Source organism: Ectothiorhodospira variabilis (assembly GCF_022227625.1).
Lineage (GTDB): Bacteria > Pseudomonadota > Gammaproteobacteria > Ectothiorhodospirales > Ectothiorhodospiraceae > Ectothiorhodospira > Ectothiorhodospira haloalkaliphila.
In genome coordinates, this window is record NZ_JAJNAO010000018.1 from 1 (window position 1) to 43,064 (window position 43,064).

At 63.1% G+C, this 43,064-nt stretch carries 35 protein-coding genes; 21 read left to right on the top strand and 14 right to left on the bottom strand.

The window, feature by feature from the left end:
• Positions 1-8: 8 nt before the first annotated feature.
• Entirely contained in the window at positions 9-1,376 is a 1,368-nt protein-coding gene (gene purB, locus LPW30_RS13815) for an adenylosuccinate lyase (RefSeq protein ID WP_239681133.1), read from the bottom strand.
• Positions 1,377-1,449: 73 nt separating this feature from the next.
• Between purB and LPW30_RS13820 the strand changes: the two genes are divergently transcribed.
• On the top strand, positions 1,450-2,838 hold the full coding sequence (locus LPW30_RS13820; RefSeq protein ID WP_476588312.1) for a class II fumarate hydratase: 1,389 nt from the start codon (positions 1,450-1,452) through the stop codon (positions 2,836-2,838).
• Positions 2,839-2,867: 29 nt separating this feature from the next.
• Here LPW30_RS13820 and LPW30_RS13825 read toward each other — a convergent pair whose 3' ends face one another.
• The 4 genes from LPW30_RS13825 to acnA form a co-directional block, all read right to left on the bottom strand.
• On the bottom strand, positions 2,868-4,871 hold the full coding sequence (locus tag LPW30_RS13825; protein ID WP_239681135.1) for a putative bifunctional diguanylate cyclase/phosphodiesterase: 2,004 nt from the start codon (positions 4,869-4,871) through the stop codon (positions 2,868-2,870).
• A gap of 19 nt (positions 4,872-4,890) precedes the next feature.
• Complete coding sequence (locus LPW30_RS13830) at positions 4,891-5,739, bottom strand: HDOD domain-containing protein (RefSeq protein ID WP_025281722.1); 849 nt, start codon at positions 5,737-5,739, stop codon at positions 4,891-4,893.
• Positions 5,736-6,113: a hypothetical protein gene (locus LPW30_RS13835; RefSeq protein WP_025281721.1), complete on the bottom strand. Its 378-nt coding sequence runs from the start codon at positions 6,111-6,113 to the stop codon at positions 5,736-5,738. Before LPW30_RS13835 ends, LPW30_RS13830 begins: the two co-directional genes overlap by 4 nt.
• Positions 6,114-6,280: 167 nt before the next feature.
• Entirely contained in the window at positions 6,281-9,022 is a 2,742-nt protein-coding gene (acnA, locus tag LPW30_RS13840; protein WP_239681136.1) for an aconitate hydratase AcnA, read from the bottom strand.
• A 177-nt stretch (positions 9,023-9,199) separates the two neighbouring features.
• Between acnA and acnB the strand changes: the two genes are divergently transcribed.
• Positions 9,200-11,779 carry a bifunctional aconitate hydratase 2/2-methylisocitrate dehydratase gene (gene acnB / locus LPW30_RS13845; RefSeq protein ID WP_239681137.1) on the top strand — a complete coding sequence of 860 codons (2,580 nt, stop codon included), beginning with the start codon at positions 9,200-9,202 and terminating at the stop codon, positions 11,777-11,779.
• Positions 11,780-11,950: 171 nt separating this feature from the next.
• On the opposite strand, the gene hflD is transcribed toward acnB, so the two are convergent.
• From hflD to LPW30_RS13860, 3 genes are read right to left on the bottom strand one after another with little or no spacing between them, the layout of a single operon-like run.
• Positions 11,951-12,580, bottom strand: coding sequence for a high frequency lysogenization protein HflD (gene hflD, locus LPW30_RS13850; protein WP_025281718.1), 630 nt, complete (start codon positions 12,578-12,580; stop codon positions 11,951-11,953).
• 50 nt (positions 12,581-12,630) lie between these two features.
• Complete coding sequence (gene mnmA / locus LPW30_RS13855) at positions 12,631-13,746, bottom strand: tRNA 2-thiouridine(34) synthase MnmA (RefSeq protein ID WP_239681138.1); 1,116 nt, start codon at positions 13,744-13,746, stop codon at positions 12,631-12,633.
• A 52-nt stretch (positions 13,747-13,798) separates the two neighbouring features.
• Positions 13,799-14,242, bottom strand: a complete 444-nt coding sequence (locus LPW30_RS13860; protein ID WP_239681139.1) for an NUDIX hydrolase — start codon at positions 14,240-14,242, stop codon at positions 13,799-13,801.
• Between the two features lie 391 nt (positions 14,243-14,633).
• Between LPW30_RS13860 and icd the strand changes: the two genes are divergently transcribed.
• From icd to clpA, 3 genes are read left to right on the top strand one after another with little or no spacing between them, the layout of a single operon-like run.
• Positions 14,634-15,890, top strand: coding sequence for an NADP-dependent isocitrate dehydrogenase (gene icd / locus LPW30_RS13865; RefSeq protein ID WP_025281715.1), 1,257 nt, complete (start codon positions 14,634-14,636; stop codon positions 15,888-15,890).
• Positions 15,891-15,936: 46 nt separating this feature from the next.
• A complete protein-coding gene (gene clpS / locus LPW30_RS13870) occupies positions 15,937-16,257 on the top strand; it encodes an ATP-dependent Clp protease adapter ClpS (protein ID WP_025281714.1) in 321 nt (106 codons plus the stop codon).
• 12 nt (positions 16,258-16,269) lie between these two features.
• A complete protein-coding gene (clpA, locus tag LPW30_RS13875; RefSeq protein ID WP_025281713.1) occupies positions 16,270-18,534 on the top strand; it encodes an ATP-dependent Clp protease ATP-binding subunit ClpA in 2,265 nt (754 codons plus the stop codon).
• A 129-nt stretch (positions 18,535-18,663) separates the two neighbouring features.
• On the opposite strand, the gene infA is transcribed toward clpA, so the two are convergent.
• On the bottom strand, positions 18,664-18,882 hold the full coding sequence (gene infA, locus LPW30_RS13880) for a translation initiation factor IF-1 (RefSeq protein WP_025281712.1): 219 nt from the start codon (positions 18,880-18,882) through the stop codon (positions 18,664-18,666).
• A gap of 167 nt (positions 18,883-19,049) precedes the next feature.
• Between infA and fabD the strand changes: the two genes are divergently transcribed.
• From fabD to LPW30_RS13930, 10 genes are all read left to right on the top strand, one after another.
• Positions 19,050-19,985: an ACP S-malonyltransferase gene (fabD, locus tag LPW30_RS13885; RefSeq protein ID WP_238624631.1), complete on the top strand. Its 936-nt coding sequence runs from the start codon at positions 19,050-19,052 to the stop codon at positions 19,983-19,985.
• A 41-nt stretch (positions 19,986-20,026) separates the two neighbouring features.
• Complete coding sequence (fabG, locus tag LPW30_RS13890) at positions 20,027-20,770, top strand: 3-oxoacyl-ACP reductase FabG (protein ID WP_063465471.1); 744 nt, start codon at positions 20,027-20,029, stop codon at positions 20,768-20,770.
• Positions 20,771-20,976: 206 nt separating this feature from the next.
• Complete coding sequence (gene acpP / locus LPW30_RS13895; RefSeq protein WP_025281709.1) at positions 20,977-21,219, top strand: acyl carrier protein; 243 nt, start codon at positions 20,977-20,979, stop codon at positions 21,217-21,219.
• A 136-nt stretch (positions 21,220-21,355) separates the two neighbouring features.
• Positions 21,356-22,594, top strand: coding sequence for a beta-ketoacyl-ACP synthase II (fabF, locus tag LPW30_RS13900; RefSeq protein ID WP_239681140.1), 1,239 nt, complete (start codon positions 21,356-21,358; stop codon positions 22,592-22,594).
• A 91-nt stretch (positions 22,595-22,685) separates the two neighbouring features.
• Positions 22,686-23,480 carry an aminodeoxychorismate lyase gene (gene pabC, locus LPW30_RS13905; RefSeq protein ID WP_239681141.1) on the top strand — a complete coding sequence of 265 codons (795 nt, stop codon included), beginning with the start codon at positions 22,686-22,688 and terminating at the stop codon, positions 23,478-23,480.
• 22 nt (positions 23,481-23,502) lie between these two features.
• A complete protein-coding gene (gene mltG, locus LPW30_RS13910) occupies positions 23,503-24,510 on the top strand; it encodes an endolytic transglycosylase MltG (RefSeq protein WP_238624633.1) in 1,008 nt (335 codons plus the stop codon).
• A 19-nt stretch (positions 24,511-24,529) separates the two neighbouring features.
• On the top strand, positions 24,530-25,213 hold the full coding sequence (tmk, locus tag LPW30_RS13915) for a dTMP kinase (protein ID WP_203225264.1): 684 nt from the start codon (positions 24,530-24,532) through the stop codon (positions 25,211-25,213).
• The gene (gene holB / locus LPW30_RS13920; RefSeq protein WP_239681142.1) at positions 25,210-26,196 is read left to right on the top strand and encodes a DNA polymerase III subunit delta'; all 987 of its coding nucleotides are present in this window, start codon (positions 25,210-25,212) and stop codon (positions 26,194-26,196) included. The genes tmk and holB overlap by 4 nt, the downstream gene beginning before the upstream one ends.
• A gap of 46 nt (positions 26,197-26,242) precedes the next feature.
• Complete coding sequence (locus LPW30_RS13925; RefSeq protein WP_025281703.1) at positions 26,243-26,584, top strand: PilZ domain-containing protein; 342 nt, start codon at positions 26,243-26,245, stop codon at positions 26,582-26,584.
• An 11-nt stretch (positions 26,585-26,595) separates the two neighbouring features.
• Positions 26,596-27,405: a TatD family hydrolase gene (locus LPW30_RS13930; RefSeq protein ID WP_239681143.1), complete on the top strand. Its 810-nt coding sequence runs from the start codon at positions 26,596-26,598 to the stop codon at positions 27,403-27,405.
• Between the two features lie 9 nt (positions 27,406-27,414).
• Here the strand turns inward: LPW30_RS13930 and LPW30_RS13935 are convergent, their stop codons facing one another.
• Positions 27,415-28,530, bottom strand: a complete 1,116-nt coding sequence (locus LPW30_RS13935) for an aminotransferase class V-fold PLP-dependent enzyme (protein ID WP_239681144.1) — start codon at positions 28,528-28,530, stop codon at positions 27,415-27,417.
• 216 nt (positions 28,531-28,746) lie between these two features.
• Here LPW30_RS13935 and LPW30_RS13940 point away from each other — a divergent pair, with 216 nt between their 5' ends.
• Entirely contained in the window at positions 28,747-30,111 is a 1,365-nt protein-coding gene (locus LPW30_RS13940; RefSeq protein ID WP_238624638.1) for a KamA family radical SAM protein, read from the top strand.
• 90 nt (positions 30,112-30,201) lie between these two features.
• Positions 30,202-31,554, top strand: coding sequence for an adenosylmethionine--8-amino-7-oxononanoate transaminase (locus LPW30_RS13945; protein WP_239681145.1), 1,353 nt, complete (start codon positions 30,202-30,204; stop codon positions 31,552-31,554).
• Positions 31,555-32,165: 611 nt separating this feature from the next.
• On the opposite strand, the gene LPW30_RS13950 is transcribed toward LPW30_RS13945, so the two are convergent.
• Positions 32,166-32,960, bottom strand: coding sequence for an SDR family oxidoreductase (locus LPW30_RS13950; RefSeq protein WP_338018787.1), 795 nt, complete (start codon positions 32,958-32,960; stop codon positions 32,166-32,168).
• 82 nt (positions 32,961-33,042) lie between these two features.
• Between LPW30_RS13950 and LPW30_RS13955 the strand changes: the two genes are divergently transcribed.
• Together LPW30_RS13955 and LPW30_RS13960 are read left to right on the top strand one after the other, a co-directional pair.
• Entirely contained in the window at positions 33,043-35,367 is a 2,325-nt protein-coding gene (locus LPW30_RS13955) for an NADP-dependent malic enzyme (protein ID WP_025281697.1), read from the top strand.
• A 92-nt stretch (positions 35,368-35,459) separates the two neighbouring features.
• Positions 35,460-37,064 carry a Y-family DNA polymerase gene (locus LPW30_RS13960; protein ID WP_239681146.1) on the top strand — a complete coding sequence of 535 codons (1,605 nt, stop codon included), beginning with the start codon at positions 35,460-35,462 and terminating at the stop codon, positions 37,062-37,064.
• Between the two features lie 45 nt (positions 37,065-37,109).
• Here the strand turns inward: LPW30_RS13960 and LPW30_RS13965 are convergent, their stop codons facing one another.
• Entirely contained in the window at positions 37,110-37,820 is a 711-nt protein-coding gene (locus LPW30_RS13965; RefSeq protein ID WP_025281695.1) for a DJ-1/PfpI family protein, read from the bottom strand.
• 297 nt (positions 37,821-38,117) lie between these two features.
• Here LPW30_RS13965 and LPW30_RS13970 point away from each other — a divergent pair, with 297 nt between their 5' ends.
• A complete protein-coding gene (locus tag LPW30_RS13970) occupies positions 38,118-38,501 on the top strand; it encodes a phasin family protein (RefSeq protein ID WP_025281694.1) in 384 nt (127 codons plus the stop codon).
• Positions 38,502-38,616: 115 nt separating this feature from the next.
• Here the strand turns inward: LPW30_RS13970 and LPW30_RS13975 are convergent, their stop codons facing one another.
• Positions 38,617-39,102 (bottom strand): hypothetical protein, encoded by a 486-nt coding sequence (locus tag LPW30_RS13975; RefSeq protein WP_238624643.1) that lies wholly within the window; start codon positions 39,100-39,102, stop codon positions 38,617-38,619.
• A complete protein-coding gene (locus tag LPW30_RS13980; RefSeq protein ID WP_203225332.1) occupies positions 39,089-39,658 on the bottom strand; it encodes an NAD(P)H-dependent oxidoreductase in 570 nt (189 codons plus the stop codon). The genes LPW30_RS13975 and LPW30_RS13980 overlap by 14 nt, the downstream gene beginning before the upstream one ends.
• A gap of 157 nt (positions 39,659-39,815) precedes the next feature.
• Between LPW30_RS13980 and LPW30_RS13985 the strand changes: the two genes are divergently transcribed.
• Positions 39,816-42,935, top strand: a complete 3,120-nt coding sequence (locus LPW30_RS13985) for an error-prone DNA polymerase (protein WP_239681147.1) — start codon at positions 39,816-39,818, stop codon at positions 42,933-42,935.
• Positions 42,936-43,064: the final 129 nt, after the last annotated feature.

The following is a 43,064-nucleotide window of genomic DNA, read 5'->3' on the forward strand; positions in this document are numbered from 1 at the left end:
GACATTGCTCAGATCCTCCGCGCCTGATCCCCCGCATTCCCCGTGTACCGCCCGGGGGTGAGTTCCTTCAGGCTGGCCTTGGCTTCTTCCGGGATCTCCAGGCTGTCGATGAACACGCGCAGGCTGGGGCCGTCGATGCGTTGGCCGCGGGTGAGTTCCTTGAGCTTTTCGTAGGGCTTTTCCACGCCATAACGGCGCATGACCGTCTGGATGGGTTCGGCCAGGACTTCCCAGTTGGCTTCCAGGTCCGCATCCAGGCGGGCGGTGTCGGCTTCCAGCTTGGTGAGGCCCTTGCTCAGGGCCTGGTAGGCGATGACCGACCATGCGAATCCCAGGCCGATGTTGCGCAGCACGGTGGAATCGGTGAGGTCGCGCTGCCAGCGGGAGATGGGCAGCTTGCCGGCCAGGTGGTCCAGCACGGCGTTGGCCAGGCCCAGGTTGCCCTCGGCATTCTCGAAGTCGATGGGGTTCACCTTGTGGGGCATGGTGGATGAACCCACCTCGCCGGCCACCACCCGCTGCTTGAAATACCCCAGGGAGATGTAGCCCCACACGTCCCGGGAGAAGTCGATGAGCACTGTGTTGAACCGGGCCAGGGCGTGGAACATCTCCGCCATGTAGTCGTGGGGTTCGATCTGGATGGTGTAGGGGTTCATCTCCAGGCCCAGCTTTTCGATGAAGCCCTGGCTCAGGGCTTCCCAGTCCACCTCCGGGTAAGCGCTCAGGTGGGCGTTGAAGTTGCCCACGGCGCCGTTCATCTTGCCCTTGAGGGCCACATCGGCCACCTGGTTGCGGGCGATCCTGAGGCGATGCACCACGTTGGCCATTTCCTTGCCCAGGGTGGTGGGGGAGGCGGGCTGGCCGTGGGTGCGGGAGAGCATGGGCTGGTCGGCATGGCGATGGGCCAGATCCTTGATGGAATGGATCACTTCGTCCATCAGCGGCAGCATGGCCTGGCTCCGGGCGTGCTTGAGCATCAGGGCATAGGCCAGGTTGTTGATGTCTTCGGAGGTGCAGGCGAAGTGGAAGAACTCGCTGATGGCCTCCAGCTCCTTGTTGCCGGCGATCTTCTCCTTGAGGAAATACTCCACCGCCTTCACGTCGTGATTGGTGGTGCTCTCGATGTTCTTCACCCGCCGGGCATCCTCTTCAGCGAAGCCCTCGACGATGCCATTGAGGATCTGCACCCCATGGTCGCTCAGGGCCGGCACCTCGGTGATGCCCGGGTGGTCGGCCAGGGCCTTGAGCCATTCCACCTCCACCTGAACGCGATGGCGGATCAGGCCGAATTCACTGAAGATGGGGCGCAGCATTTCGGTCTTGGTGCCATAGCGGCCGTCCACCGGGGCGATGGCGGTGAGGGTCGAAAGATCCATGGGAGCTTCTCCGGGGGCTTGCGAAAAAGGCGACGATTATACTACAGGTGAGCCTGACGCAGTGTGCGGGAGTGTGAACATGCCGAAAGACCGGATCGAGCAAGACAGCATGGGGCAGGTTACGGTGCCCGGGGACGCGCTCTGGGGCGCGCAGACCCAGCGGGCCGTGAACCACTTTCACATGAGCGGGCGACCCATGCCGCCGGCCTTCATCCGCGCCCTGGGGCATGTGAAGGCAGCCTGCGCCCAGGTGAATGCCGAGCTGGGGCTGCTCAATGCCGGGATGGCCCAGGCCATTATCCAGGCGGCCGAGGAGGTGGCCCAGGGTCTTCACGGGGACCAGTTTCCCGTGGATGTCTTCCAGACCGGCAGTGGCACCAGCACCAATATGAATATCAACGAGGTGATCGCCCACCTGGCCACGCGGCAACTGGGTGAAGCGGTGCATCCCAACGATCATGTGAACCTGGGGCAAAGCTCCAATGACGTGATCCCCACCACACTGCACGTGGCGGCGCGGGTGGCCCTGGAGCATGAGCTGATCCCGGTGCTGATTGATCTGGCCGATGGGCTGGATCAGCGGGCGGCGGAATACCGGCATGTGGTCAAGACCGGGCGCACCCACTTGATGGATGCCATGCCGGTGCGCCTGGATCAGGAGATCGGCGCCTGGGTGCAGCAGTTGCGCTATGGGGTGGAGCGCCTGGAGGACGCCGGCGAGCGTATCGAGGAGCTGGCCATCGGTGGCACCGCCGTGGGCACGGGGGTGAATGCCCATCCCGAGTTCGGCGAGCGGGTGGCGGCGGCCTTGTCGCGTCGCACGGGCGTGGCCTTTGTGCCCAAGCCGGATCGCTTCGAGGCCCTGGGCGCGCAGGATGCCGCTGTGGAGATGAGCGGGCAACTCAAGACGGTGGCGGTGAGCCTGATGAAGATCTGCAACGACCTGCGCTGGATGAACTCCGGGCCACTGTCGGGTCTGGGGGAGATCGCCCTGCCGGCGTTGCAGCCGGGCAGCAGCATCATGCCGGGCAAGGTGAACCCGGTGGCCCCCGAAGCGGTGGCCATGGGGTGTGCGCGGGTGATGGGCAATGACACCACCATCACCATTGCCGGGCAGTCGGGAAATTTCCAGCTGAACGTGATGTTACCGGTGATAGCGGATGCATTGCTTGAAAGCATTCAGCTCCTGGCCGGCGGCGCGCGTCTGCTCCTGGGGCAGGTGGTGAAAGGATTCACCGTCAATGAGGAGCACCTGAGTGATGCCCTGTCGCGAAATCCGGTGCTGGTGACGGCCCTGAATCCGCTGATTGGCTATGAGAAGGGGGCAGAGATTGCCAAGAAGGCCTATGCGGAGGGGCGATCGGTGCTGGAGGTGGCCGTGGAGATGACGGACCTGAGTGAGGCGGAGTTGAGAAAGTGGCTTGATCCCATTGAGATGACGGGGAAAATGGATAGAGGGTAGGCGGGTCGAGCCTTCCTGCCTTCAGGCGCTCACCCTTGGGAAGATGCAGTCGTTGCCTTCACAGACTCGGAAGCCTGAAGGTATTCGCACAACTCGTCGTAGGGCAGTGGACGACTGAAGTAGAACCCTTGCACCGATTCGCAGTCCAGGCCCTTGAGGAAGTCCAGTTGATGCCGGGCTTCCACCCCTTCGGCGACCACCTCCAGCCCGAGCCCCTTGGCCATGGCGACGATGGCCTTGACGATGGCCGCATCATCCCGGTCCTGGGGGATGCCGCGGATGAAGGAGCGGTCGATCTTCAGGGTGTGGATGGGGAAGTGCTTGAGCTGGTTCAGGGAGGAATAGCCGGTCCCGAAATCATCCACCGCCAGTCGAAAACCCAGCTGCTGCATGTCCCCGAAGATTTCCACGGCCTTGTCGATGTCCTGCATGATGGTGCTTTCGGTCAGCTCCAGCTCGATCTGCGAGGCCTGGATGCCGGCATCACTGATGATGGCGGCATACTGGGCGGCCAGGTCCGCCTGACGAAACTGGCGTGGCGAGAGGTTGATGGCCATGCGGGGCACGGGCAGCCCCGTGGTTTCAAGGCGGTTCATGTCCGCGCAGGCCCGCCGCACCACCCACAAGCCCAACTGTTCGATCAGACCGGTATCCTCGGCCACGGGGATGAAATGCCCGGGGTTCAAATAGCCCTTTTCCGGGTGCTCCCAGCGCACCAGCGCCTCAAGGCCCTCCACCTTGCCAGTGGCCAGTGAGATCTGCGGCTGATAGTGCAGCTGGAACTCGTCCCGGTCCAGCGCCCTGGAGAGCTCGTTTTCCAGCATCAGGTGCCGGTAGGTCTGGGCGTTGATGTCCTGGGTGTAGAAGTGATAGTGATTGCGCCCACGCTGCTTGGCTTCATACATGGCGGCATCGGCATTCTTGATGAGGGTGTCCACATCCCGGCCATCGAAGGGGTGGATGCTGATGCCTGCGCTGCAGGTGAGAAACACCGGGTGATCGTGGATCACGTATTCACAACTCACGTTGTCGAGCAGGTGCTGCGCAAAACGGGCCAGCAGATCCAGAGAATCCACACGGTCCAGGATGATGCCGAATTCATCTCCCCCCAGGCGCGACAGGGTGACATGGCCTTCGTCCAGGTGATGATGGCCGAGCAGTTCAGTGTCGGCCAGGATGGTGCGGAGGTTGTCGGCCAGGTTTTTGATCAGGTGATCACCATAGCCATGGCCCAGGCTGTCGTTCACACGCTTGAAGTGATCCAGATCCATGAGGATGACGGCCACATGACTGCTGTCGTCCTCATCCCCGGTAGGGCCCTTCTGGATGAGCTGATGCAGGCGGTCGCTGAACAGCACGCGGTTGGGCAGGCCGGTCAGGGCATCGTGGCTGTACTGGTGGGCCAGTTCCAGGGACTGGCGTTCGCTGATCTTCTTGAGCGTTTTGTGCTGGTGATCCATCAGGGTGTACAGCGCCGCGCTCTCCAGAGCATAGGCGGCATTGAACAGGACGATGGAGAGCACCTTCATGCCCGGATCGCGAGGGTGTATTGGCTGCCCCCGGGTGCGGCCCACGAACATGCCGCGAATGCGCGTGCGGGAGGAGATGACGTGCAGCACCAGGTGATCGTCGCGCGCGCCCTCTTTGTCGTCATTGCCTGGGCAGGGCAGGCAGACCGGGTGGTTCTGGTTGAGCGCCCAGGAGAACATGCCCTCGTCGATAAGCTGCTCGACGATGGCCTCCAGCTCGGGGCCCTCGCATCCCGCCTGGCGAAAACTCAGATGGAAGCTGGACTCGTCGTCCACGGTGTAATAACCGGCGTCTTCCAGGGGAAGAAGGCGCCCTACGCACTCATGGGTGCTCTCCAGGATGGCGGCGACATCCCGACTCTGACTGTGATCGCCGAAGATGGCCGTCATGGAGGTGAGCACGTCCATGGCATAGTGATGCCATTGACTGGCCTGCTCCAGATGCCGGACCCGTTCGCGCAGGTAGTCCACGTCGGGCTGTGCTTCGTCTTCGTTTTGGGTCATATGCATCCTGGCCCCCGGCCTATGCCAGGAACACTTCCACCGCCTGGGCGTAATGCTGCTCAGTATAGGCGGTGACCTGTTCAAGCAAGGTTTCAGGCAGGGCGATGCGTGCCCAGGCCTGTTCATCGATGGGCGGCACCAGGCGTTCGCCGCTGGAGCCCATGCGCAGGGCGTTGGTCATGCTGTCGGCGGCATGGACCACCGCTGTTTCCACGGGATAACGCTGCGCCTCATTGGGGTCGTGATGGCATCGCACCGGTTCGTGCAGGGCCACTGGCAGCTGCCAGTGTTCCAGCAGGTCGCCACCGAGCTGCGCGTGATTGAAGCCCAGCGCCCACTGCTCCTCGCGGAACAGCAGGTCATGGCTGTGTTCGCGTGCCTCAAGGATCCGGGTCATGGAGTCTGTCATGTGCATGTACATGACCAATCGGCCGATGTCGTGCAGCAGGCCGGCCACATAGAACCGTTCCACATTGGCCTCGCGGCGAAAACTGGCCAGCGAACGGGCCAGCAGGGCGCAGCCGATGCTGTGGCGCCAGAAGGATTCCATATCAACCCCGGTAATGGGCATGCCCTCGAAATGACGGATCACCGTGGCCGCCAGTGCCAGATCCCGCAGTTGCTGAGTGCCAATGATGCTGATGGCCCGCTGGATGGAATGGATGCCGCCGGGCAGGGCGTAAAGGCTGCTGTTGGCAATGCGCAGCACCTTGGTCGCCAGCGCCGCATCCGACTCAATCACCGAGGCCATGGCCTCGAAGGAGCTATTGGGGTCGTTGATGGCGCTTTCGATACGGTGGTAGACGTCGGACAGGGTGCCCAGTTTCGGGTCTCGGGCCAGAATGTCATCCAGGCAGGCTTTGGTCATGAGTGGCCCTTGAGCTGGATGGACGAGGCGAGGCGTCGGGTGGCCAGATCGAACAGGGTTTGCATGACGGACTGCTGGAGGTCGCAGTGCCGGAAGGCATTGAGCATGACGGCCTCGGCCTGCTGGTAGGCCGTTTCATCAATGGGGGGTGGGGCTTCCCTGGAAGGCAGGGTGCTGTCCGTTGCGCTTGCGGGGGCCTCCTGCCAGATGGCCACCTGGGTGACGCCCCAGGTCTTGAGCACTCTTAGATGTTTGTCCTTGAGGGGAATGCCGGCGGACAGCAAGAGGCGACCACTGCGATCCCGAACGTCTTCAGCGAGAACGCTTCCGGCATCAGCCTGGTCGGCGGGGATCGTCCTTTTCGTGTCGATCATGCCTGCTCCGCTTGAAATGGCTTATGAGGGATCCTCTAAGGGAGTTTAGCCGCTTCATGTTTATGGGAATTGTCAAAGTACCGGGACTGACTCCATTGGGCAAGGGGAAGAAGACGGGCGGATACAAGGCTCCGCCCGTTGTGTATGAAGGAAGGTTGAGAAGCAGGTCAGGCGGCCGCCAGTTGGCGCAGCACATAATGCAGGATGCCGCCGTGGCGGTAGTATTCCCACTCCTTGGGGGTGTCGATGCGCACCCGGGCCTGGAAGCGGGTTTCCTTGCCGTCGTCGCTCCTGGCGGTCACCGTGACCTCGCCGGGTTCGCCGTCCAGGCCGCCGATGTCAAAGGACTCGTGGCCGGTGAGTCCCAGGCTTTCGGCGCTCTCGCCCTCCTTGAACTGCAGCGGCAGCACGCCAAAGCCCACCAGGTTGGAGCGGTGGATGCGCTCAAAGCTCTGGGCGATGACGGCGCGGATGCCAAGCAGTCGGGTGCCCTTGGCCGCCCAGTCCCGGGAGGAGCCGGTGCCGTATTCCTTGCCGGCCAGCACCACCAGGGGCACGTTTTCCTCCTGGTAGCGCATGGCGGCATCGTACACGCTCATTTGCTCATCGCTGGGCACGTGGGTGGTCCAGCCACCCTCGGTGCCCGGTGCCATGCGGTTGCGCAGACGCACGTTGGCGAAGGTGCCGCGCATCATCACCTCGTGATTGCCCCGGCGTGAGCCATAGGAATTGAATTCCTTGGGCTCTATCCCATGTGACTGCAGGTACTGGCCCGCCGGGCTCTCGGGGTGGATGCCCCCCGCCGGCGAGATGTGGTCGGTGGTGATGGAGTCACCCACCATGACCAGGCAGCGGGCGTCGGTGACATCCCCCGGGGCTTCGGGCTCCATGCTCATGCCCTCGAAGTAGGGCGGGTTTTTCACGTAGGTGGACTCGGCCCAGTCGTAGAGCTCGGATTCGGTGACGCCGATCTTCTGCCAGTTGGCATCGCCCTTGAAGACATCGGCGTATTTCTCCTGGTACATGGCCGAGGAGATGTTGGCCTGCATCAGCTCGTTGATCTCCGCCTGGCTGGGCCAGACATCCTTCAGGTACACGGGCTGGCCGTCCTTGCCGGTGCCGAGCGGGTGCTTGTAGAGATCCACGGCCATGGAGCCGGCCAGGGCGTACGCCACCACCAGCGGCGGCGAGGCCAGGTAGTTGGTGCGCACATCGGCGTGGATGCGGCCCTCGAAGTTGCGGTTGCCCGAGAGCACCGAGGCCACCATCAGGTCACCGTCCTTGATGGCATTGCCGATGGGCTCGGGCAGGGGGCCGGCGTTGCCGATGCAGGTGGTGCAGCCAAAGCCCACCACGGAGAAGCCCAGGGCCTCCAGGGGCTTGAGCAGGCCGGCCTTTTCCAGATAGGCGGGCACCACCTGGGAGCCGGGGGCCAGGGAGGTCTTCACCCAGGGCTTGGGCATGAGGCCCTTTTCCCGGGCCTTTTTGGCCACCAGGCCGGCGGCCAGGAGCACGGCCGGGTTGGAGGTGTTGGTGCAGGAGGTGATGGCGGCAATCACCACGGCACCGTGCTTGAGCAGGTGTTTCTCGCCGTCCATCTCGTATTCCACGGCGCCCTTCTCGTGGCTGTCGTCCACCCCGGGTGCGGCGTGGCCGCCCTCATCGGCGAAGCGTTCCTCCTCGTCGCCTTCGGGGCAGGAATGATGTTCGCGAAGGAACTCATCCAGGGTGTCCATAAAGTTGCCCCGGGCCTGATCCAGGGGGATGCGGTCCTGGGGCCGTTTGGGGCCGGCCAGGCTGGGGACGACACTGCCCAGATCCAGTTCCAGCACCTCGCTGTAATCCGCCTGGCGAGCGCCGGTGTCGCGCCACAGACCCTGGGCGCGGGCGTAGGCCTCCACCAGGGCCACCTGTTCATCGGTGCGACCGGACAGGCGCAGGTAGTTGAGGGTTTCCTGGTCCACGGGGAAGATGCCGCAGGTGGCACCGTATTCCGGGGCCATGTTGGCGATGGTGGCGCGGTCGGCCAGGGGCAGGTGATCCAGGCCGTCGCCGAAGAATTCCACGAATTTGCCCACCACGCCCTGCTTGCGCAGCATCTGGGTGACGGTGAGCACCAGGTCGGTGGCGGTGGCCCCTTCGGGGAGCTTGCCGTTGAGCTTGAAGCCCACCACCTGGGGGATGAGCATGGAGATGGGCTGGCCCAGCATGGCCGCCTCGGCCTCGATGCCGCCCACGCCCCAGCCCAGTACGCCCAGGCCGTTGATCATGGTGGTGTGGGAGTCGGTGCCCACCAGGGTGTCGGGGTAGGCATGGTATTCGCCGTTATCCTCGCGCACGAAGATGGTCTCGGCCAGGTATTCCAGGTTCACCTGATGCACGATGCCGGTGCCCGGGGGCACGACGCGGAAGTTCTCGAAGGCCTTCTGGCCCCAGCGCAGGAACTGATAGCGCTCCTTGTTGCGGTGGTATTCCAGCTTGATGTTCAGGTCCAGGGAGTCGGCCTTGCCGAAGTGGTCCACCATCACCGAGTGGTCGATCACCAGGTCCACGGGGGCCAGGGGGTTGATGCGGTTGGGGTCCTTGCCCAGGGCCTTCATGGCATCGCGCATGGCGGCCAGGTCCACCACGGCGGGCACGCCGGTGAAGTCCTGCAGCACCACCCGGGCGGGGGTGAAGGCGATCTCCTGGGTGGGCTCGGCCCGGGCGTCCCAGTCGAGCAGGGCGTTGACGTGCTCCTGGGTGATATTGTTGCCATCCTCGTTGCGCAGCAGGTTCTCCAGCAGCACCTTGAGGGAATAGGGGAGGCGGTCCACGTCGTGGTCGGCCTTCAGCGGCTCCAGGCTGCTGATGTGGTAGGTCTTGTCTTTTACCTGGAGGGTGGTGCGAGTGTTGAATGTGTCGGTCATCGTGCGTCCCTCTTGGTTTGTTTTTATCGGGGCAGACTGTCGACAATCGTGACCTGCCGCCCCTGCTGGTTTAGAATGCTGCCGCGCAATAAAGATTGTTGTCAAAATAACCTAGTGACACCAAGGGATCATACATCCCTCCCCGCCATGCGGGGCAGCCTAGCAGAGGGTTCTACTGTGCTCGAAGCCTATCGCCAACACGTTCAGGAACGCGAAGCCCAAGGGGTGCCGCCCAAACCGCTCGACGCCGGGATGACCGCGGATCTGGTGGAGTTGCTGAAAAACCCGCCCCAGGGCGAGGAGCAGTTCCTGCTGGACCTGATCACCCATCGCGTGCCCCCGGGCGTGGACGAGGCCGCCTATGTGAAGGCCGGGTTCCTGTCCGCCGTGGCCAAGGGTGAGGCCCGCTCGCCGCTGATCGACCGCAAGCGCGCCGTGGAACTGCTGGGCACCATGCAGGGCGGCTACAACATCGCCACCCTGGTGGAACTGCTGGACGACGCGGAACTGGCCGAGGCCGCCGCCGCCGAACTCAAGCACACCCTGCTGATGTTCGATGCCTTCCACGATGTGGAAGAGCGCGCCAAGGCCGGCAACGCCCACGCTCAGGGTGTGATGCAGTCCTGGGCCGATGCCGAGTGGTTCCTCAGCCGCGACGCCCTGCCGGAAAAGCTTACCGTGACCATCTTCAAGGTGCCCGGCGAGACCAACACCGATGACCTCTCCCCGGCCCCGGATGCCTGGAGTCGCCCGGACATCCCCCTGCATGCCAAGGCCATGTACAAGAACCCGCGCGAGGGGGTGACCGACGCCGAGGCCCAGATCAAGGAACTCAAGCAGAAGGGTCATCCCGTGGCCATGGTGGGCGACGTGGTGGGCACCGGTTCCTCCCGCAAGTCCGCCACCAACTCGGTGCTGTGGAACATCGGTGAAGACCTGCCTTACGTGCCCAACAAGCGCTTCGGCGGTGTGTGCATGGGTGGCAAGATCGCCCCCATCTTCTTCAACACCATGGAAGATGCCGGCGCCCTGCCCATCGAGCTGGATGTGAACGACCTGGAAATGGGCGATGTGGTGGACATCTACCCCTACGAGGGCAAGGTGTGCCGTCATGGCAGCGATGAGGTGATCACTACCTTTGAACTGCGCACGCCGGTGATGCTGGACGAGGTGCGCGCCGGTGGCCGTATCCCGCTGATCATCGGTCGCGGCCTCACCGATCGCGCCCGCGAGGCCCTGAGCCTGGCGCCCTCGGATGTCTTCAAGCGCCCCGAGGCCCCGGCAGACAGCGGCAAGGGCTTCACCCTGGCCCAGAAGATGGTGGGCAAGGCCTGCGGTGTGGCGGGCGTGCGCCCCGGCACCTACTGCGAGCCGCGCATGACTACCGTGGGTTCCCAGGACACCACCGGCCCCATGACCCGGGACGAACTGAAGGATCTGGCCTGCCTGGGCTTCCAGGCGGATCTGGTGATGCAGTCGTTCTGCCACACGGCGGCCTATCCCAAGCCGGTGGACGTGCAGACCCATCACACCCTGCCGGACTTCATCATGAACCGCGCCGGCGTGGCCCTGCGTCCGGGGGATGGCATCATCCACTCCTGGCTGAACCGCATGCTGCTGCCCGATACCGTGGGCACCGGCGGCGACTCCCACACCCGCTTCCCCATCGGCATCTCCTTCCCGGCCGGCTCCGGCCTGGTGGCCTTTGCCGCCGCCACGGGCGTGATGCCCCTGGACATGCCCGAGTCGGTCCTGGTGCGCTTCAAGGGCGAGCGTCAGCCCGGCATCACCCTGCGTGACCTGGTGCACGCCATCCCCCATGCGGCCATCCAGCAGGGGCTGCTCACCGTGGAGAAGAAGGGCAAGAAGAACGTCTTCTCCGGCCGGGTGCTGGAGATCGAAGGGCTGGACGACCTCACCGTCGAGCAGGCCTTCGAACTCTCCGACGCCTCCGCCGAGCGTTCCGCCGGCGGCTGCACCATCAGCCTGTCCGAGGAGCGGGTGGCCGAGTACCTGCGCTCCAACGTGACCATGCTGCGCTGGATGATCGCCAACGGTTACGGCGATCCGCGTACCCTGGAACGTCGTGCCAAGGCCATGGAGGACTGGCTGGCCGATCCCAAGCTGATGCGAGCCGATGCGGACGCCGAGTATGCGGCGGTGATCGAGATCGACCTGAACGAGATCAAGGAGCCCATCCTCTGCGCCCCCAACGACCCCGACGATGCCCGTCTGCTGTCCGAGGTGGCCGGTGGCAACATCGATGAGGTGTTCATCGGTTCCTGCATGACCAACATCGGTCACTTCCGCGCCGCCGGCAAGCTGCTGGAGAAGTTCCAGGGCGGTGAGCTGCCCACCCGTCTGTGGCTGTCGCCGCCGACGCGGATGGATCAGCGTCAGCTCACGGAAGAAGGGTATTACGGCATCTACGGCCGTTCCGGTGCCCGCATGGAAATGCCGGGCTGCTCCCTGTGCATGGGCAACCAGGCCCGTGTGGCCCCGGGGGCAAAGGTGGTCTCCACCTCCACCCGCAATTTCCCCAATCGTCTGGGGGATGGTGCCGATGTGTTCCTGGCCTCGGCCGAGGTGGCCGCAGTGGCAGCAGTGCTGGGCCGTCTGCCCACGCCGCAGGAATACCTGGAGTATGCCGCCGATCTGAACACCATGGCGGGCGAGGTGTATCGCTATCTCAACTTCGATCAGTTGCCGGAGTATGAGGAAGCCGCGCGCAAGGTGATTTCCATCGCCGCGGCGTAACCCGGCATCGCCCCTCTCTCCCTTGGGGGAGAGGGGGTGCAAACCGTCATAGCCCCTCTCTCCCTTGGGGGAGAGGGGGTGCAAACCGTCATAGCCCCTCTCCCCCAAGGGGAGAGGGGTTGGGGTGAGGGGGATGAGCCGGCCCCGCTCCCCTGAGGGGAGAAGGGGGTTTTACTCCACGATTCGGTCCAGAATCCCCTTGGCCTCGGCCACGATCGCATTTCGGCTGAAGATCAGCCGCCACCGTGATCCCCCCGCCTGCCTCCACAGCACCGCTGCCCGAATCCCCGCCAGCAGCAGGGTGCGAATGCGCGCCGCATTGTTGCTGTTCCCCAGATGGCTCTGGTCGCCCTGAACCACGATCCGCGGGCCCAGCTGGCTGATGGTGTTCTGATAGGTCTCGCCCAGCCGCGCCATGATGTTCTCATGGGTGATCCCGAAGGCCTCGCTCTGATGACTGGCGACATCAATACCATCCCGTAATGTCTTGATCATCTCCGGGTTTTTCATCAGCTTGCGCTCCAGGTAGAGCACGCTGATCACGTAGCGGGAGATTTCCCCGTCCACGTGATGCGCGGGGGACTGGATCTGCTCCAGTAGGGTGCGCAGGCCGCGCTCCAGGTTGTCCACGCCGCCGTAAACGGATTCGATGGTGTTGGCTTCAAAGGCGAACAGACTGCCCACCATGGTCTGCAACTGATCCAGGTCGCAGCGGCCATGCCAGGCGATCTCCTTCACCATGGCGGCGGACTGGAACAGGGCGGCCAGGGCGAGGGCGCGATTTCGATTTGAGGATTCCACGGGAATATCTTGTTTCTGGGTGGGTTATGGCTGGGAAGATACCATAATGCTCATGACTGCAGCGGATGTCGGCGGGCGATGATGCCGCCGCCCAGGCAGTGTTCACCTTCGTAGAACACCACTGACTGGCCCGGCGCCACGGCGCGCTGGGGGGCGTAGAAGCGTACCTGCAGGGCGCCCGGTTCGTTCGGCGAGGCTTCCACCAGGCAGTCCTGGTGCCCCTGGCGGTAGCGGATCTTGGCCTGGCAGCGCAGGGGCAGGGTGGGGGGCTGGTCGGCTACCCAGTGCAGGTCCACGGCGGTGAGGCCGGTGGACTGCAGGGCCGGGTGGTCGTGGCCCTGGGCGACGATGAGCCGGTTGCGCTCCATGTCCTTGTCCACCACGTACCAGGGCACCTCGGGTGCGCCTTGCACGCCTCCGATGCCCAGGCCCTGGCGCTGGCCCGGGGTGTAGTACATCAGGCCCTGATGCTCGCCCAGCACCTGACCCTCGGTGCTGACGATCTCGCCCGGCTGGGCGGGCAGATAGCGCTGCAGGAAATCCCGGAAACGCCGCTCGCCGATGAAACAGATCCCGGTGCTGTCCTTCTTGGCATGGTTGACGAATCCGGCCTTGGCGGCGATGTCGCGCACGCGGGTCTTTTCCAGTTCGCCCAGAGGAAAAAGCGTGCGGGACAGGGCGCGCTGACCCAGTGTGTAGAGGAAGTAGGACTGATCCTTGTTGGGATCCTGCCCCTGCAGCAGCTGGTACTGCCCATCGTGCCCCTGCCGCACCCGGGCGTAATGGCCGGTGGCGATCAGGTCGGCGCCCTTGTCCAGGGCGTAGTCCAGAAAGGCCCGGAACTTGATTTCCCGGTTGCAGAGGATGTCGGGGTTGGGGGTGCGTCCGGCCCGGTATTCCTCCAGGAAGTGGGCAAACACCCGATCCCAGTATTGCTTGGCGAAGTTCACCTTGTGCAGCGGGATTTCCAGTTCCTCGCAGACGGCCCAGGCGTCTTCCAGGTCCTGGGCGGCGGAGCAGTAGCCGGGTTCGTCGTCGTCCTCCCAGTTCTTCATGAACAGGCCTTCGACGCGGTAGCCCTGCTCCATCAGCAGCAGGGCGGAGACGGAGGAATCCACACCGCCGGACATGCCGACGATGACGCGTTTGGGATGGGTGTGGGGCATGGGTGCGCGAGTCGAGTGTTGAGCGGGGCATTCTAGCATTACGGCACGGTACTCAAACCTCCACCAGCAAACCCAAAGGATACCGCCGCCCCGCCAGATAATCCTCGATACACCTCAGCACCAGCGGACTGCGCTGACAGGCCGGATCATCCGCCAGCACCCGCGGTTCCAGCCAATGGGTGGCCAGGATGTCCGCATCCAGCGCATGACCAGGCAGGGGCTCGGACACGCTGCCGGTCACCGCCACCCGGATGAAGGTCAACCCGCTGGCCGGATGCTGCCAGCGATAAACGCCCACCACCGCCTCGGGCGTGAGTCGGCGCCCGGTTTCCTCCAGTGTCTCGCGGATGCAGGCCGCCAGCAGGGATTCCCCTTCCTCCAGATGCCCGGCGGGCTGATTGAAAACGCGGCGGCCATTGTCTTCTTCTTCCACCAGCAGGAAGCGCCCCTCCCGTTCGATAACGCTTGCCACGGTAACGCGCGGTGTCCAGACCATGAATGTGAAAACTCCAGAGTTTGTGTGTGGATTTTGATGCGGTCCTTCCATGGAGTCTTTGTGGGAGCGGCCCTGGCCGCGAATGAAAGCACCGCCGATGTGTCCGGTCCTCGTCCGGGGTGGTTCCCTGGAGGCGGGTGTTCGCCGCAGGGGAGCCACCCCGGACGAGGACCTGCCCGGATGCTTAAGACCGGCCCCATGGGGCAGCGGCATTCGCGGCCAGGGCCGCTCCCTCGGGGGTGTAGATGGGTGCCCGAGAGGGGAAAGCTTATCGGTGGGCCCAGCCTAAGGGTATGGCTCAAATCGCACGCCCCACCGACGCATCCGGGCATCGCGTGTATAATCCCACCAAAATCCTTAACAACAGTCACATTCCACAAAGGGAGCTCCCATGGCTTATCAACATATCAAGATTCCCGAGCATGGCACCAAGATCACGGCTAATGAGGATTGTTCCCTGAATGTGCCCGATAACCCCATCATCCCCTACATCGAGGGTGACGGCATCGGCGTGGATATCTCGCCGGTGATGATGCGGGTCGTGGACGCTGCCGTGGAAAAAGCCTACGGCGGCAAGCGCAAGATTGCCTGGATGGAAGTCTTTGCCGGCGAAAAGGCCACCCGTGTCTACGGTGGCGACACCTGGCTGCCCAAGGAGACCATGGAGGCCGTGCGCGACTATGTGGTGTCCATCAAGGGGCCGTTGACCACCCCCGTGGGCGGTGGCATCCGCTCCCTGAACGTGGCCCTGCGCCAGGAACTGGACCTTTATGTCTGCCAGCGCCCGGTACGCTACTACCCGGGCACCCCCAGCCCGCTGAAGAAGCCCGAGCAGACCGACATGGTGATCTTCCGGGAGAATTCCGAAGACATCTATGCCGGTATCGAATGGGCGGCCGGCTCCCCCGAGGCCAAGAAACTCTCCGATTTCCTGGTCAACCAGATGGGCGTGACCAAGATCCGCTTCCCCGAAACCAGCGGCCTGGGCATCAAGCCCATCTCCGAGGAGGGCACCAAGCGCCTGGTGCGCAAGGCCATCTGGTACGCCATCGAAAACGATCGCAGTTCGGTGACCCTGGTGCACAAGGGCAACATCATGAAATACACCGAGGGGGCCTTCAAGAACTGGGGTTATGAGCTGGCCAAGGAGGAGTTCGGTGCCGAGGAGATCGACGGTGGCCCATGGTGCCGCCTGAAAAATCCCGATAGCGGCAACGAGATCATCATCAAGGATGTGATCGCCGATAATTTCCTGCAGCAGATCCTGCTGCGCCCCGGCGACTACAGCGTGATTGCCACCATGAACCTCAACGGCGACTACATCTCCGACGCCCTGGCAGCTCAGGTGGGCGGCATCGGCATTGCCCCGGGGGCCAACATCTCCGACACCGTGGCCATGTTCGAGGCCACCCACGGCACGGCACCCAAGTATGCTGGCCTGGACAAGGTGAACCCGGGCTCCCTGGTGCTGTCTGCTGAAATGATGCTGAGACACCTGCGCTGGTTCGAGGCGGCAGACCTGCTGGTCAAGGGCCTGGGCGGCGCCATCAGCTCCGGTCGCGTCACCTATGACTTTGCCCGCGCCATCGACGGGGCCACGGAACTGTCCTGCTCCGAGTTCGGTGAAAATATTGTCGAGCACATGTAAATCAGGGATCGAAGGAAACGTTTCGACTGCATATCGATCAAAGGCTATGGGAGAAGAACGCAAATCCGACGAAGACAGCGGCCTGTTACTGGATGAGGCAAAGCCCCGACTCAAACAGCCACCCCAGTTCAAGGTGGTGTTGTTGAACGATGACTACACGCCCATGGAGTTCGTCATCGAGGTCCTGGAGGTCTTCTTCGCGATGGATCGCGAGAAGGCCACCCGGGTCATGCTCCACGTGCATACACGCGGCAAAGGTGTGTGTGGCATCTATACTCGGGATATTGCCGAAACCAAAGTGGCCCAGGTCAACGATTATTCACGAGAGCATCAGCACCCGTTGCTGTGTGCGATGGAAGAGGCCTAGAGCGGTACGACCATGCTGAATAAAGAACTCGAGTTTTCACTGAACATGGCCTTCAAGGCCGCACGCGAAAAACGTCACGAGTTCATGACGGTGGAGCATCTGCTGCTCGCCCTCACGGACAACCCCACCGCCGTGAATGTACTGCGAGCGTGCGGGGTCAACGTGGAAGGCCTGCGCAAGCAGCTCGAGGAATTCGTGGATACCAACACACCCAAGCTCCCCCTGAAGGACCCGCGGGATACCCAGCCGACGCTGGGCTTCCAGCGGGTGCTGCAGCGGGCCGTCTTCCACGTGCAGTCCTCCGGCAAGAAGGAGGTCACCGGCGCCAACGTGCTGGTGGCCATCTTCGGTGAGCAGGAGTCGCACGCCGTTTACCTGCTGGGCCAGCATGACCTGGCCCGGCTGGACGTGGTCAACTACATCTCCCACGGCATCTCCAAGGTGCCGGATGAACAGCAGGACGAGGAGTCCTCCAGCTCCGCGCCCAGTGAGGGTCAGGAGGGCGAGGAGAGCAACCGCAAGAACCCGCTGGAGAGCTACGCCACCAACCTCAACGAGCAGGCCCGCAAGGGCAAGATCGACCCCCTGATCGGCCGGGCTCATGAGCTTGAGCGCACGGTGCAGATCCTCTGCCGGCGTCGCAAGAACAATCCGTTGTTCGTGGGCGAGGCCGGTGTGGGCAAGACGGCCATCGCCGAGGGGCTGGCCAAGAAGATCATCGACGACCAGGTGCCGGAGGTGCTGCGGGACAGCACCATCTACTCGCTCGACCTGGGCGCGCTGGTGGCCGGCACCAAGTACCGGGGGGATTTCGAGAAGCGCCTCAAGGGCGTGCTGGGCCAGTTGCGGCGTCAGCCCGGCGCGGTGCTGTTCATCGATGAAATCCACACCATCATCGGTGCCGGTTCGGCCTCCGGTGGCGTGATGGATGCCTCCAACCTGATCAAGCCCATGCTGGCTTCGGGTGAGTTGAAGTGCATCGGTTCCACCACCTATCAGGAGTATCGCGGCATCTTCGAGAAGGATCGCGCCCTGGCGCGGCGTTTCCAGAAGATCGACGTGAACGAGCCCACGGTGGATGAGACCTTCGAGATCCTCAAGGGCCTCAAGTCACGCTTCGAGTCCCATCATGAAGTGCGATACACCAGCAAGGCCCTGCGGGCGGCAGCGGAACTCTCCAGCCGCTACATCACCGACCGCCATCTGCCGGACAAGGCCATCGATGTGATCGACGAGGCCGGCGCCAATCGGCGGCTGCAGCCCGCCAGTCAGCGCAAGAAGACCATCTCGGTGCAGGATGTGGAGAACATCGTCGCCAAGATTGCCCGCATCCCGCCCAAGAGCGTGTCCGCTTCCGACATGGACACCCTCAAGAATCTGGAGCGCAACCTCAAGATGGTGGTCTTCGGGCAGGACGAGCCCATCGAGAAGCTGGCGGCGGCCATCAAGATGTCCCGTTCCGGGCTGGGGGAGACCGACAAGCCCATCGGTTCCTTCCTGTTCGCCGGCCCCACCGGCGTGGGCAAGACCGAGGTCACCCGGCAGCTGGCCCAGATCCTGGGGATCGAACTGGTGCGCTTTGACATGTCCGAGTACATGGAGCGTCACACTGTCTCGCGACTCATCGGCGCGCCGCCCGGGTATGTGGGCTACGACGAGGGCGGCCTGCTCACCGATGCCATTCTGAAGCAGCCCCACTCGGTGCTGCTGCTGGACGAGGTGGAAAAGGCCCACCCGGACGTGTTCAACCTGCTGCTGCAGGTGATGGACCACGGCACCCTCACGGACACCAACGGGCGCAAGGTGGACTTTCGTAACGTGATCCTGGTGATGACCAGCAACGCCGGGGCCGAGGTGGCCAGCCGTCCGTCGGTGGGCTTCACCCAGCAGGATCATTCCAGCGATGCCATGGAGGTGCTCAAGCGCACCTTCAGTCCGGAGTTCCGCAATCGCCTGGATTCCATCATCCAGTTCAAGGCCCTGGATCCGGTCACCATCGCCAACGTGGTGGACAAGTTCCTGATCCAGTTGCAGGCCCAGCTGGACGAGAAGAAGGTGGTGCTGGTGGTGGACGACGAGGCCCGCGCCTGGCTGGCCGAGCACGGCTACGATCCGAAGATGGGTGCGCGCCCCATGTCCCGCGTCATTCAGGATCAGATCAAGAAGCCGCTGGCGGAGGAAGTGCTGTTTGGTCGCCTGGTGGGCGGCGGCGAGGTGCACGTGGGCGTGAAGGACGGCAGTCTGTCCCTGGACTTTGCCGAAGAGCCGGTGCACTGAGGGCCCTCAGTGCCCTAACCCCCCCACCCCTCTCCCTCAAGCGGGAGAGGGGAGAAAACCTTCTCCCTGTGGGGCTTTAGCCCTTCTCCCCCAGGGGGAGAAGGGTTGGGATGAGGGGAGGGAAGGGAATTACTTGTTCCGGTAAACGATCCGGCCCTTGCTCAGGTCGTACGGTGTCATCTGCACGGTGACCCTGTCGCCCCGGAGGATACGGATGTAGTGTTTTCGCATGCGACCCGAGATGTGGGCCGTGACGATGTGTCCGTTGTCCAGCTCAACACGAAACATGGTGTTGGGCAGGTTATCCAGCACCGTACCATCCAGCTCGATGTGATCTTCTTTAGACATATGCCCATACAGGGTTTGGCGATCCAGGTGGCTAATTATCAACACTGTGCGCCATAACACAAGAGCTATCTGCCCCTTCTGATGCGGTTTGTCACCAGCATTGCCCCCGCCCCCCCGGTTTGCCTACACTAGGCGGCTTTACCATGACCCTCTCAAGGACTTGTCTCATGAGAATCGCCTGTGTCTTTCCGGGCCAGGGCTCCCAATCCCTGGGTATGCTCGGCGCTCTGGCGCAAGCCCATCCGCAAGTGCGCGAAACCTTCCAGCAGGCCTCCGATGTGCTGGGGCTGGATCTATGGGCGCTGACCCAGGATGGCCCCGAGTCGGATCTGAACCGGACCGAGAACACCCAGCCAGCCATGCTGGCAGCCGGCGTGGCCGCCTGGCGCGTGTGGAATGCCGAAGGCGGCCCCGAGCCCCAGATCATGGCGGGCCATAGCCTGGGCGAGTACACCGCGCTGGTGTGCGCCGATTCCCTGGACTTTGATGTGGCCGTGCGCCTGGTGGCCGAGCGGGGGCGCCTGATGCAGGGGGCAGTGGCCGAGGGCGAGGGCGCCATGGCCGCCGTGCTGGGCCTCACGGATGAGCAGGTGCAGGCCGTTTGCCTGGAAGCCTCCGCCGATGGCGTGGTGGAAGCCGTTAACTTCAATGCCCCCGGTCAGGTGGTGATCGCCGGCGCCACGGCCGCCGTGGAGCGTGCCACCCTGTTGGCCAAGGAGGCCGGCGCCAAACGGGCCGTGCAGTTGCCGGTGAGTGTGCCCTCGCATTGTCAGCTGATGAAGTCGGCGGCCTTGCAGATGCATGTACGCCTGGATGCTGTCCGTGTGGGTATTCCCCGCATCCCCGTGATCCATAATGTGGACGTGGACTGCCATGATGGTGCCGGCGTGATCCGCGGGGCCCTGGCAGCACAGATTCATCGCCCTGTGCGCTGGGTGGAGACCATTCAGCGCATGGCCGGCGACGGCATCACCCATGTGGTGGAACTGGGGCCCGGCAAGGTGCTCACGGGCTTGAACAAGCGCATCGAAAAATCTTTGAAACTGGCCTGTGTGCAGGATCCTGAGTCACTGGCCCAGGCCCTGGAGATGTGCCGGTCCTGACAGGGCCGCGGCCCATTGCAGACCGTAAACGAGGAGTATGCATGACTCTTGAAGGTGAAATTGCCCTGGTGACGGGCGCCAGTCGTGGTATTGGCAAATCCATCGCCCTGACCCTGGCCAGCCAGGGGGCGACCGTGGTCGGTACCGCCACCAGTGAAAAGGGGGCCGAAGGGATTACGGCTTACCTGAACGAGGCGGGTGCCAAGGGCCGCGGCATGGTCCTGGATGTGACGCGTCCGGAGGATGTGGATGGCCTGATCAAGCAGGTGAGTGGCGAATTCGGCGCCGTGACCGTGCTGGTGAACAATGCCGGCATCACCCGGGACAACCTGCTGATGCGGATGAAGGACGAAGAGTGGGATGACATCATCCAGACCAACCTGACCGCTGTTTACCGGGTGAGCAAGGCCGTGTTGCGCGGCATGATGAAGGCCCGCAAGGGGCGTATCATCAACGTGGGCTCGGTGGTGGGTTCATCCGGTAATGCCGGGCAGACCAATTACGCCGCCGCCAAGGCAGGCCTGCTGGGCTTCAGCAAGTCCCTGGCCCGCGAGGTGGGCGCGCGTGGTGTGACCGTGAACACGGTGGCGCCGGGCTTTATCGACACGGACATGACCCGGGGTCTGCCGGAAGAGCAGAAGAATGCCTTGCTGGGCCAGATCCCGCTGGGTCGGCTGGGTGATCCTGCCGAGGTGGCTGGGGTGGTAGCCTTCCTGGCTTCGCCGGCGGCTGCCTACGTGACCGGGGAGACCCTGCACGTGAATGGCGGCATGTTTATGGGCTGATCCAGGGCCCAGGTCATGATCAGGGCAATGTTTTAGCTTGATTTTTTGTCACGCCCGGTAGAGTTTACAGCCCATCGGTCGCGGTCCATACTTCCGGGGGTGCGCTGCACCCCTTGGCGAACACGCACAGTGGATCGACCGAAGGGATTTCAATACAATAGCGGCCCAGCTTCGGCTGCATTTCAAATCAAGGGGATAGGTTAACCATGAGCAATATCGAAGAACGCGTCAAGAAAATCGTCGTTGAGCAACTCGGCGTCAAGGAAGAAGACGTCACCAACAGTGCCTCTTTCGTGGACGATCTCGGCGCGGATTCACTGGACACCGTTGAACTGGTGATGGCGCTGGAAGAGGAATTCGAAACCGAAATTCCTGACGAGCAGGCCGAGAAGATCACCACTGTTCAGCAGGCCATCGACTACATCAATGAGCACCTGCCGAACGCCTGATCGGGGATACCAATACCCGTGTTCAACGCCCGTGGCCGCGACCAGTCCCCTGATCGCGGCCACGAGTGCTCAAACCGCTGGTTGTACAGAGTTGAACTTCAAGATTTCACGCCCGGCGTGAAAAAGGGGCAGTAGATTGTCTAAACGGCGCGTAGTCATCACCGGTCTTGGCATCGTCTCGCCGGTCGGATCCACCATCAATACCGCATGGGACAACATCACCGCGGGTCGTAGTGGCATCTCTCCCATCGACGTCTTTGACGCATCCGAGATGCCCGTACGCATCTCCGGGGCGGTCAGGGATTTCAACGCTGACGATTACATTTCACCCAAGGAACAGCGCAAGATGGACACCTTCGTCCATTACGGCATGGCCGCCGGGATCCAGGCCATTCGTGACGCAGGGGTGGAAGTGACCGAGGAAAACGCCGAGCGTATCGGTGTGGCCATCGGTTCGGGTATCGGCGGTCTGCCTTATATCGAGAAGAGCTATGCCGCTTTTCTCAAGGGCGGTGCCCGCAAGATCTCCCCATTTTTCGTGCCCAGCGCCATCATCAATATGGTCGCGGGCAACCTCTCCATCATGTTTGGCCTCAAGGGCCCGAACATCTCCATCGTTTCTGCCTGTGCCACCGGTACGCACAACATCGGTGACGCTGCGCGCATGATCAAGTATGGCGAAGTGGACATGATGGTGGCCGGTGGTGCCGAAATGGCCACCACCCCCCTGGGCATCGGCGGTTTTGCCGCAGCCCGGGCCCTGTCCACGCGCAACGACGACCCCACTCGTGCCAGTCGCCCCTGGGACAAGGACCGCGACGGCTTCGTGCTGGGCGACGGCGCTGGTGTTGTGGTGCTGGAAGACTACGAGCATGCCAAGGCCCGGGGCGCACGCATCTACTGCGAATTGTCCGGCTTCGGCTGGAACTCCGACGCCCACCATATGACCCAGCCCTCCGAGGGTGGCGAGGGTGCGGCAGCCTGCATGCTGCAGGCCCTGAAGGACGCCGGCATCAACCCCGATGAAGTGGATTATGTGAATGCTCATGGCACCTCCACCCCGGCCGGCGACAAGGCTGAGACCATGGCCGTGAAACGTGCCCTGGGTGACCATGCCTACAAGACGGCGGTGAGTTCCACCAAGTCCATGACCGGTCACCTGCTGGGTGCCGCTGGCGGCATCGAGGCGGTCTTCTCGGCGCTGGCCCTGCATCATGGCGTGTTGCCGCCCACCATCAACCTGGATAACCCCGATCCTGCCTGCGATCTGGATTACGTGCCCAACACGGCGCGGGAGACCAATTCCCGGGTGGCTGTCTCCAACTCCTTCGGGTTCGGTGGCACCAACGGCAGCCTGGTCTTCAACAAGCTCTGACTCTCATGCATCACGGTGGTGAGGCACCCCCGATGATGAAAGAGACGCTCCGAGCCCCTCTCCCCTGCGGGGAGAGGGGTCGGGATGACCGATGATGCTCGTCAATGGACAGCCCTCCCGCTCCCTGCCGGCGACCGACCGGGGGCTTCACTACGGCGACGGGCTGTTTGAAACCCTGCGGGTGGAGGCGGGCGAGCCCCGGCGATGGTCGCTGCATCTGTCCCGTTTGCGGACGGGCTGTGATCGGCTGGGCATCCCGATGCCCGATCCCCAGGTGCTGCTTGACGAAGCCCGCACCGTGATCCAGGGCACCCCCCTCGGGGTGCTCAAGATCACGGTGACTCGTGGCAGCGGCCCCCGGGGCTATCGGCCGCCCCTCCATCCCGAGCCCACACGCATACTGGCCTTCGATTCACGGGCCCGCAACGCGTCCACTGACCGGCATGAGGGCGTGGATGTGCGCCTGTGCAGCATGCGGCTCTCCCGTAACCCGGTGCTGGCCGGCATCAAACACCTGAATCGGCTGGAACAGGTGATGGCCCGGTCTGAATGGTCCGACGAGTATCATGAAGGCCTCATGCTGGATACATCGGGACAGGTAGTGGAGGGCACCATGAGCAATCTTTTCCTGGTCCGGGGCGGTGCCCTCGTCACTCCCGACCTGTCACACTGCGGCGTGGCCGGTATCACGCGGGCGCGGGTTCTGGAGATGGCTCGGGCATGGGGGCTGTCCTGCCGGGAGGAACAGGTAGGGCTTGAGGACCTCTGGCAGGCCGATGGGCTGTTCCTGACCAATACCCTCATCGGTCTTTGGCCCGTGCGCTCCCTGGAGGGGCGCGCCATGCCGATGCCGCCGCTCATTGGCCGGCTGCAACAGGCCCTATGACTCCATCGAGACAGGCTACCCCATGCGAATCCTGATCCTGCTTTTGCTGATGGTCGTGGCCGGGGCCGGCGCGTTGGCCTGGGACTATCAACGGTTTCTGGACACGCCTGCCAACGTCGCGGAAAACAAAGTATTCACCGTGCCCTCCGGAGCCTCGCTGCGGCGCGTGGGCCAGGACCTGGCAGAAGCCGGCATCATCGAGAACGCCCATTACTGGGAGGCGTACGGGCGCATGGAGGGCCAGGCCCAGAGTCTTCGTGCCGGTGAGTACCTGCTCACCCCGGATCTCACGCCCCCGGCGCTGCTGGCCTTGTTCGTGCAGGGGCGCACCCTGCAGTACAGCCTCACCATCCCCGAGGGCTGGAATTTCCGTCAGATGATGCGGGCCATCGCGGCCCACGAGCACATCGAGAACACCCTGGAGCCGGACGACTACGATTCTGTGATGGAACGCCTGGGCAAGCCGGATGCCCACCCCGAGGGTTGGTTCTTTCCGGATACCTACCTCTTTCCCCGTGGCACCACGGATATGGATTTCCTGCGCCGTGCCCATGAACGCATGGAGCGTGCGCTGGCGTCGGCCTGGGAGGCAAGGCAGGAGGATCTGCCGCTGGAGAGCCCCTATGAAGCCTTGATCCTGGCCTCCATCGTCGAGAAGGAGACGGGGCGGGCTGCGGAGCGACCCATGGTGGCGGCAGTCTTCGTGGAGCGCCTGCGCCGTGGCATGCGTTTGCAAACCGACCCCACGGTGATTTACGGCATTGAGCATTTCGATGGCCGCATTCGCCGCCGCGACCTGCGCCTGGATACCCCCTACAACACCTACACCCGCGACGGCCTGCCGCCCACCCCCATCGCCCTGCCAGGGGCGGCCGCGCTGGAAGCCGTGGCCAATCCGGCGGACTCCAGGGCTTTGTTCTTTGTCTCCCGGGGCGATGGCAGTCACCACTTTTCCGAGACCTACCGGGAACATCGCCAGGCGGTGATCAAATACCAGCTCGGTGGTGATGCCAGCCGGTACGGTCGCTGATTGACCAGGATTCATCCCATTGACCACCCAGTCTGATCATTCAACGCAAACCGCGCCCGTGCGCGGGAAATTCATCTGCCTGGAAGGGATCGAGGGGGTGGGCAAGTCCACCCAGGTGCAGGCACTGGCGGACCATCTGACCGGGCGTGGGATCCCCGTGATGACCACCCGCGAGCCTGGCGGCACTCAAATCAGCGAGGCCGTGCGTGAATTGCTTTTGTCGCGGGATTATCCGCCCATGCATGTGGACACGGAGTTGCTGCTGGTGTTTGCCGCCCGGGCCGAGCATCTGCAACGGCGCATCCTGCCCGCGCTGGAGGCCGGCACCTGGGTGATCAGCGACCGTTTCACCGATGCCACCTACGCCTATCAGGGGGGCGGACGAAAGATCGATGTGCAGCGTATTGCTGCCCTGGAGAACTGGGTGCAAGGCGCCTTCCGGCCTGATCTGACGCTGTTTCTGGATGCCTCGGTCGCCACCGGTCTGGCCCGTGCGGCCAAGCGGGGGGAAGCAGACCGTTTCGAGCAGGAGACGCTGTCGTTCTTCGAGCGGGTTCGCTTCATCTATCACACGCGGGTGCAGATGAACCCCGGGCGGTATGCCGTGATCGACGCCGAGCAGTCCCTGGAGCAGGTGAGGGCAGATCTGATCGCCCGGGTGGACGCCCTGGTGGATTTCGGGTGGAACCGGGGGGGCGCATGACCGGTGCGCCGTATCCCTGGCTGGCACCGGCCTGGCAGGCCCTCAAGGAGCAGGTGGATGCCGGGCGCCTGGCCCATGGCCTGCTGTTCACGGGTCCTCAGGGTGTGGGCAAACTGGAGATGGCTCGACGCTTTGCCCAGAGCCTGCTATGCAGCCACCCCGATGCCGAGGGCGCACCCTGTGGGCAGTGCCATGGTTGCCATATGGTACGGGCAGGATCCCATCCGGACCTCACTGAACTGACCATCCCCGAGGGCAAGACCCGGATCCTCGTGGATCAGATCCGCGACCTGGCCGGTTTCATGGGACTGAGCCGCAGTCATGGACGCCATCGCCTGGCCATCATTCATCCGGCGGATGCCATGAACGATGCCTCGGCCAACAGTCTGCTCAAGACTTTGGAAGAACCTCCGGGGGAGGGCGTTCTGATCCTGGTGACGGCCCATCCGGCCCGCCTGCCTGCCACGATCCGCAGTCGCTGTCAGCAGATCAGGTTGCCCATGCCGGATGCTGCCCGGGCGCGGGAATGGCTCGCCGAATCCGTGCCCGGGGAATCCCTGGATATGTTGCTGGCCCTGGGGCAGGGATCACCCCTGCGGGCCCGGAGCCTGGCGGAGGGCGGGGCCCTGGAGGAATGGCAGGCACAGCGACGCGCCTTTCTGGATCTGCTGGGGCGACGGGCATCCCTGGGTAGCCTGGTGGATCGGCTCAAGGATGGGTCCATGATCGAGTGGGTAACCCGCTTGCAGATTCTGGTGGATGACGTGATCCGCTGGCACATGACCGGCGCGGATGCCCCCCGGGTCTCGGGCATTGCCCCGCGCGAGGATTTGCAGGCCCTGGCAAAGGCGTTAGACTTGCAGGCATCGTTCCAGCTTCAGCAGCAGTTGCTGGTCTGGCGCCAGGGTCTGGACTCCAACGTGAATACCGTGATGTTCCTGGAGGACATGCTGATCACCTGGCGGGATCTGGCCCGCTCCTGAACCCTCACGCATCGCCTGCCAGACAGGTCCAACCGGGGAGGCCATCGTGGCACCGGGACAAGGTATCCTCTCGCTGTCCATCAAGGACAAGAACTCGCTATATTCCGCCTACATGCCCTTTGTAAAGAATGGCGGCCTGTTCATTCCCACGCAAAAGCCCTACAAGCTGGGAGATGAGATCTTCATGCTGCTCACACTGATGGAGGAGCGTGAACGCCTGCCCGTGGCGGGCCGCATCATCTGGATCACACCGCCCCGCGCCCAGGGCAACCGAACGCCGGGCATCGGCGTGCAGTTCAATGAACAGGACAATGGTGCCACCCGCAACAAGATCGAAGGCCTGCTGGGCGGCAGTCTGCAGGCCGATCGCCCGACCCATACCATGTAGGATCTCGCACCTTGCTTATCGACTCTCATTGTCATCTGGATCGCATCGACCTCAAGCCCTTTGACGGCGACAGGGACCGCATGATGCAGGCGGCCGCCGAGGCGGGCGTGGATCACATGCTGTGCGTGTGCATCGACATGAACAACTACGCCCAGGTGAAGGATCTGGCCGCTCGTTATGAGCAGGTATCCTGCTCGGTGGGCGTGCATCCCAGTGCCCGTGAGGGGCATGAACCCACCGAAAAGGAACTGGTGGCCATGGCCGATGATCCGGGCGTGGTGGCCATTGGCGAGACGGGGCTGGACTATCACTACAATGAAGGGGATCTGGAGTGGCAGCGGGCGCGTTTCCGTCGCCACCTGCGGGCCGCTCGGGCCGCAGGCAAGCCGGTGATCATTCATACCCGGGACGCGCGTCGGGATACCCTGGATATCCTCAAGGAGGAGGGGGTCCGGGACACCGGTGGTGTGCTGCACTGCTTCACCGAAGACTGGGACACGGCTCACGCCGGGCTGGACATGGGCCTGTATGTGTCGTTTTCCGGCATTGTCACCTTCCGCAATGCCCAGGCCCTGCGGGACGTGGCCCGTCAGGTCCCGGATGATCGTCTGCTGGTGGAGACCGATGCCCCTTACCTGGCCCCGATGCCTTACCGTGGCAAGACCAATCACCCGGCCTGGGTGCGTCATGTGGCCGAGTGCCTGGCGGATGTGCGGGGCGTGCCCCTGGAACGCCTGGCAGAACAGACCACGGCGAACTACGGTCGGTTGTTCGGCGTGCCGGCGCATCGCGCTTCCCGGTCGCTGGCAGGGGTGGGCTGAGTCCCGGAACTAGACTTCGGCGGCACGCTCCACGGCCTGCTCCATGTGGCCGGTGCGGGTGTAGAAATGCGGGGAAAACCGGATCCCGCCGCCACGCAGGGCGCACAGGACGCCTTGTTCCATGAGTCGCTGATAGGTCTTCTCGGCATCCATTCCCTGGCGTCCGAAGGTGACGATGCCCGCCCGACGATCCGCCTGCACGGGTGAATACACGTCGAATTTGCTGGCTCGAAGCAGATCGATGAGGTATTCCACGTTGCGTGACAGGGCATCGGCCACGAACTCCATGCCCGTCTCCTCGAACAATGACAGGCTGGCCTCCAGGGCATGGATGCCCAGCATGTTGGGGCTGCCGCATTCAAAACGCCGGGCAGAGCGGGCCGGCTCCCAGTCCAGGCGATCGAAATTGCCCATATCTTCCACCATGTGCCAGCCAAATTGCTGCAGCGTGAGTTGATCCCGCAGGCGCTCGGCGCAATAGAACACGGCGATGCCCTCCGGCCCCAGGAGCCATTTGTGGGCATCGGCCGCCAGGAAATCCGCCTGGCAGTCCTGTACATCCAGGGGGAGGGCGCCCAGTTGCTGGATGGCATCCACGCAGAACAGCACACCCCGATGATGGCAGGCGCTGCCCAGACGGTTCAGGTCCATGCGCAGGCCGCTGGCATATTGCACGGCGCTCACGCTGAGCAGGCGCGTGCGCCGGTCCATGGCGCCCAGCAGGGCAGCCTCCGGGTCGGAGACTTTCGACAGGTCCACCAGCCGGGTTTCCACCCCCAAGCGCTCCAGTGACTGCCAGACGATGCGGTTGGAAGGGAACTCCTGAAGGGGGCAGACCACGTTGTCTCCCGCTTTCCAGGGCAGGCCGTGTGCCACCACGGACAGGGCCTCGGAGGTGTTCTTGAGCAGGCCGATGTCATCCACGGAAGCGGCATGGATGAGCCGTTGCAGCCGCTCCCGCAGACGTTTTTCCACCTTCAGCCATTGCAGGTAGTGGCGGGAACCCAGTCGGGTGTTTTCCTCCGCGAAGGCGGCCACGGCACGCTGCGTGCGCACGGGCCATGGGCCGACGGCGGCGTGGTTCAAATGCAGGATGTCGTCGGCCAGGGGGAATTCCGGGTGCATGTCGATCCTCGGTTTTTGGGGCGGTTTGCTTTTGCGCATTAGTGTTTGTTATATTCGAAAAGCTTTGCCCCCTTAGAATTTTGTCATTCAAGCCGCCTTCATGCGCGGCCTCCTCGGAGAGCAGGGCTGGCACGCCTGCGGCGCCCGTTCTTCGTCACGCTAGATCCAAGATCCCTTTTTCAGCATCTTGATCTGATCACAGAATCGGAGGCGTCTATGAATTCTGTCCTCAACTTTTATCGACACGAAGAATTGCGGGAGATCGAAGCCCGGGCCTTCAAAGTCTTCACCGACCGTAATCTTGACCAGATTCCGGCCCTGGATCGTCTGTCCGACGAGTGCCGCTTCGAGATGAAGGTGGTAGCCAGTGTTCTGCCGTTTCGTGTCAATGAGTACATCATAGAGGAATTGATCGACTGGGATCAGGTCCCCGATGACCCAATCTACCAGTTGACTTTCCCGCAGCGCGACATGCTCGAGCCCGAGGCCTTCGAGCGCATGGCCGAATTGCATCGTCGCGGTGCGGATCGTACCGAGATCGTGGCACTGGCCCGTGAACTGCGCGAAGAACTGAACCCGCATCCGGCGGGGCAGATGGAAATGAACCGCCCGGAACTGGATGGAGAGCCCTTGCAGGGCCTGCAGCACAAGTACCGCGAGACAGTGCTGTTCTTCCCCAGTCAGGGGCAGACCTGCCACGCCTACTGCACCTTCTGTTTCCGTTGGGCGCAGTTCGTGGGGGACAAGAGCCTGCGCATTGCTTCCAACCAGGCCAGCGACATGCTGGGCTATCTGCGTGTCAACCCCGAGGTGAGCGATATTCTCATCACCGGCGGCGACCCGATGGTGATGAAGACCAAGCATCTGGCCCAGTACCTGGAACCGCTGATGGGGCCCGAGTTCGAGCATGTGCAGACCGTGCGCATCGGCACCAAGGCGCTGACCTTCTGGCCCCATCGCTTTGTGAGCGATGCCGATGCCGACGAACTGGTGATGCTGCTGGAGCGCCTGGTGAAGGCGGGCAAGCATGTGGCCATCATGGCCCATTACAATCACTGGCGGGAGATGGACACCCCGATCGCTCGCGAGGCCATCCGTCGCCTGCGTGCCACCGGCGCCGAGATCCGCAGTCAGGGTCCGCTGCTGGCGAACATCAATGATGACCCGGCTGTGTGGGCGCGCATGTGGGAGCAGCAGGTACGCCTGGGGATCATTCCGTATTACATGTTCGCCGAGCGCGATACCGGTGCTCGTCGGTACTTCGAGGTGCCGCTGGCCCGTGCCTGGGAGATCTACCGGGATGCCATGAAACAGGTGTCCGGCCTGGGCCGCACGGCCCGTGGGCCCTCCATGAGCGCCGGCCCCGGCAAGGTGGAAATCCAGGGTGTCACCGAGATTCATGGCGAGAAGGTGTTCGTGCTGCGCTTCATCCAGGGGCGCAATCCGGAATGGGTGCAGCGCCCGTTCTTCGCCCGCTATGATGAAGAGGCCACCTGGCTGAATCATCTCAAGCCGGCCTTTGGCGAAGAGAAGTTCTTCTTCGAGGATGAGTACGAGGCCATGCAGGCAGGGCAGGCCTGACGCCGATCGTCCGGCTTTCTGGAATGAGCAGGTAAGGGCAGGGCCGCGAGCAATCGCGGCCCTTTCTGGTTTTGGCACCGGGGTGAAACGATGAACAACGAAACCATCAAGCAACGCGATCTGGCGGTGGTCTGGCATCCGTGCACGCAGATGAAGGACCACGAACATCTCCCGCTCACGCCGATCCGGCGAGGGGAGGGGGTCTGGCTGGAGGATTTTGACGGGAATCGGTATATCGATGCCGTCAGTTCCTGGTGGGTGAATCTGTTCGGTCACGCCAATCCGGTGATCAATCAGGCCATTCGGGATCAGCTGGATCAGTTGGAGCACGTGATCCTGGCCGGCTTCAGTCATGAGCCGGTGGTGAAGCTCTCCGAGCGCCTGGTGCAGATCACGCCGCCCGGTCTGAGCCGCTGTTTTTATGCGGACAGCGGTTCGGCGGCAGTGGAGGTGGCCCTGAAGATGAGCTTTCATTACTGGCTCAACACGGGGCAGGGGGGCAAGACGCGGTTCATCTGCCTGACCAACAGCTACCATGGCGAGACCCTGGGGGCCCTGGCGGTGGGCGATGTGCCGCTTTACAAGGCCACCTATGGTCCGCTGCTCATGGAGCCTATCCCGGTGACTGCGCCGGACTGCTATGAGCGGAAACCGGGCGAGACCTGTGAGCAGGTGGCCGAGCGTCGCTTTCAGGCCATGGAGGAGACCCTGGCGCGCCATGCCCATGAAACCTGTGCGGTGATCGTGGAGCCGTTGGTGCAGTGTGCGGGCCATATGCGCATGTACCATCCCCGGTATCTGGAGCTCTTGCGGGAGGCCTGTGATCGGCATGGGGTGCATCTCATTGCCGATGAGATTGCGGTGGGATTCGGGCGCACGGGGACGATGTTTGCCTGTGAGCAGGCGAACATCACGCCGGATTTCATGTGTCTGTCCAAGGGGCTGACCGGGGGGTATCTGCCGTTGTCGGTGGTGCTCACCAACGACACGGTGTACCAGGCCTTTTACGATGATTACACCAAGCTGAATGCCTTTTTGCATTCTCATTCCTATACGGCCAATCCGCTGGCCTGCACGGCGGCGCTGGCGACGCTGGATCTGTTCGAGCGGGATGATGTGTTGGGCAACAACCGGCGCCTGGCTCAGGTGATGCGGGAGTCCCTGGCGCCGCTGGCGGATCATTCGCATGTGGGCGATGTGCGCCAGCACGGGATGATCGCGGCGGTGGAGATGGTCAAGGACAAGGCCACCCGGGAGCCGTATCCCTGGCAGGAGCGTCGTGGCCTGATTGCCTATCAGCATGCGCTCAAGCGTGGTGCCTTGCTGCGGCCGTTGGGGAATGTGGCTTACATGATGCCGTCTTATGTGATCACCGAGGAGCAGATCCGGTTTCTGGCTGAGGTGATGGCTGAGGGGATTGATCTGGCGACTGCTGCTGGTTGAGTGATTTTTGCCTGGGTGCCTGGGTGCCTGGTTGGCCTCTGTGGGTGGCCTCGTTTTGGTTCGGGGTGGGGGTCAGTCTCCGGGGGCAAATTCCTTACAGCGGGACGCCGTGAATACGTCCATGTAGGCTCTGCAGCCGCTTCCTGCGGCTGAAGCCCGCTTACAGGAATCCGCCCCCGGAGACTGACCGGACGCTGTGGGGGCGCTGTTTGCGGGATGTGTGCAGGATGTCTGGTGTGTGTGGTTGTGTGGTTTGGGCGGCCTGTGGGAGCGGGCCTGCCCGCGAAAGCGGCGGGCACTTGGCATCTCCTGGGCGCTGCTGGCGCAGCGCATCGCCGGCAGGCCGGCTCCCACGGGTATATATTGGTTCGCATAATGTATATTATGTTAAATAATGTACTTCCCATGGAAGAACGCTCCAGGCCTACGGGCCTGTTCATGCGTTCCTTCATGGAATTAGCGGTGGTGACCCCATCGCCGCAGTAACGAACAACCCCTCCTCCGTTCAAGGAGCCCTTTGCTACTAGGGAGCAAATTCAGGGGCCTTCGACTCATTACCAAAGACGAGTTTTCATCCACGCCCTCGGTTGCCACCCGGAACGGAGTCCCGCTTAAACCTGCCGCGTATCCTTCCAGAGCCGCGTCTGCGACTCGTTGTCGATGTCCCATTCCTCCAGGGAGAATTGCTTGTCTCCCGTTTCCAGCAGGATCCAGCTCATGAAGTCAGCCACGCGCTCCGGCGGCTGGAGCTGGCCTTCGGTCTTCAGGCGACGGAATCTCTCCACGCCGGGGAATCTTTGCTCGTCCGTTTCCCGGATCTGCTGCTGCATGGGGGTATCCACCACGCCCGGGCGCACGCTGCCCACGTGGATGCTCCGGCTACCCAACTCCTCCCTCAGACACTGGTACAGCATGTAAAGGGCCGCTTTGGAGGCGCAATAACCGCCCCAACCATTCAGGCTGCGGTGGGCAGCGCCCGATGAGACATGCAGGATGCGTCCATCCTCAGCCAGGTACGGTAGCAAAGCCTGGGTGAGAAACAGCGGACCCTCCACGTTCACGGCCTGCTGGTAACGCCAGTCATCCAGGCTGACCTCGCTCAAGGCACCCACGGGTTCCAGCACGGCAGCGTTATGAACCACGGCGTGAATGGTGCCTTGAGCGGCAGCGGCCAGGGCGATTGCGTCTCGACCTGCAGGCGTTGAGACATCAGCGACGGCCACCTGGATGGACTCCGGGGCCTTGGCGCGGGTCTCTTCCAGGGCATCGGCCCGGCGGCCAATGGCGATGACGCGCCCTCCACGACTCGCCAGGTCCCAGGCAAGGGCCCTGCCCATGCCACTGCCTGCTCCAGTGACCACTGTCCAACCCTTTCTTCGTCCTGGCATGGCTGCCCCCTGTCGCATCCTGGATGCGGGAATGTCTGTAAGCGCCCATAATACACCCCCCATTGATTCACGATCCAAGCCCCGGAGACCCAAGGGAACCATGGATAAGACTTCGCTCGACCAGGCTGCACTTGATTACCACCTCCTTCCTACCCCCGGAAAGATCTCAGTGGTGCCCACCAAGGGGCTGACCAACCAGCGGGATCTGGCCCTCGCCTATTCCCCCGGCGTGGCGGCTGCCTCCAGGGCCATTGCCGCAGACCCCAGCGAGGCCGGCAGGCTGACCGCACGGGCGAATCTGGTGGGCGTGGTGACCAATGGCACTGCGGTGCTGGGTCTGGGGGCCGTGGGGCCTCTGGCCGCCAAGCCTGTGATGGAAGGCAAGGCGGTACTGTTCAAGAAGTTTGCCAATATCGATGTGTTCGACATCGAGTTGAACGAGAACAACCCGGACAAGCTGGTGGACATCATCGCTGCCATGGAGCCCACCTTCGGAGGTATCAATCTCGAGGATATCAAGGCGCCGGAGTGTTTCTACATCGAAAGCCGGCTGCGCGAGCGGATGAACATCCCGGTGTTTCACGATGACCAGCATGGCACGGCCATCGTCGTGGCCGCGGCGGTGCTCAATGCCATGCAGCTCTCAGGCAAGGATCTGAGCAACGTCAAACTGGTGACCTCCGGGGCCGGGGCTGCCGCCCTCGCCTGCCTGGATCTGCTGGTCACCCTGGGGCTGCCCCTGGATAACATCTGGGTTACGGACATCCATGGGGTGCTCTACAAGGGCCGCCCTGAGGAAATGGATACCATCAAGCAACGCTTTGCCCAGGCCACGGATGCCCGCTCACTGGGCGAGGTCATGGAAGGTGCCGATATCTTCCTGGGGCTCTCTGCGGGCGGTGTGCTCAAGAAGGACATGGTGGCGCGAATGGCGCCCAACCCGCTGATCATGGCCCTGGCCAACCCGGATCCGGAGATCCTCCCGGAGGAGGTGCTGGAGGTGCGTCAGGATGCCGTGATGGCCACGGGGCGTTCCGACTATCCCAACCAGGTGAACAATGTTCTGTGTTTCCCCTTCATCTTCCGGGGGGCTCTGGATGTGGGTGCCCGTACCATCACCGATGAGATGAAGGTGGCGGCAGTCAAGGCCCTGGCGGAACTGGCCCGGGCCGAACCTTCCGAAGTGGTGGCCAAGGCCTATGGGGATGAAGGCCTTCGATTCGGGCCTTCCTATCTGATCCCCAAACCCTTTGACCCCCGCTTGATCGTCAAGATTGCCCCCATGGTGGCCAAGGCCGCCATGGATTCGGGGGTGGCCACGGCGCCCATCGAGGAGTTGTGGACCTATCGGGATCATCTCAACAACTTCGTCTATCAGTCCGGTTTCGTCATGAAGCCGGTGTTTGCCGCCGCCAAGGCGGCGCCGCGTCGGGTGATTTATCCCGAGGGCGAGGACGAGCGGGTGCTGCGTGCCGTGCAGACGGTGCTCGAGGAGGGACTGGCGCATCCGGTGGTCATCGGCCGCCCCGAGGTGATTCAGTCACGCATCGAGCGCATTGGCCTGCAACTGACGCCGGGCAAGGATTTCGAGCTGATCAACCCGGATTCCGATCCCCGCTTCCGGGACTTCTGGTCGGATTATCACAGCATCATGGGGCGTCGCGGGGTCACGCCGGATGTGGCCAAGCATCGTATCCGCAGCAACAACACCCTGATCGGCAGCATGCTGGTCCGCAATGGGGAGGCAGACGCCATGATCTGCGGCATGGTGGGTCAGCACGCCTACCATCTCAAGCATGTCAGCGATGTGATCGGCCTGGCCCCGGAGGTGCGCACTTTTGCCACCATGAACCTGTTGATGCTGCCCCATCGCACCCTGTTCATCTGCGATACCTACGTCAACGAGAACCCGGATGCCCAGACCCTGGCAGAGATCACCCTGATGGCCGCCGAAGAAGTGCGCAATTTCGGGCTCACGCCCAAGGTGGCCCTGGTCTCCCACTCCAATTTTGGCAGTGTGGAATCGGAAACCGCACGCAAGATGAGTCGGGCCCGGGATATCCTGGAGCGTATGGATCCCAACCTGGAGGTGGATGGAGAGATGCATGCCGATGCTGCCCTCAAGGAAGAGATCCGCAATCGTCTGTTCCAGCACTGTCGCCTCAAGGGTGAGGCCAATCTGCTGGTGATGCCCAATATCGATGCCGCCAACATTGCCTTCAATCTGCTCAAGGCCTCCAGTGGCGAGGGTGTCAGCGTGGGCCCGATCCTGCTCGGCGCCGCCCGTCCGGTGCATATCCTCACCGAAACGGCCTCGGTGCGTCGTCTGGTGAACATGACGGCCCTGGCGGTGGTGGACGCCAACCAGTATGAAAAACGCGAGGGCGAGCGGCGCTACGACATCACGCCACAGCGAACCGGCTAGGATCGCCGGGCGGTTGAGTCATCCGGGGGGGGTGGAGCCGGTCTGATGGGGGCGTCTATACTATATGGATGAACAGTATTTGAGGCTTCCCCATGCCCACTCCCCAACAGGGCCAGCTTGTGTTGCCGGGCATCCCGTCTGCGCCGCCTGGCCGGTTGCGAACCGCATCCCCGGTGCGCGCCGGCGATGGCCCCGGGGGGGTTCCCGGGCCTGAAGCCTCTTCATCCAGACCAGAGGCTCCAACGGTGCCTCGCCCGGATCTCTGGCTGGCCCTGTATTTCCCTCATCTCTGCCTGGACCTGATCCACCAGTCGGGAGAGGCCGTGGCCGATCCTCTGGTCATCATCGAGGAGAAAGGCAGGCAGCAGTGGGTCCATGCCGCCAATCGTCGTGCCCGGCAACGCGGCATCCATCCTTTGATGTCCCTGGCGGCCGCCCTGCCCCTGTGCCGGGAATTGATCACCCTGCCCCGTCATCTCTTTGCAGAGCAGCAGGCCCTGGAAACGCTGGCGGGTTGGGGGCTGCAATTCACCGACCATGTGCATCAGCCGCCGGGTGAGCCGTTGATCCTGTTGGAGATCGGGCGCAGCCTGCGTCTGTTCGGGGGTGTGGAGGCCCTGCGGGGGCGGATCCTGGAGGCGCTCGGCCCCCTGGATTTTCAGGTGCGAGCAGGGATCGCCCCCTGCCCCTCCGCTGCCCGCCTGCTGGCGCGATGGGCACCGGGGACAACGGTCACGGATGGCGATGCCCTGCTGCGTCTGCTTCGGAAGGCCCCGCTGGAAACCCTGGAAGATGACCCCAAACGCCAGGAAAGATTGAGGGGATTGGGGGTGCGCACACTGGGAGATCTGCTCCGGCTGCCCCGTGATGGCCTGGCCCGGCGTCTGGGGCCGGAGCTCTTGCGGGAACTGGATCGACTGCGTGGATGGTCGCCAGACCCCCTTCCCCGGTTCAATCCACCGGCCCGCTTTGAGCACACCCGGCATCTGCCCTTCGAGATGGACGGGCATCACCCTCTGCTCCCGATCCTGGAGTCGTTGCTGCAGATGCTGGCTGGCTGGTTGCGGGGACGGGGTCTGGGCGTGGGCCGTCTGCGGGTGGCATTGCATCATCACCGGAGGGCCTCCACGCCGCTGCAGGTGGGGCTGTTGGCTCCCAGCCGGGATGCAGAACACCTGTTGGAGGTCTGCCGGGAGGTGTTGGAGCGTACTGTCCTTGAGGCCACGGTCACAGCCCTGACCGTGTCGGCACAGGATCTGTCGCGGTTGGCTCACCATCAGGGCCAGACCCTGTTCACCACCGGGGCTGAACAGCAGGCAGACCTGCGACAACTACTGGAACGTCTGCGGGCCCGTCTGGGCGAGGATGCGGTCAAGAGGTTGGCCTGCGTGGCGGATCATCGTCCTGAACGGGCCTGGTATTCCATGAAGATGGGCATTGGCGAGGAGGGCCATGGCGGCCAGGTGCACCCATCCACGGGGGCGCGTCCCGTCTGGTTACTGGATCCCCCCATGGCACCCCCCTGCCCTATAACCCCTGTGGAGACGGATGAGCGCATCGAGTCGGGCTGGTGGGATGACGGGGATGTCAGGCGGGACTATGTGCGTGCTTCCACGCCCGCCGGACAGAGCCTCTGGCTGTATCGGGATCTGCGCAACCCGGACGGGATATGGTATCTACAGGGGTTGTTTGGTTGAAGCGCCACACAAGCGCGGCCAACGACGCCTCAACGGAACGACGCCTCAACGGGGGGAATCATCCTGATGATGGGCGTCCTGAATCTGCTGTGACCGGTCGGCCGCATCCTTGATGTCCTGCACCATCCTGAGGCGGCTGTTCTCCGGGAAGGGGTATTCCATGTAGCGGGCGGCGGCCCGGGCCACCTCCTGGCCGTGGAAACGCAACACCAGTTGCAGGGCCATGTCGATGCCGGCAGATATGCCCGCGGAGGTGATCACCGAGCCGGCATCCACCACGAACTCATCCTCCACCACCATGACATCCGGGAAATACTCCCGCATCCAGTCCAGCGAACGCCAGTGTGTGGTGGCGCGCAGCCCCTCCAGCAGGCCCGCCTGCCCCAGCAACATGGAGCCGGTGCATACTCCGGCCAGCAGGGACAGTCCATCGGACTGTTGCCGCAACCATTCCATCAGCCGGATGTTGCTGATCTCCCGCCGTGCCCCCCGTCCGCCGGGAACCACCAGGATGTCCAGGTCCGGGCAGTCCTCGAAATCATGATGAGGCACCACCATCATGCCCCCGGTCGTCGTGACCACCTGCTTGTGCTCGGCGATCAGGCGGATATCGAAGGGGGAATCGGTTTCGGCCCTTCGAGCCTCGTCCAGGCGCGTGGTGGAGAACACCTCGAAGGGGCCGGCAAAGTCCAGAACTTCTACCTGGTCGAAGACCAGGATGCCGACAAGTGTGCTGCGGTTACCTTTGTCACTCATCAGTAGATTCCTTGACGCTGCCCGCGCCAGAACGGATCCAGGCCCGGACAAGAACGAAAAAATTTTCGTTGAATCTACTACATCCAGGCAGGTTTTGGCTTCTATTTCGGCGCCTTTCCCGCTTAATTTTCAAGGAAATCATGACTCTGGGGGTCCTCGAAGATATCGCTGACCTGAATGAACCACCCTCCGCGCAGTGAATTGGGTTGTTGCACTGCACAAAAATATGCGCTATGCTGCATCGCAACAAGGTCAGGAATTCACCTGCCTTAACCACAGAAAGACAGGAGATTTGCCATGTACAACGATATCTTTGTCAGTGCCCAAGAGCAGTTTGACAAGCTGGCGGCTCCGGCACGCAAGTTCAACAACGTCACCCTTGACCATATGGCCAAGCTGGTGGACTACCAGATCAGCATGTTCCGCAGCTACTCCGAAGTAGCCATTGAGCAGATGCGTGCCATGCAGACCGTCAGCGATTCGCAGAGCCTTCAGGCCTATGTGAGCGCTCAAAGCGAAGCCGCCAAGTCCCTGAGCGAAAAGGTTGCCAAGGACACCACCGAGCTGGTCGAACTGCAGCGCGGCTACGCCGAAGAAGTGCAGAAGCTGGGTGAAGAGAGTGTTGCCACCGTCTCCAACCTGGACGCTGCCAAGAAGAGCGCCGCTCGCAAGAGCGCCTGAACTTCGGAAGGCTGAGTAATCCGACGCCCCTACCAGGGGCATCGGCAAAAAAAACGCCCCCACTCGGGTCTTCCGGGTGGGGGCGTTTTTTTGTCCCGATGAAACGTCCGGTGCGCTAGCGTGCCGGCACCGGACTGCCACTGCTGCGATGCATCTGGAAGAACACCCCTTCCCAGACGGTCATCAGCGTATCCTCATCCTTGACGAACAGCGTACTGCCCCGCTCCAGTGGATTGTCATAACAGGTGATCTCAATGCGGGTGATGTCGTCATCCGCCAGACCGACCTGGCCTGGCTCCACCCCGAACTCCTCCATGAATGTCTCGGCATCCAGGGACTGATGCTCGTAGCGGGGCTTGAGGCACTGCATGTCTTCGAAACGGGCAATGTGCTTTGAATAAACACCGCGACTGCCCAGGATGCTTTCGGCCGCTTCCGCAGACATTTCGGCGGTGTCCGGTGCGGAGAAGTTATCCACGTCCCATACACCATGGTGGCGGGTATCCTCATCGTGTCGATCACAGGCCCCCAGGATCAGTACCAGACCCAGTAACCACAGTGACTTGAATCGGTAAAGTGACTTTTTTTCAGCAACCTGCACGCCCTTGTTTCTCCATCTTGTGAACCCATTTTTGTCTTGCCGCATCATTCATCCCCTCAACCATCCCAATCAGGTTCTCGCGCATGGGGCCGATGCCCGCAAAGCCGAGAATATTGTGTTCAAAGCTTCTCAATCCGTGTGCCCGGTAATACCAGCGGTAGATCAGGGCCGGCATGGCCATGGTGACCACGATCCGGGCGGATTTGCCCTTGAGTACCCCCTTGCCCAGCTCATTGACGGCAAACCCGGGACGGAAGGCCTGCTCAAGAAACCCCTTGAGTAACGCGGGCATGGTACCCATCCAGATCGGATAAATGAACACCAGGTGTTCGGCCCCGGCCAGGGCGCTCTGGGCCTGGGCGATATCATCGGGAACCGGACCACCGTGAAATTCTGCCCGGCTACGCAGGAGTGGGAATTCCAATTGTGCCACGTCGATGACCTGTATCGCATGCCCTGATTGTGCGGCGCCCCGAAGGTAGGCATCAGCCAGGACGTGGCAAAAGTGCCCGCCTTGCGGATCCGGATGCCCCTGGATCAACGTGATGTGTTTCACCTGAGCCATGCCCCTGGTTGCCGTGTCGCTGAAGATTAGCAGATTGGAGATGGGGTGGTTCTCAACACCTCAACCAACAGTAAATACTGTTAATATGAACAGTATTTGCTTGCCGATCTCCTGCCTGCTCAAGGTGCATCCTGTCCGTGAATCGTTCATGTCCCCATGTCTCGCGCCGTATGCCGAACTCCAGTGCCTGTCCAACTTCAGTTTCCTCAGGGGTGCCTCGCATCCGGAGGAACTGGTGGCCCGTGCTGCCGATCTGGGCTATGAGGCCCTGGCGCTCACGGATATCGCCTCTCTGGCCGGGGTGGTGCGTGCCCACGTCGCAGCCGGGGAACAGGGAATACAACTCATCATGGGGAGTCAGCTGGAAGTGGGCTGCCGGTTCACCCTGATCCTCCTGGCCGCCACGCGGATCGGTTATGAAAACCTCTCCACACTGATCACCCGGGGGCGTCGGCGGGCTCACAAGGGGACCTATCAACTCCATCGGCCGGATGTGGCCTCCCATGCCCAGGGGTTGCTGGCCCTGTGGGTGCCTCTCCTGCCCTTGGACCCATCCGAAGAAGGCGATATCCGGGGCACGGCAGATTGGCTGCATGCGCATTTTCCCGGGCGTGCCTGGATAGCTGCTTCCCTGCACCGGGATGGGCAGGATCGGCGTCGGCGCGAGGCCCTGGAGGCCCTGTCCCGGGAGACCGGCCTGCCCCTGGTGGCCACCGGTGATGTGCACATGCATGTACGGGGGCGTCGGGCCCTGCAGGATGCCCTGACTGCCATCCGCCTGGGTCGGCCCCTGGCACAGGTGGGAGAGGCCCTGTTTCCCAATGGCGAGCGCCATCTGCGCAGCCGACAGGCCCTGACCGGACTCTATCCGCGCTCCTGGCTGGAGCGCACCGTGGAGATTGCCCGGCGCTGTCGATTCTCCCTGGATATGCTGCGATATGAATATCCCCTGGACGACGTTCCGAAGGATCTTTCGCCGGATCGGTACCTCAGAAGGCTGGTGGAAGACGGCATGACCCGTCACTGGCCGGAAGGGGCGCCGGCCAGGGTGTGTCACCTGGTGGATCACGAGCTGGGTGTCATCCGGGACATGGGCTATGAGCCCTATTTTCTCACCGTGCACGACATTGTCCGTTTCGCCCGGGGGCGCGGGATCCTGTGCCAGGGAAGAGGCTCCGCGGCCAATTCCGCCGTGTGCTTCTGCCTGGGGATCACCTCGGTGGATCCCGCCCATTCGGAGATGCTGTTCGAACGCTTCATCTCCCGGGAGCGCAACGAGCCCCCGGATATCGATGTGGATTTCGAACACGAGCGGCGCGAGGAGGTGATCCAGTACATCTACACCCGCTATGGCCGCGACCGTGCTGCCCTGGCGGCCACCGTGATCACCTATCGACGTCGCAGCGCCATCCGGGATCTGGGCAAGGCCCTGGGCCTTGCCCAGGCACAGGTGGATCGGCTGGCCGCCAACATGGCCTGGTGGGAATCGGGAGTGGATGAGGACCGGGTGCGTGAGGCAGGCCTGGACCCCCACAGCGCCGTCATGCGCCGTCTGCTGACCCTGGTGGGGCAGATCCGCGGTTTTCCCAGGCATCTGTCCCAGCATGTGGGCGGCTTTGTGATCTCCCGGGGGCCCCTGTCCCATCTGGTGCCCCTGGAAAATGCCGCCATGGAGGATCGCACCATCATCCAGTGGGACAAGGATGACCTGGACGCCGTGGGTCTGCTCAAGATCGATGTCCTGGCCCTGGGGATGCTCTCGGCGGTCCGGCGCAGTTTCGATCTCATCCAGGCCTACCGGGGAGAGCAGTTGAACCTGGCCACCGTGCCCCGCGAGGACCCGGCGGTGTACCGCATGATCCAGCAGGCCGACACGGTGGGGGTGTTCCAGATCGAGTCCCGGGCGCAGATGAGCATGCTGCCGCGCCTCAGGCCCGCCCGTTTTTATGACCTGGTCATCGAAGTGGCCATCGTCCGGCCCGGTCCCATCCAGGGTGAGATGGTGCACCCCTATCTGCGCCGTCGACAGGGTCTGGAACCGGTGACCTACCCCAGCCCCCAGGTTCGACAGGTGCTGGAACGTACCCTGGGGGTGCCCCTGTTCCAGGAGCAGGTGATCAAGCTGGCCATGGTGGCGGCCGGGTTCAGCGCCGGCGAGGCCGATGGACTGCGCCGTGCCATCGGCGCCTGGCGGCGCAAGGGAACGCTGGATCGCTTTCGGGAGCGGTTGCTGGAGGGCATGGCGGCGCGCGGTTACGATCCGGACTTTGCCCGGCAGATCCATCAGCAGATCCTGGGGTTTGGCGAATATGGTTTTCCCGAATCCCACGCCGCCAGCTTTGCCTTGATCGCCTATGTGTCTGCCTGGCTCAAATGCCATGAACCGGCGGCGTTTACTGCGGCCTTGCTCAACAGCCAGCCCATGGGGTTCTACGGGCCTTCGCAGTTGATCCAGGATGCCCGTCGGCACGGGGTGCAGGTGTTGCCGGTGGATGTGTGTGCCAGTGACTGGGATTGCACACTCGAAATCGAGGTGGATCGTGGCGGTGAGAGATCACCCCAACCTGCCCTGCGCCTGGGGATGCGCCTGATTCGCGGGCTTCGCCGGTCTGCCGCCGAACGCATCATGGCTGCCCGCCGGGAAGAGGCCTTCGCGCAGGCCGACGACCTGGCCCGACGTGCCGGGCTCCATCGCAAGGACATGGATACCCTGGCCGCCGCCGGTGCGCTGGCCTCCCTCAGTGGTCACCGGCATCGTGCCCGCTGGGTGGCCCTGGGCACGGAAACGCCCCTGCCGCTGCTGGCGGATACCTGTGTGCGGGAGGGAGACCCCCTGTTGCGGGTGCCCAGCGAAGGCGAGGATCTGGTGGCGGACTACGCCAGTCAGGGCCTGTCCCTGGGGCGTCATCCCCTGGCGCTGCTGCGGGAACGACTGGCGGGGCTGGGCCCGGCCACGGCCCGGTCCCTGCAGGCCCAGCCCCACCGTCGCCAGGTGCGCTATGTGGGGCTGGTCATCACCCGCCAGCACCCCTCATCCGCCAGTGGTACCGTCTTTCTCACCCTGGAGGACGAGACGGGCACGGTGAACATCATCGTCTGGCCGGCCCTGGTGACCCGTTTCCGGGCGGAGGTGTTGCAGGGGCGTTTGCTGGAGGTGCGCGGGGAGTGGCAGCGGGAGGAAGGAGTCTGTCATCTGGTGGCCCGGCATCTGACGGATCGCAGCGCCTGGCTGGGGGCCCTGCCGACGGATTCCCGGGACTTCTGTTGAGGGGAAAACCCTTAACTCTCATGCATCACGGCAGGTGAGGCACCCCCGATGATGAAAGTGAAAAGCCCCTCTCCCCTCAGGGGAGAGGGGTTGGGGTGAGGGACGAGGGCCGGCACAGTGCCCCCCCAC

Excerpts from the sequence above, each read along its gene's own strand:
- purB (WP_239681133.1), bottom strand. The coding sequence starts at position 1,376 with ATGGATCTTTCGACCCTCACCGCCATCGCCCCGGTGGACGGCCGCTAT.
- LPW30_RS13825 (WP_239681135.1), bottom strand. The coding sequence starts at position 4,871 with ATGACCCAAAACGAAGACGAAGCACAGCCCGACGTGGACTACCTGCGC.
- LPW30_RS13830 (WP_025281722.1), bottom strand. The coding sequence starts at position 5,739 with ATGACCAAAGCCTGCCTGGATGACATTCTGGCCCGAGACCCGAAACTG.
- LPW30_RS13835 (WP_025281721.1), bottom strand. The coding sequence starts at position 6,113 with ATGATCGACACGAAAAGGACGATCCCCGCCGACCAGGCTGATGCCGGA.
- acnA (WP_239681136.1), bottom strand. The coding sequence starts at position 9,022 with ATGACCGACACATTCAACACTCGCACCACCCTCCAGGTAAAAGACAAG.
- mnmA (WP_239681138.1), bottom strand. The coding sequence starts at position 13,746 with ATGCCCCACACCCATCCCAAACGCGTCATCGTCGGCATGTCCGGCGGT.
- LPW30_RS13860 (WP_239681139.1), bottom strand. The coding sequence starts at position 14,242 with ATGGTCTGGACACCGCGCGTTACCGTGGCAAGCGTTATCGAACGGGAG.
- icd (WP_025281715.1), top strand. The coding sequence starts at position 14,634 with ATGGCTTATCAACATATCAAGATTCCCGAGCATGGCACCAAGATCACG.
- clpS (WP_025281714.1), top strand. The coding sequence starts at position 15,937 with ATGGGAGAAGAACGCAAATCCGACGAAGACAGCGGCCTGTTACTGGAT.
- clpA (WP_025281713.1), top strand. The coding sequence starts at position 16,270 with ATGCTGAATAAAGAACTCGAGTTTTCACTGAACATGGCCTTCAAGGCC.
- infA (WP_025281712.1), bottom strand. The coding sequence starts at position 18,882 with ATGTCTAAAGAAGATCACATCGAGCTGGATGGTACGGTGCTGGATAAC.
- fabD (WP_238624631.1), top strand. The coding sequence starts at position 19,050 with ATGAGAATCGCCTGTGTCTTTCCGGGCCAGGGCTCCCAATCCCTGGGT.
- fabG (WP_063465471.1), top strand. The coding sequence starts at position 20,027 with ATGACTCTTGAAGGTGAAATTGCCCTGGTGACGGGCGCCAGTCGTGGT.
- acpP (WP_025281709.1), top strand. The coding sequence starts at position 20,977 with ATGAGCAATATCGAAGAACGCGTCAAGAAAATCGTCGTTGAGCAACTC.
- pabC (WP_239681141.1), top strand. The coding sequence starts at position 22,686 with ATGATGCTCGTCAATGGACAGCCCTCCCGCTCCCTGCCGGCGACCGAC.
- mltG (WP_238624633.1), top strand. The coding sequence starts at position 23,503 with ATGCGAATCCTGATCCTGCTTTTGCTGATGGTCGTGGCCGGGGCCGGC.
- holB (WP_239681142.1), top strand. The coding sequence starts at position 25,210 with ATGACCGGTGCGCCGTATCCCTGGCTGGCACCGGCCTGGCAGGCCCTC.
- LPW30_RS13935 (WP_239681144.1), bottom strand. The coding sequence starts at position 28,530 with ATGCACCCGGAATTCCCCCTGGCCGACGACATCCTGCATTTGAACCAC.
- LPW30_RS13940 (WP_238624638.1), top strand. The coding sequence starts at position 28,747 with ATGAATTCTGTCCTCAACTTTTATCGACACGAAGAATTGCGGGAGATC.
- LPW30_RS13945 (WP_239681145.1), top strand. The coding sequence starts at position 30,202 with ATGAACAACGAAACCATCAAGCAACGCGATCTGGCGGTGGTCTGGCAT.
- LPW30_RS13950 (WP_338018787.1), bottom strand. The coding sequence starts at position 32,960 with ATGCGACAGGGGGCAGCCATGCCAGGACGAAGAAAGGGTTGGACAGTG.
- LPW30_RS13955 (WP_025281697.1), top strand. The coding sequence starts at position 33,043 with ATGGATAAGACTTCGCTCGACCAGGCTGCACTTGATTACCACCTCCTT.
- LPW30_RS13960 (WP_239681146.1), top strand. The coding sequence starts at position 35,460 with ATGCCCACTCCCCAACAGGGCCAGCTTGTGTTGCCGGGCATCCCGTCT.
- LPW30_RS13965 (WP_025281695.1), bottom strand. The coding sequence starts at position 37,820 with ATGAGTGACAAAGGTAACCGCAGCACACTTGTCGGCATCCTGGTCTTC.
- LPW30_RS13970 (WP_025281694.1), top strand. The coding sequence starts at position 38,118 with ATGTACAACGATATCTTTGTCAGTGCCCAAGAGCAGTTTGACAAGCTG.
- LPW30_RS13985 (WP_239681147.1), top strand. The coding sequence starts at position 39,816 with ATGTCCCCATGTCTCGCGCCGTATGCCGAACTCCAGTGCCTGTCCAAC.